General features: G+C 45.2%; 41 protein-coding genes and 1 pseudogene (2 of these 42 running past the window's edge). 36 read left to right on the top strand and 6 right to left on the bottom strand.

Annotation, left to right across the window (positions count from 1 at the left end; genetic code table 11):
• From ACESPU_RS06180 to ACESPU_RS06110, 15 genes are all read left to right on the top strand, one after another.
• Positions 1-300 carry the 3' end of a RagB/SusD family nutrient uptake outer membrane protein gene (locus ACESPU_RS06180; RefSeq protein WP_022191894.1) on the top strand. 1,215 nt of this gene lie to the left of the window's left edge, so only the last 300 of its 1,515 coding nucleotides appear in the window; its start codon lies off the left edge, out of view; it ends in the stop codon at positions 298-300.
• A 15-nt stretch (positions 301-315) separates the two neighbouring features.
• A complete protein-coding gene (gene rbsK, locus ACESPU_RS06175; RefSeq protein ID WP_008774263.1) occupies positions 316-1,245 on the top strand; it encodes a ribokinase in 930 nt (309 codons plus the stop codon).
• 21 nt (positions 1,246-1,266) lie between these two features.
• Complete coding sequence (locus ACESPU_RS06170) at positions 1,267-2,823, top strand: ADP-ribosylglycohydrolase family protein (protein WP_005866369.1); 1,557 nt, start codon at positions 1,267-1,269, stop codon at positions 2,821-2,823.
• Between the two features lie 12 nt (positions 2,824-2,835).
• Positions 2,836-3,852 (top strand): nucleoside hydrolase, encoded by a 1,017-nt coding sequence (locus ACESPU_RS06165; RefSeq protein ID WP_005866371.1) that lies wholly within the window; start codon positions 2,836-2,838, stop codon positions 3,850-3,852.
• Positions 3,853-3,858: 6 nt separating this feature from the next.
• Complete coding sequence (locus ACESPU_RS06160) at positions 3,859-4,860, top strand: GRP family sugar transporter (RefSeq protein ID WP_005866373.1); 1,002 nt, start codon at positions 3,859-3,861, stop codon at positions 4,858-4,860.
• An 89-nt stretch (positions 4,861-4,949) separates the two neighbouring features.
• A complete protein-coding gene (locus ACESPU_RS06155) occupies positions 4,950-5,699 on the top strand; it encodes a hypothetical protein (protein WP_005866375.1) in 750 nt (249 codons plus the stop codon).
• Positions 5,686-6,066, top strand: a complete 381-nt coding sequence (locus ACESPU_RS06150; protein ID WP_005858065.1) for a GtrA family protein — start codon at positions 5,686-5,688, stop codon at positions 6,064-6,066. Before ACESPU_RS06155 ends, ACESPU_RS06150 begins: the two co-directional genes overlap by 14 nt.
• Positions 6,067-6,071: 5 nt before the next feature.
• Positions 6,072-7,004, top strand: coding sequence for a glycosyltransferase family 2 protein (locus ACESPU_RS06145; RefSeq protein WP_005866377.1), 933 nt, complete (start codon positions 6,072-6,074; stop codon positions 7,002-7,004).
• Between the two features lie 150 nt (positions 7,005-7,154).
• Complete coding sequence (gene fumC, locus ACESPU_RS06140; protein WP_048927809.1) at positions 7,155-8,555, top strand: class II fumarate hydratase; 1,401 nt, start codon at positions 7,155-7,157, stop codon at positions 8,553-8,555.
• Positions 8,556-8,649: 94 nt separating this feature from the next.
• Positions 8,650-12,093 (top strand): family 78 glycoside hydrolase catalytic domain, encoded by a 3,444-nt coding sequence (locus ACESPU_RS06135; RefSeq protein WP_373133210.1) that lies wholly within the window; start codon positions 8,650-8,652, stop codon positions 12,091-12,093.
• A gap of 356 nt (positions 12,094-12,449) precedes the next feature.
• Positions 12,450-13,838, top strand: a complete 1,389-nt coding sequence (potA, locus tag ACESPU_RS06130) for a polyamine ABC transporter ATP-binding protein (protein ID WP_005858057.1) — start codon at positions 12,450-12,452, stop codon at positions 13,836-13,838.
• Positions 13,839-13,850: 12 nt separating this feature from the next.
• The gene (locus ACESPU_RS06125) at positions 13,851-14,648 is read left to right on the top strand and encodes an ABC transporter permease (protein ID WP_005858055.1); all 798 of its coding nucleotides are present in this window, start codon (positions 13,851-13,853) and stop codon (positions 14,646-14,648) included.
• Positions 14,648-15,436 carry an ABC transporter permease gene (locus ACESPU_RS06120; RefSeq protein ID WP_005858053.1) on the top strand — a complete coding sequence of 263 codons (789 nt, stop codon included), beginning with the start codon at positions 14,648-14,650 and terminating at the stop codon, positions 15,434-15,436. The genes ACESPU_RS06125 and ACESPU_RS06120 overlap by 1 nt, the downstream gene beginning before the upstream one ends.
• A gap of 6 nt (positions 15,437-15,442) precedes the next feature.
• On the top strand, positions 15,443-16,780 hold the full coding sequence (locus tag ACESPU_RS06115; RefSeq protein WP_122380352.1) for an ABC transporter substrate-binding protein: 1,338 nt from the start codon (positions 15,443-15,445) through the stop codon (positions 16,778-16,780).
• Between the two features lies 1 nt (position 16,781).
• Positions 16,782-17,396, top strand: a complete 615-nt coding sequence (locus ACESPU_RS06110; RefSeq protein ID WP_005858049.1) for an HAD family phosphatase — start codon at positions 16,782-16,784, stop codon at positions 17,394-17,396.
• Positions 17,397-17,421: 25 nt separating this feature from the next.
• Here the strand turns inward: ACESPU_RS06110 and ACESPU_RS06105 are convergent, their stop codons facing one another.
• Both ACESPU_RS06105 and ACESPU_RS06100 read right to left on the bottom strand, forming a co-directional pair.
• Positions 17,422-18,102 carry a queuosine precursor transporter gene (locus ACESPU_RS06105; protein ID WP_005858047.1) on the bottom strand — a complete coding sequence of 227 codons (681 nt, stop codon included), beginning with the start codon at positions 18,100-18,102 and terminating at the stop codon, positions 17,422-17,424.
• Between the two features lie 61 nt (positions 18,103-18,163).
• On the bottom strand, positions 18,164-18,826 hold the full coding sequence (locus ACESPU_RS06100; RefSeq protein ID WP_008774273.1) for a DUF2490 domain-containing protein: 663 nt from the start codon (positions 18,824-18,826) through the stop codon (positions 18,164-18,166).
• A 114-nt stretch (positions 18,827-18,940) separates the two neighbouring features.
• On the opposite strand from ACESPU_RS06100, the gene ACESPU_RS06095 reads away from it, so the two are divergent.
• From ACESPU_RS06095 to ACESPU_RS06055, 9 genes and pseudogenes are all read left to right on the top strand, one after another.
• A complete protein-coding gene (locus ACESPU_RS06095; protein ID WP_122144118.1) occupies positions 18,941-19,822 on the top strand; it encodes a hydroxypyruvate isomerase family protein in 882 nt (293 codons plus the stop codon).
• A 225-nt stretch (positions 19,823-20,047) separates the two neighbouring features.
• The gene (locus ACESPU_RS06090; RefSeq protein WP_009274955.1) at positions 20,048-20,548 is read left to right on the top strand and encodes an RNA polymerase sigma factor; all 501 of its coding nucleotides are present in this window, start codon (positions 20,048-20,050) and stop codon (positions 20,546-20,548) included.
• Complete coding sequence (locus ACESPU_RS06085; RefSeq protein ID WP_373133209.1) at positions 20,545-21,132, top strand: hypothetical protein; 588 nt, start codon at positions 20,545-20,547, stop codon at positions 21,130-21,132. The genes ACESPU_RS06090 and ACESPU_RS06085 overlap by 4 nt, the downstream gene beginning before the upstream one ends.
• A 27-nt stretch (positions 21,133-21,159) precedes the next feature.
• Positions 21,160-21,600 carry a DUF5024 domain-containing protein gene (locus ACESPU_RS06080; RefSeq protein WP_057325878.1) on the top strand — a complete coding sequence of 147 codons (441 nt, stop codon included), beginning with the start codon at positions 21,160-21,162 and terminating at the stop codon, positions 21,598-21,600.
• A 245-nt stretch (positions 21,601-21,845) separates the two neighbouring features.
• Positions 21,846-22,526 (top strand): ABC transporter ATP-binding protein, encoded by a 681-nt coding sequence (locus tag ACESPU_RS06075; RefSeq protein WP_005858035.1) that lies wholly within the window; start codon positions 21,846-21,848, stop codon positions 22,524-22,526.
• Between the two features lie 95 nt (positions 22,527-22,621).
• Positions 22,622-24,946 carry an ABC transporter permease gene (locus ACESPU_RS06070; RefSeq protein ID WP_057325877.1) on the top strand — a complete coding sequence of 775 codons (2,325 nt, stop codon included), beginning with the start codon at positions 22,622-22,624 and terminating at the stop codon, positions 24,944-24,946.
• A gap of 24 nt (positions 24,947-24,970) precedes the next feature.
• Positions 24,971-27,310 carry an ABC transporter permease gene (locus ACESPU_RS06065; protein WP_121962260.1) on the top strand — a complete coding sequence of 780 codons (2,340 nt, stop codon included), beginning with the start codon at positions 24,971-24,973 and terminating at the stop codon, positions 27,308-27,310.
• A gap of 199 nt (positions 27,311-27,509) precedes the next feature.
• Positions 27,510-27,593, top strand: a pseudogene (locus ACESPU_RS06060) (ABC transporter ATP-binding protein); the annotation flags it as partial.
• Between the two features lie 82 nt (positions 27,594-27,675).
• Complete coding sequence (locus ACESPU_RS06055; RefSeq protein ID WP_373133208.1) at positions 27,676-30,042, top strand: ABC transporter permease; 2,367 nt, start codon at positions 27,676-27,678, stop codon at positions 30,040-30,042.
• Here the strand turns inward: ACESPU_RS06055 and ACESPU_RS06050 are convergent.
• A complete protein-coding gene (locus tag ACESPU_RS06050; RefSeq protein WP_005858025.1) occupies positions 30,029-31,375 on the bottom strand; it encodes a sodium/glutamate symporter in 1,347 nt (448 codons plus the stop codon). The two genes, ACESPU_RS06055 and ACESPU_RS06050, sit on opposite strands and share 14 nt — an antisense overlap.
• A gap of 87 nt (positions 31,376-31,462) precedes the next feature.
• Positions 31,463-32,353 (bottom strand): AraC family transcriptional regulator, encoded by an 891-nt coding sequence (locus tag ACESPU_RS06045; RefSeq protein ID WP_057325876.1) that lies wholly within the window; start codon positions 32,351-32,353, stop codon positions 31,463-31,465.
• 102 nt (positions 32,354-32,455) lie between these two features.
• Here ACESPU_RS06045 and ACESPU_RS06040 point away from each other — a divergent pair, with 102 nt between their 5' ends.
• From ACESPU_RS06040 to ACESPU_RS05995, 10 genes are all read left to right on the top strand, one after another.
• On the top strand, positions 32,456-33,757 hold the full coding sequence (locus ACESPU_RS06040; RefSeq protein WP_005866404.1) for a hypothetical protein: 1,302 nt from the start codon (positions 32,456-32,458) through the stop codon (positions 33,755-33,757).
• A gap of 32 nt (positions 33,758-33,789) precedes the next feature.
• Entirely contained in the window at positions 33,790-35,535 is a 1,746-nt protein-coding gene (locus ACESPU_RS06035) for a class I mannose-6-phosphate isomerase (protein ID WP_373133207.1), read from the top strand.
• Between the two features lie 57 nt (positions 35,536-35,592).
• Positions 35,593-36,696, top strand: a complete 1,104-nt coding sequence (locus ACESPU_RS06030) for an ROK family protein (protein ID WP_022191913.1) — start codon at positions 35,593-35,595, stop codon at positions 36,694-36,696.
• Complete coding sequence (locus ACESPU_RS06025; protein WP_373133205.1) at positions 36,693-39,062, top strand: GH92 family glycosyl hydrolase; 2,370 nt, start codon at positions 36,693-36,695, stop codon at positions 39,060-39,062. Before ACESPU_RS06030 ends, ACESPU_RS06025 begins: the two co-directional genes overlap by 4 nt.
• Positions 39,052-40,194 carry a sugar MFS transporter gene (locus ACESPU_RS06020; RefSeq protein ID WP_005866412.1) on the top strand — a complete coding sequence of 381 codons (1,143 nt, stop codon included), beginning with the start codon at positions 39,052-39,054 and terminating at the stop codon, positions 40,192-40,194. The genes ACESPU_RS06025 and ACESPU_RS06020 overlap by 11 nt, the downstream gene beginning before the upstream one ends.
• Position 40,195: 1 nt before the next feature.
• The gene (locus ACESPU_RS06015) at positions 40,196-43,084 is read left to right on the top strand and encodes a glycosyl hydrolase family 38 (RefSeq protein WP_121962267.1); all 2,889 of its coding nucleotides are present in this window, start codon (positions 40,196-40,198) and stop codon (positions 43,082-43,084) included.
• Positions 43,085-43,815: 731 nt separating this feature from the next.
• Positions 43,816-46,962, top strand: a complete 3,147-nt coding sequence (locus tag ACESPU_RS06010) for a TonB-dependent receptor (RefSeq protein WP_122297417.1) — start codon at positions 43,816-43,818, stop codon at positions 46,960-46,962.
• A gap of 25 nt (positions 46,963-46,987) precedes the next feature.
• A complete protein-coding gene (locus ACESPU_RS06005; RefSeq protein ID WP_009017172.1) occupies positions 46,988-48,562 on the top strand; it encodes a RagB/SusD family nutrient uptake outer membrane protein in 1,575 nt (524 codons plus the stop codon).
• Positions 48,563-49,008: 446 nt separating this feature from the next.
• Positions 49,009-49,197, top strand: a complete 189-nt coding sequence (locus tag ACESPU_RS06000) for a hypothetical protein (protein ID WP_005866426.1) — start codon at positions 49,009-49,011, stop codon at positions 49,195-49,197.
• A gap of 487 nt (positions 49,198-49,684) precedes the next feature.
• Entirely contained in the window at positions 49,685-49,828 is a 144-nt protein-coding gene (locus tag ACESPU_RS05995) for a hypothetical protein (RefSeq protein WP_005866422.1), read from the top strand.
• 83 nt (positions 49,829-49,911) lie between these two features.
• Here ACESPU_RS05995 and ACESPU_RS05990 read toward each other — a convergent pair whose 3' ends face one another.
• Positions 49,912-51,504: a RagB/SusD family nutrient uptake outer membrane protein gene (locus ACESPU_RS05990; protein WP_008779636.1), complete on the bottom strand. Its 1,593-nt coding sequence runs from the start codon at positions 51,502-51,504 to the stop codon at positions 49,912-49,914.
• Positions 51,505-51,530: 26 nt separating this feature from the next.
• Complete coding sequence (locus ACESPU_RS05985) at positions 51,531-54,707, bottom strand: TonB-dependent receptor (RefSeq protein ID WP_009017170.1); 3,177 nt, start codon at positions 54,705-54,707, stop codon at positions 51,531-51,533.
• 360 nt (positions 54,708-55,067) lie between these two features.
• On the opposite strand from ACESPU_RS05985, the gene ACESPU_RS05980 reads away from it, so the two are divergent.
• On the top strand, positions 55,068-57,422 hold the full coding sequence (locus ACESPU_RS05980) for a GH92 family glycosyl hydrolase (protein WP_158533100.1): 2,355 nt from the start codon (positions 55,068-55,070) through the stop codon (positions 57,420-57,422).
• A 9-nt stretch (positions 57,423-57,431) separates the two neighbouring features.
• Positions 57,432-57,671: the 5' portion of a GH92 family glycosyl hydrolase gene (locus tag ACESPU_RS05975; protein ID WP_373133204.1), read on the top strand. The gene runs 2,031 nt beyond the window's last position; only the first 240 of its 2,271 coding nucleotides appear in the window; the start codon lies at positions 57,432-57,434; the stop codon falls past the right edge of the window.

Genomic DNA, 57,671 nt, shown 5'->3' with positions numbered 1-57,671 from the left:
GGGGAAGCTTTAGTCCGTTTAGGTCGAGCTTCAGAGGCTTTATCATATTTTAATGAGGTAAGAGCAAGAGCTGGGGCTCCATTATATCAAGAAAAAGATTTAACTTTGGAGGAAATCTTAAATGAACGGAGTAGAGAGTTAGCATGGGAAGGTTGTCGTCGTCAGGATCTGATTCGTTTTGGTAAATGGAATGATGCATGGTATGAGAAAGAGGCGAAGGGTGATTTTACGAAACTATTTCCTATTCCGTATTGGGCGATTGATACGAATGTGAAGTTAAAACAGAATCCCGGTTATTAATTAAATAATTAAGATATGAGTGAAAGAAACTTGCGGAAACATAACATATTGGTAGTTGGAAGTAGTAATACTGATATGGTAATAAAAACAAACCATCTCCCCCGGCCGGGGGAGACTGTGTTAGGTGGAACATTTTTTATGAATCCCGGGGGGAAAGGTGCGAATCAAGCAGTTGCCATTGCGAGATTGGGAGGAGAAGTTTCATTTATTTGTAAAACAGGTAGTGACATATTTGGACATCAGTCTCAGCAATTATTTGAAGAAGAAGGCATAGATACTTCTTATATTTTCTCAGATTCAAAGAATCCTTCCGGTGTAGCGTTGATTACGGTAGATGCCCATGCTGAGAATTGTATTGTTGTGGCTTCTGGGGCAAATGCGAATTTACTGCCAACAGATTTAGCGAAGGCAGAGGAAGCTATAGAACAAGCCGAGTTGATATTAATGCAGTTAGAAATACCGATGGATACTGTTGAGTTTGTCGCAAAGACAGCTTGGAAGAAAAATAAGCGAGTAATACTAAATCCGGCTCCAGCTCAACCTTTGTCGGCTGCGTTACTCCGCCATCTGTATATGATTACCCCGAATGAGACAGAGGCGGAGATGATCTCCGGCGTGAAGATTACGGATGAGGTTTCCGCAGAGAAGGCTGCGCGAGTTATAATGGAGATGGGAGTACAGAACGTAATCATTACTTTAGGTTCAAAAGGAGCTTTGATTTACTGTGATTCCATGGTAGATATGGTTCCTGCGATAAAAGTGGAAGCCGTTGATACTACTGCGGCCGGGGATATTTTCAACGGTGCTTTAACGGTTGCTTTGGCCGAGGGGCGGGATTTAAGGGAAGCCGTGAGATTCGCTTGCAAAGCTTCCGCCATTTCCGTGACTCGTGTGGGAGCGCAATCTTCCGCTCCTTATCGAAATGAGGTAGATATCTTTGATTAATCTAAAAAACAATCTAATATTATGAAACAAACAGTATTTGCGATGATAGCGGCTGCCTCTTTATTTATAGGGGCGATCTCATGTTCCCAACAACCCTCGGCAAAGGATCAAACGACGGTTCCCGCTGAGTTTACGATTAGTAAAGAAAAGTTGATGGATAAGATTAAGGGAGGTTGGGCCGGACAAACCATAGGCTGTACGTATGGCGGTCCGACGGAGTTCAAATATAACGGAACGATGATTCAGGAATACGTACCGATCGTATGGCCGGACGGGTATATCAAATGGTGGTACGAGAATGTTCCCGGATTATACGATGATGTTTATATGGACCTTACGTTCGTAGATGTCTTTGACCGGTTGGGATTGGATGCTCCTGTAGACTCATTCGCCATGGCGTTCGCTACGGCTGGATATACGTTGTGGCATGCTAACCAGTCGGCACGTTATAATATTTTACAAGGGATCATGCCGCCGGCATCCGGTCATTGGCTGAATAACCCGCATGCGGATGATCTTGATTATCAGATCGAGGCGGACTATGCCGGACTGATGTCGCCGGGTATGCCGAATACGGCTTCCGAGATTTCTGATAAGATCGGGCATATCATGAATTATGGAGATGGTTGGTACGGCGGTGTGTATGTCGGGGCGATGTATTCGTTATCGTTTATCTCGGATGATATCGAGTTTATCGTGACCGAGGCATTGAAGACGATACCGGAGCAAAGTATCTATTATAAATGTATGAGCGATGTGATCCGCTGGCATAAGGAATATCCGGACGATTGGAAACGCACTTGGTTTGAATGTGAGAAGAAATGGAGCTCGGATATTGGTTGTCCGGATGGTGTTTTTGTTCCGTTCAATATTGATGCCGTGATCAATAGCGCATACATTCTTATCGGCTTGCTTTATGGTGAGGGAGATTTCTATAAAACATTGGATATCTCTACCCGTTGCGGACAAGACTCGGATTGCAACCCAGCCTCCGCGGGTGGTATCTTAGGAACAATCCTTGGTTATAGCCATATACCGGATTATTGGATGAAGAACTTGAGAGAAGTGGAGAATATGGATTTTGCCTATACGACCATCTCATTGAATAAGACTTACCAAATGGGCTTCGATCAAGCGTTGCAAGTGATAGAGCGCAACGGCGGTTCCGTTTCAGGTGACGAGGTGACGATCAAATGCCAGCAACCTGTAGCCGTTCGTTACGAGAAGGCTTTCGAGGGTATGTATCCGATAGAGAAAGTGGCGGTTAATAAGAATTTGCCCGATGTAGGAGAACTGCCTTTTGAGGGAACAGGCGCCGTATTCAAAGGCTTTGTGAACGCTAAAGATGATAAATACGTAGCGAGAGTAGAGATGTACCTAGATGGGGAGCTGGTTGAGACGGCGAACCTTCCGGCATCCTATACGACTCGTAGGAACGACCTGTTCTGGAAGTATCAGCTGCCCAAGGGAAAACATACGGCTACGTTTAAATGGCTAAATCCACGTAATGATGTCTCCGTTCATTTCAGCGAGATACTGATTTACTCGGATGCTCCGAAAGAGATTGTTCACCAATAAATTATAAAGATTATGAAGAAATCATTGTTTCTGATGGGCTTATTTGCCTTGTTGATTTCCTGTAAGGGAAATGTGTCGAAAAATATTCCTCAAACCGATAAGCCTCAACCGGTAAATCTTATTCTAGATACTGATTTAGGTCCGGACTATGATGATGTGGGCGCTATGGCCTTGATGCATGCCTTGGCGGATAGCGGTCAGGTAAATATCCTTGCGACTCTTTCCTCCAACCATGATGAGCGGGTGGTACCTTGCATTGAGGTGTTGAATACTTATTTCAACCGTCCGGACATACCGGTAGGGGCACCAAAGAGCGAACCGGGGGCCTCCTTGACTACTTGGCATAAAACGAAGTGGACTGACGAGTTACCCGCTAACTATCCGCATCATACGGCGAAGACTTCCGACGCTCCGGATGCTCTGAAGGTGTACCGTAAGATTCTGAGCGAACAACCGGATACCAGCGTTGTTATTTGTACGATTGGTTTCTTCTCTAATTTAAGGGACTTGCTTCAATCGGGAGCTGATGAATATAGCGATCTCTCCGGAAAGGAATTAGTCGCCAAGAAAGTGAAACGTTTGGTTTCTATGGCGGGCCTGTTTCCGGAAGGAAAAGAATTTAATGTGTATTGCGATGTCCCTGCCTCTAAAGTCGTAGCGGATGAATGGCCTACAGAGATTGTCTTTAGCGGTTTTGAGATCGGGAACGTAATCTTGACCGGAAAGAAACTGGTGCAAATGAACGTGGAGAACAGTCCTGTAAAAGATGCGTATGCCCTTTGTTTCGCGGAGGGAGACCCGGAAGGGCGCATGAGCTGGGATCATACGGCGGTATTGGTCGCTATAAAAGGTTATGAGCCTTATTTCGATGTAGAGCGAGGTACCTTTCATGTCGTAGATGATGAGGGGACTAACAATTGGGTGGCAAATCCCAATGGCCGTGATCTTCGTTTGATCGAGAAGATGCCGCCTACGGAGGTCGCTTCCTTGATAGAGAATTATATGATGCATCAACCATCTATTAAATAGTATTTTATGTATATCGTACAAGATTATTCTTTAGCTGTCATATTCTGTGTCGTTACGATGCTTTGTTGGGGATCGTGGGGGAATACGCAGAAATTAGCCTCCAAGACTTGGAGATATGAGTTCTTCTATTGGGACTACGTGATTGGTGTCTTGCTCTTTTCTCTGATTTCCGGCTTTACCTTGGGCAGCATCGGGACGGAAGGACGCAGTTTCCTGCCGGATTTGGCGCAAGCGAATCTCGCTAGTTTAGGGAGTGCCTTTTTGGGCGGTATTATTTTTAATGCTGCCAATATCTTGTTGTCTGCGGCGATCGCCATTTGCGGATTGTCGGTCGCTTTTCCGGTAGGGATCGGATTGGCCTTGGTGCTAGGCGTATTGGTTAACTATTTTGGGGCGGCGAAGGGGGAACCGACTTATATCTTTATCGGTGTAGCCTTAATCACGATCGCCATCATCTTGAACGGCCTGGCTTATAAGAAAGCCTTGGTCGGTACCAAGAAAGTATCGGGGAAGGGGATCCTTATATCGGTTGTGGCCGGCGTGATCATGGCCTTTTTCTATCGTTTTGTCGCCGCTTCCATGGATATGGAGAATTTCGCTTCTCCGGCACCCGGGAAGTTGACGCCTTATACCGCCGTATTTGTTTTTGCCATAGGAGTATTTGTTAGTAATTTCTTATTTAACACATTGGCAATGAAACATCCGGTGGAAGGTAAGCCTGTCTCCATATCCGGTTATTTTAAGGGAGATATGAGTACGCATCTCGTGGGTGTATTGGGGGGTGTTATCTGGTGTATCGGTCAATCTTTCAGTATGATAGCGTCAGAGAAAGCGGGAGCGGCTATATCTTACGGATTGGGGCAAGGAGCCACGCTAGTCTCCGCTTTATGGGGCATCCTTATCTGGAAAGAGTTCAAGGGAGCGCCAGCCATTTCCAATCGTCTGAATGTCGGGATGTTTATTTTATTCGTGATCGGACTTGGGTTCTTAATTTATGCGGGAGCTTAAATAACGTTATTTTTATTTATTCCGGAAAAAACATTACCTTTGTTCTTGTTTCTTGTTTATGGGAGTTTAATAACGAAAAAAGACGATCTATGAAAGAAGAAGGTGATGTATTCAAAAAGTTCCGTGATTCCTTCAGCAGGATGGAGGGACATTTCCATATACTAGAACAGCGTGTGCCGGTTGAACTTCAGATGGAGTATTTCAAATACTCGGAAAACGTACGGAAGGAAAACCGGCCTCCCCGTCCCTTATCGGAGGATGAGTGCGAGACCCTGTACAACACTTTGTTGACGGAGGAAACCACGGACAAGACCGAGAAGAGATATTTGTTATCTCAATTGGCTACCTCGAAATCCGTCCGTGCGTACCGATTGTTGGAGGAATACACCCAGCATCCGGACCCGGAAGTGACAGATTGGGCCTACATGGCTTTGATGGAGTCTCGTATCTCTTTAGAGTCCGATTTCTCCGACGAGAAACAAATTTATATCTCGACCGGCTTGGGAGGAAAAGGGGAGAAGCTGCGTTTCTATGTCTTGATGACGTCTAAAGGCAAGAAACCTTTCCAAGAATATCAGCGGCAGACAATCGAGCGGGAGTTCGCTTATTATCTGCCGAAAACGGACTGCGAGATCGAGCGTTTGACGATCGGTGAGCAGTATGTGGAGCTGGTGTTCTTGATCCCGGTACGTACGGATATAAAAGCCACGTTGGACCGGGTGATCAATGAATGTAACCAATACGGCGATTTCCTCTCGAATGTTTTCACGATCACGAATGTCAAGGAATTGACACCCGAGGAGATTTCCGAGATTATAAGTAAGAATGGAGACGATTAAGCAAGCTATTAAGTATGGTGTAGTCGGGTTGAGCAATACCTTGATAACGATGATTGTTATCTGGGTGATGATGAAACTCTTCGGATGCCGGGAAGGTTTATCTAACTTAACGGGATATGTGGCAGGCATATTAAACAGTTTCATCTGGAACAAGCAATGGACTTTCAAGGGAAGTTCCACCGGATGGACGAAAGGGGCGGTTCGGTTCACGATCGCTTTCATTATTTGTTATGCCTTACAGTACGGATTGGTACTGATCTTGAATTCCCGACTTACGATCGATCATTACTACAACCACTTGATTGGAATGGCTTTCTATACGGTGATTAATTTTTTAGTAAATAAGTTTTATACCTTTAAAGCTTAAAAGGCATGAAGAAGTTAGCGGTTATAGTCCCGTGTTATAACGAGGAAGCCGTGATCGAGGAATCGTATCGGCGTACGAAAGAGGTCTTGGTAAAGTTGCCGAACCCTACGGAGATTATCTATATAAATGATGGCAGTCAGGATAAGACACGTTCTTTGTTGGATCATATAGCCGCTACCGATCCTCATGTGAAGGTGATTCACTTCTCCCGGAATTTCGGTCATCAACCGGCGGTAACGGCGGGTATCAATAACTGTGACGCTGATTTGGCGATTATCATCGACGCCGATATGCAGGATCCGCCGGAATTGATTCCGGATCTGCTGGAAGTGCAGGAGAGAGAGGATGCCAACGTGGTTTATTGCGTCCGTAAGTCACGGGAAGGGGAGAGTCTTTTCAAGCTGTTCACCTCCAAGGCTTTTTACCGGGTGATGAATTATATGAGCGAGGTCCATTTCCCGCTGGATACAGGAGATTTCCGTTTAGTGGACCGGAAGGTGATGAATGAGTTCGACCGTTTTAAGGAACGGGGAAAATATATCCGTGGCTTGATAAGCTGGGTGGGCTTCCACCAAGTGCCGTTTTATTATGAGCGTGAGGCGCGTATCGCCGGCGAGACGAAATATCCGATTAGTAAGATGCTGAAATTTGCGTCGACGGCAATGCTTTATTTCTCGAAGAAGCCGTTGCGTTTGGCGACGAGTCTCGGGTTTATATCCGTATTGGTCGGTATAATCTTGGCGGTTTGGTTCACGTTGGGCAAGATCTATGGTTTTAGTAACGCCGAGGTTGGCTGGACTTCTATCATGACTTCCATTATCTTCTTTGGAGGTGTGCAGCTATTGACGGTCGGCGTGTTAGGGCAATATGTCGGTATCCTCTTTGACGAGATCAAGGCCCGTCCCGAATACATTATTGACGAGAAGAAAAACTATTAAAAAACATCGGAGGCGAAATAAGCCGTTTTTCTATGATCTGAATTCTGTTCCATGATAAATGTCTTTTCATGATATACTCGTGAATGTAACATAAACAATTCGATATCCGGATAGTTTATACATAGAAGAGATTAATAAAACTTATGTGTCATGAAGTATAGAATAGAGAAAGATACCTTAGGTGAGGTGGAAGTGCCGGTGGACGTTTATTATGGGCCGCAAACACAACGGAGCGTGAATAATTTCAAGATCGCCACCGATATTAGCCGGATGCCCAAAGAGGTGATAGAGGCGTTCGCTTACTTGAAAAAAGGAGCGGCTTTGGCTAATAAAGACGCCGGCGTCTTGTCTCCGGAGAAATGCGAGTTGATCGGTAAGGTATGCGACGAGATCTTGGCGGGTAAATTAAATGACTCCTTCCCCTTGATCGTATGGCAAACGGGGAGCGGGACCCAGACGAATATGAATGTCAATGAGGTGATCGCCAACCGGGCACATGTGCTGAGCGGAGGAAAGCTAACGGATAAGGAGAAAGTGCTGCTTCCGAACGATGACGTGAATAAATCGCAATCCTCCAATGATACGTTTCCTTCCGCTATGCATATTGCCGCCTATAAGGTGACTGCGGAGGTGACGATACCGGGATTGGAGAGTCTGTATCGTGCGTTGGCGCTAAAAAGTGAGGAGTTCATGAAGATCGTGAAGATCGGGAGGACTCATTTTATGGATGCCACTCCATTGACATTGGGGCAAGAGTTCAGTGGCTATGCGGCTCAATTGGAATATGGTATACGGAAAGTAAAGGATTCCCTGTCGCATATCTCCGAGTTGGCTTTAGGAGGTACGGCGGTTGGGACTGGTATTAACGCCCCAGTCAATTATGACGAGTGTGTCGCTAAGAAGATATCAGAGTTGACTGGGCTTCCTTTTGTAACCGCTCCGAATAAATTCGAGGCCCTAGCTACCCATGATGCCTTGGTTGAGGCGCATGGAGCCTTGAAATCCGTAGCGGTCAGCTTAATGAAGATTGCGAACGATATACGAATGTTGGGCTCAGGTCCTCGTGCCGGTATCGGTGAGATCCATTTGCCGGAGAACGAGCCGGGTTCCTCCATCATGCCGGGAAAGGTGAATCCTACGCAATGCGAGTCATTGACGATGATCGCCGCTCAAGTAATGGGTAACGACGTGACAATCTCGATAGCTGGCTCCAACGGGCAGTTCGAGTTGAACGTATTTAAGCCGGTGATTATCTCGAACTTCTTGCAAAGCGCCCGCTTGATTGGTGACGGTTGCCTGAATTTCAGTGAACGTTGCGTAAAAGGCATTACCCCGGTGAACGAAAACATCAAACGCCATCTGGATAGCTCCTTAATGCTGGTTACCGCCTTGAATCCGAAAATAGGATATTACAAGGCCGCCGCTATCGCCCAGAAAGCCTATCAAGAAAATAAGACTTTGCGGGAGGCGGCTATCGAGTCCGGTTATGTGACCGCCGAGGAGTTTGATCGTTGGGTAGACCCGTCCAAGATGGTAGGAAAGATTGAGTAGTGTCAAAACTGCTACATCTTCTCCCAAAAATGAAACAAAGAGTTAAGATGATAATGGATATTTTTGTACCGTTATCATTTTAATTCTTTGTATTATGAAGAGCACACGATGTATTTTGTCTATAATCTTAGGGTTGCTGGCCGGATGGCTACCTCTGGGTGCGGTTACCGTATTGAAGAACCTACAGGTTGAGTATCAAACCAATCCACTGGGAATTGATGTCAGTCAGCCACGTTTTAACTGGCAGATGGAGTCCGATCGCTATGGGGCCTGTGGGCAGGCTTATCGGTTATGGGTGGCCGATAGTCCGGAGCAATTGGCTGCCGGGCGTTATATCTATGATTCGGGAAAGGTTCTTTCCGGGGAATCGGTCGGCGTAGTTTATCAAGGAAAAGCATTGCAACCTTCCACTCGCTATTATTGGAAAGTTTCCGTATGGGATGAATCGGGAACGGAAATTACCTCCACCGAGCCTGCGTGGTTCGAGACCGGTCTTCTGGGTTCCGGATGGAGTGGCGCCCGTTGGATCGGCTCGTCGGAGACACAACTCTCCAAATATCGCTCGCATTATGTGATCGACTATGATGTGCGGGTTGCCGAGGGTAATGATAAAGCCGTATTTGTCTTTGGGTCGAGGGACGCTGATAATTATGTGTCTGCTGAACTGGACTTGAATGGTTCGGGGGACGCCCGTTTCATTTTACGTCATACCACAGATGGAAAAACGAGGCAAGATGCGGCGGAAAGTCTGGCTTCTATCATCCCAGCCTCGGATAAGCATAAGGTGCATCATATCCGGTTGAAGGTGACGACGGCCCAATATGCCTTGAAATATTTCGTGGATATAGAGATCGATGGAAAGACCTTGGTGAATTCCTCTTTGACTCCCGAGGAGAAAGAACGGAAGAGCCGTGGTGATTTCTGGGGAGGCAAGGAAGGGGCTTTCACCGTGTATCCTTATCCGGATGGAGAGTTGGTTTATCATTGCCGTTTGTACGCGATCGGTTTCCTGCAACCTAAAGGGCAGACCGCTACATTCTCCAACTTGTGTATCAGCGAGGATACGTGGAATACGCTTCTGTACAATCCTGCCGAGACTTATGTGGAGAAAGGGGAGGGAAAGCTCAATGTCTGGTATCCGGGCGAGAACGTATCCGCTCCCATGCTCCGGAAAGCGATAAAGATAGAGAAACCGGTCAAGAGCGCCCGTTTATATGCTACCGCTAGGGGCATCTATGAGTTCTCGGTGAACGGGCGGAAGGTTGGAAAGGATTATCTGAATCCGGGTTGGACGGATTACCGTTACCGTATCATGTATAATACGTATGATATAACGAGTTTGCTACGACCGGGCGATAATGGTATCGGGGCGATGTTGGGTGCCGGATGGTGGAGCGAGCATAGCGGTTTCCTTACCGGTTGGCAGGATCAATACGGAACCCGCCAGTCCTTATTGGGAAAGATCGTGATCGAGTATGCCGACGGTACTCGTGAGACGATCGTTACGAATGATAGCTGGAAATGTTATGACCGGGGACCGATCACTTTTAACGGCCTTCAGAATGGAGAGGAATACGATGCCCGGAAAGAGGTGAACGGCTGGGATGCTCCGGGTTTTGATGACTCGTCATGGAAACCGGCGACCTTATTTGCCGCTCCTCCGGTAAATGTGGAGATCCAAGGATATGTAGGCAGCCCGATACAAAATAATGTGACCCTGACCGCTCAGTCCGTGGTAGAGCCTATTCCCGGCGTCTATGTCTATGATATGGGGCAGAATATGGTCGGTGTTCCCCGTCTGACTTTCAAGGGAAAGGCCGGACAGGAAATCACGATCCGTTTCGGGGAGATGAATTATCCGGAAACGATCCCTACCGAACCTGTCGCCCCGTACACGATCGCGATGTATAAGGAGAAGAAAGGGCAAGTCTATACGGATAATTACCGGAGCGCCCTTTCCACGGATCGTTATATCTTGAAAGGGGATGCGGCGGGTGAGACGTATGAGCCTCGCTTTACGTTCCATGGTTTCCGTTATGTGGAGATTCACGGGTTGGACAAGCCGTTACCCGTGGAGGCGGTGAAAGGGATCGTGCTGGAATCTATCGGTGCGCGGACGAGCGGTTATGAGACGTCGGACGAGCGTGTCAACCGTTTGTTTAATAATATCATCTGGGGCCAACGGGGTAATTTCTTGTCGGTTCCGACAGATTGCCCGCAACGGGATGAGCGTATGGGCTGGACAGGGGATGCGCAGGTATTTGCCCGTACGGCTACTTATAATATGAATGTCGATCCGTTTTACACCCGTTGGCTCTACTCGGTCCGGGATAATCAAGGAGATGACGGTAGTTACGCGAACTATATACCCGTAGTCGGTTTCCCTCCACACGGCGCGGAGGATGGCGGAGGTGCCATGGGATGGATGGAAGCCGGCGTGATCGTACCGTGGCAAATGTATCAACAATACGGAGACGTGCGTATTCTGGAACAGCATTACGCTTCCATGGTCGCTTATATGGATTATTTGGAGCGTCGTGCCGTACGCTATGTACAGCCCTTCGGTGGTTTCGGCGATTGGCTGGCTATCGAGCCGACGAATTCCATGTTGACGAACACCGCTTACTCCGCCTACGACGCTTTGATTATGGAGCAGGTAGCGAAACGTTTAGGGAAGGACGCGGACCAAAGGCGTTTCCGTACTTTCTACGAGAACGTGAAGAGGTCTTTTAACGACCTGTTTGTAAACGAGGAAGGACGCACGTTCGCCCCGACGGTGGAATCTATCTTTGGTAAGGACTCGCAAGTAGGTATGTGGTCCGGAACGGCGGCTACCGAGGCGAAAATCGTAGATACGCAGACCTCATACGTGGTTCCTCTCCAGTTTGATCTGTTCAATGAGAAAAACAAACCCTTGGCGATCCGGCATCTGGTAGAGAATATCAAGAAACATAATTATACGCTTACCACTGGCTTTATCGGTACGCCTTACCTGAATTTGGTATTATCCGACAATGGTTATGACGATGTCGCCTATAAGCTGTTTGAGCAAACCGCCTATCCTTCATGGCTGTATCCTGTCCTGCAAGGCGCTACCACGATTTGGGAACGTTGGAATTCCTACACGTTGGTAAATGGCTTCGCCCCTGTGGATATGAACTCTTTCAACCATTATTCGTATGGCGCTATCGAGGAGTGGATGATAGCTTATACCTTGGGTATCCAGCGGGATGAGGAACAACCCGCCTATAAGCACATCATCCTTCAACCCCGTATCGGCGGAACCTTCTCGTTCATCCGGGGTCATTACGATTCCGCCTATGGCCGTATCGAGAGTGGATGGCAAATCCAAAAGAAGGGCTATATATACGAGGCGACCATTCCCGCTAATACGACGGCTACCTTATATCTGCCCGCCAAATCGGAGAAGTCCGTTCGTATGGAGAAAGGGCAGGAGGGGATCACGCCCGTGGGATTGAAGGATGGGAAGGCTGTGTACCGATTGGGATCGGGGAGCTACCGGATATACGTGGATTGAATATTTCCCAAATATCCCGCCCGCGTCGGGTGCGCGGTCGAATCTTGGAGAAATGCGGGACCTCGCGCCGGGTGCGCGGTCGAATCTTGGAAAAATACGGGGCTCGCGTCGGGTGTGCGGTCGAATCTTGGAGAAATATTGGACCTCGCGCCGGGTGCGTGGTCGAATCTTGGAGAAATACGGGGCTTACATCGGGTGCGCGGTCGAATCTTGGAGAAATGCGACGCTTCTCACCCGGTGTAAGGTCAGATTTTGTAAAAACGATAGTGCCCGGCCTTATTAAAATCTGTACATTCGCGCAAAAATAAATAAGAACATTGTTCATGATTGTTTAATTCTAATTAGATCAAGCGAGAATGTCAATACGAAAATCGGATCGCATTATCAGCGTGGAGCACGTATCGAAGTATTTCGGCGAGAAGGCCGTGCTGAATGATGTAAATTTACAGGTCCGCAAGGGCGAGTTTGTAACCATTTTGGGGCCTTCCGGTTGCGGAAAGACTACCCTGTTGCGTTTGATAGCCGGCTTCCAGACGGCCTCCGAGGGCGTTATCACGATGTCCGGGAAGGAGATTACGCAGACGCCGCCGCATAAACGTCCCGTAAATACGGTATTCCAGAAATATGCTTTATTTCCACATCTGAATGTGTACAATAATATCGCCTTTGGCCTGAAGCTGAAGAAACTTCCTTCCGCCACGATCGAGAAGAAAGTGAAACAGGCGTTGAAAATGGTAGGGTTGACAGACTATGAGGATCGGGATGTCGATTCCCTTTCCGGTGGCCAGCAGCAACGGGTGGCGATCGCTCGCGCTATCGTGAATGAGCCGGAGGTGTTATTGCTGGATGAGCCGTTGGCGGCCTTGGACTTGAAGATGCGCAAGGATATGCAAATGGAATTGAAAGAGATGCATAAGTCCTTAGGCATTACGTTCGTGTACGTGACCCACGACCAAGAGGAAGCGCTGACGCTGAGCGACACGATCGTTGTCATGAGCGAGGGAAAGATCCAGCAAATCGGTACCCCGATCGATATTTATAACGAGCCGGTCAATTCGTTCGTCGCTGATTTCATCGGTGAGAGTAACATCTTGAACGGGACGATGATCAAGGATAGGCAAGTCTCTTTCGCCGGTCATGAGTTCGAGTGCGTGGATGAGGGATTCGGGGAGCAAATGCCGGTAGATGTCGTGTTGCGCCCCGAGGATATTTACATCTTCGAGCCGTCGGAGGCGGCGATGTTGACGGGTACGGTAACCTCCTCCATCTTTAAGGGTGTGCATTATGAGATGATGGTGCAAACCCCGAACGGATACGAGTTCATGGTACAGGATTACCACTGTTTCGAGGCAGGTAGCGAGGTCGGGCTTCTTATCAAGCCTTTCGATATCCATGTAATGAAGAAAGAGCGTATTTGCAATACCTTCGAGGGAAAGCTTATCGACGCTACGCATGTGGAATTCCTAGGCTGTACGTTCGAATGTAAGGAAGTAACCGATATAGAGCCAAATACGCCTGTGAAAGTCGAGATCGATTTTAAAGATGTGATCTTGGAGGATAACGAGGAAGACGGTCGCTTGACCGGAGAAGTAAAATTTATCCTCTACAAAGGCAACCATTATCATCTGACCGTGTTTACAGATTGGGACGAGGACATCTTTGTCGATACCAACGATGTATGGGATGATGGAGATCATGTCGGCATAACGATCGCCCCGGATAAAATTCGAATTATTCATGCTTAAAAAGGGAAGGAAGTGATCAATACGTTTTCTGCATTTTTTATGAGACGAAGGAACTGGACCATTCCTTATGTCCTGTTCTTGGCCATCTTTGTCGTGATACCGCTCCTCTTGATCGTGTATTACGCCTTTACGAATGACGAAGGGATGTTTACCTTCGCCAATTTCCGTAAGTTTATGATCCATCCCGAGGCGATAAACACCTTCGTGTATTCAGTCGGGATCGCTTTGATAACGACCATTCTTTGTCTGCTGCTGGGATATCCGGCCGCTTGGATATTGAGCCAAGCCCGATTTAATACTTCCCGTACGATGGTCGTTTTGTTTATCCTTCCGATGTGGGTCAATATCTTGATCCGTACGTTGGCTACCGTGGCTTTGTTCGATTTCTTGAATTTCCCGCTGGGAGAGGGGGCCTTGATCTTTGGCATGGTGTACAACTTCCTGCCCTTTATGATCTACCCGATTTATAATACGCTCCAGAAAATGGATCACAGCTTGATAGAGGCGGCGCAAGACTTGGGGGCGAATCCGTCGCAGGTATTTATCAAGGCCGTATTCCCACTATCGATGCCGGGAGTGATGAGCGGTATCATGATGGTGTTTATGCCGACCATCTCTACGTTTGCCATCGCCGAATTGTTGACGATGAACAATATCAAGCTCTTCGGTACGACCATACAGGAGAATATCAATAACGGTATGTGGAACTACGGGGCGGCGCTTTCTCTTATCATGTTGTTATTAATCGGAATCACGGGATTGTTCAGCAATGAGAGCAGTGATTCGGCGAATGAGGGAGGGCTTATCTGATGGTGAAATATTTAGCTAAGGGATATCTATGGGCTTTGTTATTATTGCTCTACTCGCCGATCTTGATTATCATGATCTTCTCATTTACGGAGGCGAAAGTACTGGGTAACTGGACCGGGTTCTCCACGAAATTATATAGCTCTCTTTTTGCCGGCAACGTACAACATTCGTTGGTCAGCGCACTTTGGAATACGTTCGCTATCGCCATGATAGCCGCTACGGTATCTACCTTGTTGGGGAGCGTAGCCGCTATCGGGATCTTTAATTTGAAGGCAAGGGCCCGCAATGCCGTGAGTTTTGTCAATAACATCCCGATGTTGAATCCGGATATCATTACCGGTATTTCCTTGTTCCTGTTGTTTGTCAGCTTAGGGATCTCTCAAGGTTTGACGACGGTCGTGCTGGCGCATATCACGTTCTGTACGCCGTATGTGGTATTAAGCGTCATGCCCCGCTTGAAACAAATGAACCAGAATATCTACGAGGCGGCGTTGGATTTGGGGGCGACTCCGTTTCAGGCCTTGCGGAAGGTGATCTTCCCGGAAATCCGTCCGGGTATGATCAGTGGCTTTATCCTTGCCTTCACGCTATCTATCGACGATTTCGCCGTGACCATATTTACGATTGGTAATGAGGGCTTGGAAACCCTTTCCACCTTTATCTACGCGGATGCCCGGAAAGGAGGTTTGACCCCGGAACTGCGTCCCCTCTCAACGATTATATTCGTAACCGTGTTAGTATTGTTGATTGTTATAAATAAACGTGCTGAGAAAGCGAAGCGAGCGTAAATGAAAATGAAGAAATTTATATCGATTCTGTCTGTTTTGGCCCTGCTTATGGGGCTGTTCACTTCTTGCGGGCGCTCGGACGAGGAGAGAAGCAAGATCTTGAAGATTTATAACTGGGGAGATTATATCGACGAGGACGTCCTGACGGATTTCCCGAAATGGTATAAGGAACAGACGGGTGAGGAAGTCCGGATTATCTATCAGGTCTTTGATATCAACGAGATCATGTTGACCAAGATCGAGCGGGGACATGAGGATTTCGACTTGATTTGCCCTTCGGAGTATATCCTTGAGCGCATGCTGCGGAAAAATCTCTTGCTACCGATCGACCGTAATTTCGGGAAGACACCGGATTATATCGACAATGTCTCTCCCTATATCCAAGAGGAACTGAATAAGTTAAGTCAGCCGGGCCGTAAGACTACCGACTACGTGGTTCCTTATATGTGGGGAACCGCCGGCCTGTTGTATAATAAAGCCGATGTCTCGAGGGACGAGGTAATGTCGTGGAAATGCCTTTGGGACCCTCGTTTCAGGAATAAGATCTTGATGAAGGATAGTTATCGTGACGCTTATGGAACCGCTATCATATACGCCCATGCGAGGGAATTGGCGAATGGTACGATCACGGTGGAGCAATTGATGAACGATAGCTCCCCGGAAATGATCGCTATCGCCGAGGAATACTTAAAGAAAATGAAACCGAATATCGCCGGTTGGGAGGCCGATTTCGGTAAGGAGATGATGACGAAAGGAAAGGCGTGGCTGAATTTCACTTGGAGCGGCGACGCGGTCTGGGCCATGGAAGAGGCGAGTGCCGTAGGCGTAGATCTGGGGTATGAGGTTCCTTTGGAGGGTAGTAATATCTGGTACGATGGTTGGGCGATCCCTAAATACGCTCGCAACGTGAAGGCGGCCAGTTATTTTATGGACTATCTATGCCGTCCGGACATCGTCTGCCGTAATATGGAAGTGACCGGATATGTCAGCACCGTGGCCACCCCGGAAATATTGGCGGAAAAGATCGATACGACGCAGACCGAGTTCTCGGACGTAAGTTATTTCTTCGGACCGGGAGCGGAGCGTGTCCAGATAGACCCGGCTCAATATCCGGACCGGAAGGTCGTGGAACGTTGTGCCATGATCCGTGATTTCGGGAACGAGACGGAGGTGGTTCTGGAAATGTGGAGCCGGGTAAAAGGTGACAATCTTAACTCTTGGATTGTTATATTGATATTCGCTGTTTTCGGCTTGTTGTTTGTCTGGGTCGTTTACAAGCGGATCAATCGTTATCAACAGAAAAGACGACATCGTAGACGTCGTAGCTGGTATAAAAAGAAATGATATGGAAGGCATAAAGAACTTGATTATAGACTTGGGCGGTGTGCTTATTAACTTGACTCGCAACCGTTGTATCGAGGCTTTCGAGAATCTGGGCGTGGAGAATATCCGGGAACAGATCACGAATAACTATCAACATAAGGACTTGTTTGAGCGATTAGAGTTGGGAACGATTTCGGTGGAACAGTTTCGCGATGATATTCGTGCCTTATCGGGAAAGCCCCTGACGGACGAACAAATCGACACGGCATGGATCGCCATGTTGGGAGACGTCCCGGAAAATAAGTTGCGTCTGCTATTGGAGCTTCGTGAACGCTATAATACGATGCTTCTGAGCAATACGAACGAGCTTCATTGGAAATGGTCCGAAGATACCTATTTCTCTTATCAAGGTCTTTGTGCCCAAGATTTCTTCCATAAGATTTACCTCTCTTACGAATTGCATATGCTGAAGCCGAACGCGGATATTTTTGAGTACGTACTGAAGGACTCGAATCTTTTAGCCGAGGAGACTATGCTGATTGATGACGCTTCCGTGAATTGCCGGGCGGCTGAATTATTGGGAATGAAGTCCTATATGCCGCAGCAAAGGGAGGATTGGTCGCATCTATTCAAATGAAGGCCAGTCATTGTTTGGTCCCGGCCTAAATGTCTTTAACCTTTAGGATATTATACGAGGTACCAAGATCATACACATCATTCCCGTCTACTTTCTTGATGTACTTTACGACACGGATGGTGACGGGAAGGATGATAACCTCGTACAAGGATTTAAGTACCGCCTGCGTCCCGATCATGATAAGCAATTCTCCGGCCGGGATCAATCCTGCGAAGGCGATCGGAAAAAAGATCAGGGAATCGGCGCTCTCACCGATAAGGGTAGACACGATCGCTCGTAACGAGAAATTCTTTCCGTTGGAGGCGATTTTCATTTTGCTCATCACATAGGCGTTCAGGAAAGAACCGGCCAAAAACGCTATCAAGCTGGCGACCGCTATACGTGGGGCCATCCCGAAGACGAAATTGAAACCTTCCTCCCCCTCCCAGAAAGGGGCGGCCGGTAATAATACCGCCAATTGCGCAAAAGCGATCACTAGGAAATTAGAGGCGAAGCCACTCCAGATAATTAGCCGTGCCTTCTTGAATCCCCACACTTCCGCTATACAATCATTGATGATATACGAGATCGGGAATACGATCAAACCTGCGGTAGCCGTTATACCGCCTACTTGCACTACTTTTGTCTCTAAAAGATTGGACGCTACAAGGCATATATTAAAAAGTATACCTAGCAGCATGAAAGGTACTGTAACTGTTTTTTGCATGTCTTCTTGTTTTTAACGAGGTTTATCAAGCACTCGGGACGCGAAGGTACGAAAATTCTCATTAAAAACGATGGGTATAGCAGATACCGATCGCATGGCGGTAATTCACGGGATCGTCTACATTAAATATATGGTAGCGATAATAGAGTTGGAGGTTATTGTTCGGGTTTAGTTGGTAATTACTTCCTGTGGAGAAACGGATCTTATCGGACCGCATCTTATTTCGCGTATCATTGAAGACCTCGGTGTAGGCAAAAGGACAGAAACCACTCTTGCCGATCTTATAGGAGAGGGTCAGCATCGAACGCAGATAATTCTTGGGATGTTCGGCGTGAACCTTATAGGTACTTTGAAAACGTTCCCGGACAGAGAGGGTAAAACGTCCGGCCGAATAAGTCCCCGTAGCATAGAGATAATATCGGTTTCGCAACTCGTCGGATGCCTTGTATCGTGCTAGAGACATATATCCGCTTCCTGCCAGAAGATATTTATTAAACTTGTAGTTTACCTCAACGGTGGTGAGGAACCATTCCGCTTCCTTAAAGTCATCTCTCGGACGGATGTCCTCTTCTACAAGAAAGGATAAATGCTTATAGATTTTTCCGCATAGGCTCGCCTTGAAATACACACCTGCGCCTTCCATTCCGTATAGGGATGAAGTACATCCTATTATAAAAAATAGGATCAGATAAATAGATCGTTTTGTATATGATGTGTTTTTCATGTAGAGTGACTTCCGTATGCAAAAGTAGTGTTTTTGGATGTAATACCAACGCCTCAGGATATTATATCCGATTTTTCTTATATTTGTCTCCTATTAACTATCAAATTCGAATACATGGAAAACATATCAAGAAGAACGGCTATCAAGACATTTTTAGCTGGAGGCGTGGCTTTGGCGACTACAGGTATTGAGGCGGCAGCCGCCGCGAAAAAGAAAACAGACGTGAAGGAAACCTTGAAAGGAAATGTCCGCCATTCCGTAAGTAAATGGTGTTTCGGCGATTATAAGCTGGACGAGTTCTGTGAGATCTGCAAGCATATAGGGATTGAATCCGTTGAGTTGCTGGACCCGGTAGATTGGCCGATCGTACAAAAACATGGCTTGACGGTGGCGATGGCGCAAGGGGCCGGGCTTGGAATAGATCGAGGTTTCAATGATCCGGCCTTGCATGACGAGTTGGTCGCCAGTTATGAGAAGGTGATCCCGATGGTGGCGGACGCTGGATTGACAAACTTGATTTGCTTCTCCGGCAGACGTAATGGCGTAACGGACTTGCAAGGCTGGGAGAACTGCGAGAAGGGGTTGAAGCGCCTTATCCCGTTAGCGGAGAAACATAAGGTCGTCTTGACTATGGAGCTTTTGAACAGTGTCGGCCATAAGGATTATCTGTGCGATCATACGGTTTGGGGGGCGGAGCTTTGTCGCCGTATCGGTTCCCCTAATTTTAAGTTACTATATGATATTTATCATATGCAGATCATGGAGGGGAATATCATCGAGAATATCCGGAAATATAATCAATACTTCTCCCATGTCCATACCGGAGGTAGCCCGGGACGTGCGGAAATCGACGAGACGCAGGAACTTTATTATCCGGCTATCATCAAGGCTCTTATGGAGACAGGCTATAAAGGCTTCGTTGGGCAGGAGTTCGTCCCCGCCCAAGAAGACAAGATCGCTTCCTTGGAGAAGTGTATCCGTATCTGTGATGTATAGGGCTATTTAGTAATAACTTACAGTGCCAAGCCGGTGCCGTTATAGTGGCACGGCTGTGCCACCAGCGTGGCTTCGTTGTGCCATCGCTATGGCATCATCGTGCCATCGCCGTGGCATTATCGTGCCATAAGGGTGGCACGACTATAATACTAGAATGACAAAGACCTTGAATTTATTTTCTCCAGCCATGTTACGTTTTCTTTTCTCGATTGTCATTAAGATAGAATGGAACAAGAACAGTTTAAAAAAGAGATATTGCCTTTGCGGGAGAAACTATTCCTTTACGCGAGAAGGCTGCTTGATAACCCGGAGGATGCCGAGGATATCATGCAGGAAGTCTTTTTGAAACTGTGGTATATGCGTGGCGAGTTAGACTATTATAATAATGTAATGGCCTTGTCCGTACAAATCACAAAGCACCTTTGCCTGAATCGGATGAAAGTTCGTGAACGCACGGAAGGTGAGGCGGGCGAACAATTCTTTATCTGCGATGCCTCCACGCCTTATACCCAGCTGGAACAAAAAGACAGTTTGGAGCATGTAATGCGGCTTATCAATAAACTACCGGGACTTCAACAGACCATTCTTCGCATGAAACACGTGGATGGTTTCGAGGTAGAGGAAATCGCCGGGTTGACCGGAAGTACCCCCGAGGCGGTACGTATGAATCTTTCCCGTGCCCGTAAACGGGTGAGAGATCAATTCTTTAAAATGCAGACGTTATGAAAACAGAGGAATACAAGTCTATAGAGGATTTATTAGACCGCTTCTTCGAGGGTCAGACCTCGAACGAGGAGGAGCGAGTGTTGTATGAGTTCTTCGCCCGTCCGGATATTCCCGCCCATCTGGAACGTTATCGGGAGGTATTCGGATATTTCGAGAGTGGCATTGCCTTGGATTTTAGCGAGACTCCGGAATTGAGGCTACCCGCTAAGGAAATTTCTTATAAACGAAAAATAGGATGGGCAATCGCAGTTTGCGTGGCGGCTTCTCTTTTGTTGTTTTTGGTGAATACGGTCTTTATGAATCAAAATGCTTCTTTTAACCCTTATGAGGGAAGCTACATCGTGCGCAATGGTGTCGTAATGACAGATATAAAGAAGATACAACCCGAATTGGAGGTCATATCCCGAGCGGCGGAAGCGATGGAGAAGAATGCGGATCAGCTCTTAAGAAATGCGGATGAAATAGCTTATTTGCCGGAAAGGATGAATAAGCGATTCGAGAAGAAACGGGAGACTCTACTGAGGAATATTCCGGATACTCAGGTACGTAAGGAGGTTTATAAGATGTTGGAATTGGATAAATAGTAAATTAACTAATAAACAAAAGAAGTTATGAAAGCAAGTAAATGTTTTTGGGTGGCATTATGCCTTTTGGTGGGAAGTTTCAGTACAGAGTTATGGGCACAGAAGAATTTGGAGGCTGTCGTGCAGAAATGTAAAGCGGATAAGACGATCGATAAAAGCGTAGTAACGAATAAAGATCCGAAAACTAAAAAGGTATATAAGATAGTCTCTTCTTTCGTCGTGGAGGGCCACGCCGCATTACAACAAGAAATTAAATCCGCTTTTGAGCGGGATAAGGAAGAGGCTTATCAAGTGATCGAGAATGAGAACGATGGGGTGGTTAGTTGGTTTATCCGTTTTTCGAAGGGTAAAAATACAGTTTCTTATTCTATAAATGTTGATGAGGAGGAGCTTCTCTTGACAGTCATTGAGAACTTCGACATGCCGGAGGAAAAAGATATAGAGATAAGATCAAGTAGTGACATGTAGGTTTTACTATGTAGATAAGTCAACAATAGCACCTCTCATCTGTGAAGCTGGGAGGTGTTTTTTTATGTCGAGATATTGGATAGTAGTGTCTAAATTTTGTACACCACTGTCAAATAATTGGACAGTCTGTTTTGGAAAGTAAAATAGTACTTGTTTGAGAATTAAATATTTAGTTAGTTTGGCACACTATTTGAATTAGATATGGTAAATTAAATAGTTAGATAACAATTAAAACAAATACAGTCATGATTAAGATCGAAGGTTTAAGTAAGTTTTTCCGTACGGAAGAGGTTGAGACAATTGCGTTGAATAAGGTTTCTTTGGAGGTAAAAGATGGCGAGTTCGTCGCTGTCATGGGACCTTCCGGTTGCGGTAAGTCTACGTTGTTGAATATTCTGGGTTTGCTGGATAATCCTTCCGAGGGAAATTATTACTTGGGCGACCAAGAGGTAGGACACTTGAAAGAGAAAGAGCGTACGCAGGTCCGTAAGGGAAACATCGGTTTCGTGTTCCAGAGCTTCAACTTGATAGACGAGTTGAACGTTTTTGAGAACGTGGAGCTGCCGTTGACTTATCTAAAGATCAAGGCGTCGGAGCGTAAGCAGATGGTAACGGATATCTTGAAGCGGATGAATATCAGCCACCGTGCGGCTCACTTCCCTCAGCAACTCTCCGGAGGTCAGCAGCAGCGTGTGGCGATCGCTCGTGCGGTAGTTTCCAACCCGAAGATAATCTTGGCCGATGAGCCAACGGGTAACTTGGATTCCAAGAACGGTGCCGAGGTTATGCAGCTGCTCACCGAGCTGAATAAGGAGGGAACGACAATCGTAATGGTGACGCACTCCAAGCACGACGCGGGTTTCGCCCACCGTGTGATCAATTTATTCGACGGTAGCGTTGTTTCTTCCGTTAGTGAATTTATTTAGTCAACATGACATAAACACATACACACAAGAGTTTTTTATAAGCTAATTGGCCTGTGAAGGTCGGTTAGCTTTCAATTTAACTTAAATACAAATCGATGAGACAGCTATATTATACAATCCGTTATTTACTTCGAGGCCGAGGGGGAAATGTGATCAAGGTTCTGTCCTTGACACTAGGACTTGGAGTGGGATTGATCCTGTTCGCTAGGGTCGCTTTTGAATTGAGCTTCGATACATTCTTTGACCAAGTGGAAGATTTGTATAGCGTGCATGTGCGATACAATGATGATAAAACGGGAGAGGAAGATGGGTCTCGTATCCTATTTGCCCCGATCCCGGAGGCTTTGCGGCAAGAGTTCCCCGAGATACAGTATGCGACGGTTTGCCGGAGAAGATACGGAGCCGTATTGTATCATGGTGAGGATCGGTTCAAGCCCCGTTTGATGATGGCGGATTCCCTCTTTTTCCGTACGATGGGAATCAAGGTGCTAAGAGGGGATGACCGTTTGTTGGGAATCGAAGATCAAGTTTTCTTATCGGAAAAAATGGCTGAACGTATATTTGGCAAGGAAGATCCGATCGGGAAACAACTGCTGTACGGAAAAAACTATCCTTATACGGTGGCCGGGATATTCCGTGACATACCGGAAAATAGTCATTTACGTTTTGACGCTGTCGCTTCTTTCATTAATATGAAAACCCAGTTCGGTGCCTATGCCGGTTGGGGTGCCGACGATAGTTATCTGGGCTATATCCGCCTGAAACCGGGTGTGTTCCCGGAACAAATCAATCAGAAAATACCGGCTTTATTGCCTAAATATATAGATGTAGAAAGAGAGAGGAAACAAGGTTTTGATATGGAGCTTTATATCAAGCCGGTCTCGGAGATATATACGCAAAGTACCGAGGTGAAGCGGATGGTGGTGATCATGAGCGTACTGGCTTTCGCTTTGTTATTCGTGGCGGCGATGAATTATATCTTGAACTCGGTATCTTCTCTGCCGATCCGGGCGAGATCCGTAGGAGTACACAAATGTAATGGAGCTTCCAGCAAGGACATTTTCAATATGTTCTTGTTTGAGACGGCGGCTTTATTTGTAGTGGCTCTTGTATGTATGGCATTGCTTTTATTCGCTTTCCGGGAATATGTTGCGGATATGGCGGCTGTTCCTACTTTGGGCACTTTATTGAATGCGCAGACTATATGGCTTCCTGCGATCATGATCTTGGCTATATTCATTTTGTCCGCCTTGCTACCGGCCCGTTTGTTCAGCGTTATCCCGGTTACCCAAGTATTCCGGGTATCTACTTCGGGTAAGCAGGGATGGAAGCGGAGTTTGCTCTTTATCCAGTTTGGGGGAATTGCGTTTGTCATTACATTATTGGTGATCGTGTTATTGCAATATGATCGGCTAATGAATAATGATTTAGGATATGATCCGGAAAATATAGTGTATGCCCCCTTGAATAATATGGATGATCAGAAAGCGGCCAAACTTACCGCCGAGTTCAAGAAGTTACCTTATGTCACGGCTACGGGGCTTTCGTCAATGGATATTCTAAGTGGTTATGGTGGTTTCCCTATTCTGGATAATGAGAAAAACTGGCTGTTCACGGCCCGACAGGTAAACTATGATGCCGATTATCTCTCTCTGATGAAAATCCCCTTGCTTGAGGGGCAACCACTAAAAGGTGACGGGGATATTTTAGTGAATGAGTCATTCGTGAGTAAACGTGGGTGGACGGATGCTGCGATCGGTAAATATATTTATGATGATGAGGGTAATTTAAAAGGAAAAATAGTGGGTGTAACCCGTGATTTCATGGTGAATTCCTTCTTCACTCCCCAGTTACCGGTCATCATGTTTGGTAGTGACCGGATGAGTTATTGTAACTTTACGGTTCGTGTCTCCGAGCTAACCCCGGAATATTTACGGGAAATGAATGATAAGATCGCGGAACTATTTCCGAATGAGGATGTCGGTTTTACGGTGTTGAAAACGATCATAGAGTCTCAGTATGAGGGAACCCGTCATTTCCGTGACGGCGTCTTTGTTGCCTCGATCGCTATCTTGCTGATCACCTTAATGGGATTATTAGGGTATATTACGGACGAGATGCACCGTAGGAGCAAGGAGATAGCGATTCGCAAGGTGAATGGAGCGACGGCCCCGAATATTTTACGTCTTTTATCTAAGGATGTTTTGATCACGGCTTTCCCGGCTATCCTTTTGGGAGTGATAGCCTCACGAGTCGTGGGAGAGAGCTGGTTGAGGCAATTCGCGGATAAGATACCGCTGACTGTTTTTATTTTCATATCTACGGCTCTACTGGTTCTAGCGATCATTTGGGGATGCGTGATCCTGAAATCTTGGAATATCGCCAATGAGAATCCGGTCCGTAGCATTAAGAACGAATAATATAACAGGTAATATAAATTGCGTATGAAGACTATTTTGAGGAATCTCTTGAGTGTATTACGCCGTTTCAAGATGGCGATGCTATTAAATGTATTAGGACTTTCGATAGCTTTTGCCGCTTTCATCTTGATTATGATGCAAGTCGAGTATGACCGGAATTTTGACCGGGGGTATACAGATACGGAATCAATATTCCGGGTGGAAATAATACAGAACGATGGCGATGGACAAGCGATTGTTTGCCGTCCATTGGCGGATGCTTTCATTCAATCCTCTCCACATATTGTCGCAGGGACATTGGTGAATCCATGGGGTGGCGCATTATTTTTCTCTGTGGAAGAGAACGGTGAGCGGAATAGTTTCAAGGAACAATACGTAAGTGTTTATCCAGATTTTACAAAGGTGTTTGATTTTGATTTCTTAGAAGGGAATCAATCGGCCTTGGAAGAACCGACCAGTGTTTTGTTACCGCAAAGCATGGCTTATAAATTATTTGGAAACCAATCGGCTGTCGGTAAACAGTTGGTATTTGAGAATGGCGATAAGCTGACGGTTGGAGGCGTATATAAAGATTTTCCCCGTAATTCGTCCGTACAAAACTGTATTTACCAGAAGATGGATCCGAGGGAAAATATCCAAGAATGGGGAAACTGGAATTATGAATTTTATGTTCGGTTAGACGATCCAAAGAACGCTGAAGGACTGTTCGAGAATTTTGCGGCTCATTTTGATCCTACTCCCGTGAAAGAACATTGGGGTGGGTATCATCTTCGTTTGAACCCATTGCCTGACGTTCATTATACAATGGGTATCCAATATGATACGACTCCTAAATCCAGTAAGCAAACTTTGTTGGTGTTGTTTGCGATCGCTATCGTGATCGTGGTGATCGCTGGCATCAATTTTACAAACTTTAGCACGGCGCTTACTCCAATGCGTATCAAGAGCATTAATACGCAGAAAGTATTGGGTGGCGAAGAGTCTGTGATTCGTCTGGCTTTGATATTAGAGGCCATGTTTATTAGTGTTTTCTCTTATTTTATAGGGTTACTCTTGGTGTATATGACGGGAAAGACAAGTATCGCATCCTTGATTGATGCGGATATTACGTTGTCGGCACATTGGGGGCTAGTATGGTTAACCGCCCTTATCGCTATAGCGACTGGTATTTTTTCTGGTATCTATCCATCTTATTATATGACCTCTTTCCCTCCGGCTTTGGTATTGAAAGGAAGTTTCGGTCTATCCCCGAAAGGTCGCCAATTACGTAACGTGCTGATCGGTATACAATTTGTAGCTTCATTTGGTCTGATAATCGGTGCTACTTTCATGTATTTGCAGAATTATTATATGCAAAACACCCCTCTCGGTTATGATAAGGATGAGGTGATTATTACGAATATGAATAACAATATCCGGAAAAGTCGGGATGCCTTCGCCAGCCAAGTGAAATCTTTCTCCGGTATCGAAGAGGTTACATATGCGGAGATGCTCCTCTCTAGTCATGACCAATACATGGGATGGGGACGTAAATACCGGGATAAGGATATACAATTCCAATGTCTACCGGTTGAACCTTCTTTTTTGAAGGTGATGAATGTGAAAATATCGGAAGGTCGTGATTTCCGGGAGGAAGATAAGGCGAAACGTTATGGCACGTTTGTCTTTAACGAACGTGCCCGGACGGAATATGGGCTGGAGATAGGATCTTTAATAGATAGTATGGAGATTGTCGGTTTTATGCCGGATGTTAAATTCGCCTCTTTCCGCACGGAGGTAACGCCTATGGCCTTTTTCGTATGGGGCACGAATTGGGGAAACCAACCTAATTTCGCTTATATAAAGGTAAAGGCCGGCTCTGACTTACGGGGAGCTATGCTACATGTCAAGACTACGCTTCAATCATTTGATCCGGAATACCCGTTTAATGTCCGTTTCTTCGATGAGGTATTGAACGGACTTTATGAGAAAGAGAGAAGCCTCAGTTCATTGATTACCTTATTTAGTTTAATCGCGATCTTTATCTCGGTGGTAGGGGTATTCGGTTTGGTCGTATTCGATAGTGAGTACCGGAAGAAAGAGATCGGTATCCGTAAGGTATTAGGCTCTACTACCGAAGAGATTATCGTGATGTTTAACAAGACATACATACGAATCTTATGTGTTTGTTTTGTTTTGGGGGCGCCTATCGCCGGTTATGTGGTACATCGCTGGCTTGAGAATTTCGCTTATAAGACTCCTATGTATTGGTGGGTGTATTTGATCGCTTTTGCTATCATAGCGGTTATCACGATATTGACTGTCACTTTCCAGAACTGGCGTGCGGCGAATGAGAATCCAGTACATAGTATTAAGAATGAATAGAAGATTTTTGTAGAATCATATTGCTGCTTTCATAGAAAAGCATGTGTCCAATAATTGTACAATGGTGTCCAATTATTGGACACTTCTGTTTTATGAATCGAGAATTAATTTATTGAGTATTAGTTTAATATGTGGTTTGGCACGTTATTTGAATATTATTAGATGGATTTGAGTATAATAAATTAAAACAAATACAGCCATGATTAAGATCGAAGGTTTAAGTAAGTTTTTCCGTACGGAAGAGGTTGAGACAATTGCGTTGAACAAGGTTTCTTTGAATATCTTGAAACGAATGAATATCAGCCATCTTATTTAAGGAATACTCTTTTTGGGTCGATTTTAGTATCAATAAAATAGAACAAGTTATGAAAACAATCATACGCAATTTCATCAATGTATTAATACGTTTCAAGGTAGCTACCTTTTTGAATGTAGCGGGATTAGCGGTCGCTTTCGCCGCTTTTATCGTGATTTTGATACAGATTAATTTTGAGCGGACTTTTGACCGTTACCATCCTACGTCCGGGCGGATTTTTAGGGTGGACTTGACCATTCCGGGTACTTTCGGGACAATATTACCCCGTGCCTTTGTGGAGGCTGTCATCCAATCTTCCCCGCATATAGAGGCGGGTACATTGTTGACTCCTTCTTTTGGCCAGAATGGTGTTTATCTCTCGGTGGATAGAAACGGGCAACCGTTTGGGTTTAAGGAAATCGTGACAACCTGCCACGCTAGTTTACCGAAGATATTCGCGTTCCCGATCGTGGAAGGCGATATCGATTGCTTGAAAGATCCCGAGAAAGTAATGGTACCCCGAAGCTTGGCTGACAAGTTGTTTGGGGAAGATATCTCTGCGGTTGGTAAGACGTTGCGAGCGGAAGAAAATATCTGGACTAAATCGGCTAAGCTTTTTACGATTGGCGCGGTTTATAAGGATTTCCCGGAGAACACGCAGCTTCGGAACGTGGTCTATACGGCGATCGATCCGGATTATAATATCAATAATTTTAGCTCAAGTAACTGGGTTTGTTATTTATTGCTTGATAATCCTGCCATGGCAGATGAGGTTGCCGATAATTTCAACCGTCATTTTGATTTCAAGAAGATTTACCATGAAGGAGAACAGATCCGGCTCGTTCCGCTGACTGATATTTATTATATGAATGAGACGCAAGACGGTGGTACATTCCGGAGCGGAAACAAGGAAGTCACGGCCTTATTGTTCGGTATAGCTCTTCTGATCGTCATTGTTGCGGCTATTAACTTCACGAACTTTAGCACTTCTCTGACTCCGTTGCGAATCAAAAGTATCAATACGCAGAAGGTATTGGGTAGTTCGGATACTTTGTTGCGCAGATCTTTATTGATAGAGGCAGCCCTTATTAGTTTTATAGCATGGCTGGTAAGTCTCGTTATCGTTTGGGGATTGGATTGGGCGGAAGCGCTACCTTTTATCGAGGCCGATTTGAGTTTGGTCTCAAATCTTCCGATCGTTTTCTTGTGTGGCATCGTAGCGTTGGTTATCGGTTGGCTGGCGGGTATTTATCCTGCTTATTATATAACTTCTTTTCCTCCGGCCTTGGTGCTGAAGGGCAGCTTCGGGTTATCTCCTTCTGGGCGTAAGTTACGTACGACATTGATTTGTGTCCAGTTCGTTGTTTCGATCGTGTTGATTATCGGGGCTTGCTTTGTGCAAATCCAGAATAGTTATATGCGGAATTTCTCTTTAGGATTCGATAAGGATCAGGTAGCTATCGTGGAGCTGAATGAGACAATGTACGATAAGCATCACGATACATATGTGAATCGCTTGAAAGAGAATCCGGGGATCGAGGATGTAGCTTTCGCTATGGAGAAAGTGGGCTCTAAGGACGGGTATAACACGAATGGCGGTAATTATAAGGGTAAGGACTTTCAGTATTTCATAATTATAGCATCTTCCAATTTCTTGCGGGTGATGGGGATTCCGGTTATAGAAGGGAGAGATTTCTCAAAGGCGGACGAACTTTCGGATCATGTGTCTTATATATTCAATCGTACGGCCATGGAGGGGTTGGATATGCAAGTGGGTGACGCGTTCGATAGCTATTCTCCCGGTCATCTTATCGGTTTCTCCGACGATGTGAAATTCACCTCGCTTCGTGGTGGAGAGGATAATATCGCTTTCTTGGTCGGAAACTTTGGTTATTCTTTGCCAATCTCTTATATCCGCTTGAAAGCCGGATCGGACATTCATGCCGTAGTAGGACACATCCAGGAGACGATGAGAGAATTAGACCCTTCCTATCCGTTCAATATCGAGTTCTATGATGAGATATTTAATCATCTTTACCGGAAAGAGGAGAACCTGCGCGATCTGGTTACGGTCTTTAGTTTACTGGCGATTATTATCTCTTTGGTCGGGGTATTTGGCTTAGTGGTGTTCGAGACTCAATACCGCCGTAAGGAAATAGGTATCCGCAAGGTACATGGAGCTACGGTAGGAGAGATCCTGCTGATGTTTAATAAGGCCTATCTGAGGATTGTAGGTATTTGCTTCGTGATAGCGGCGCCGGTCGCTTGGCAGGGCGTGAAGATGTGGCTCGAGGGTTTCGCTTATAAGACTCCGCTTCATTGGTGGGTATTCTTAATCGCCTTATTGATCGTAACCGTAATCACGTTATTGACCGTGAGTTTCCAGAACTGGAAAGCGGCGAACGAGAATCCGGTAAATAGTATCAAGAGCGAGTAATCCACCATCCCATCTTCCACGCCAGTAGCAAGATCAGTAGGGAAAGGACCAAGCAGGCTAATAGCAACCAAACTCCCAATCCGTTGACGAAAAGGATGGGGACGAAGGTGATCAATAAGATCTCTATGGGAGCTATAGGCAGGTAAGCCATCGCGTAATCATCCATCGCTTTGCTGGAAAGTTTCGGATCGACGATCCGCAGCAAGGCGATGCCCATGGCCATCGTGCCGGTCCACCATCCCCAAGCGAAAATCATGCGCTCGAACCAAAAGGTCTTGGCTAATCTTCTTCCTAAGAAGAATGTTATGCACCAGACGATCGCCACGCCCGCTATGATGAGTACGATAAGCGGCAAGGCATATTTTACGATCACCCCTAGCTTGATAGACGCTACACCGCAAGCTACCAACATATCCGTGAAGGAACTGCTCAGCCTCTGGGTCGTCTGCGGGCAGATATATCTGGATATGGTTGTCGCGTCGAAGAATTTCTTTAATACTAATCCAATGATAAAGGCACAACTGAAAACAGGTAACTCCAATACCGGATAATACACCTTTACGGTTTGGCTAACCATATATCCCAAAAAAGCCACGACAAATACCAAAGCCACATGGAAAGTCAGCGTATCGATGGATATGGAGGAAGTCGTAGCCTCTCCGATGGAATCCCGCTTATCCTCTGGCAGCAACCCACTTCTCAGCTCGTCCGGTAGATCGTCGAAATCCGAGATAAAAGCGGTTTGTTTATGCTTGGCCGCCCATTTGACCATCAGTAAACCTCCGATGATCGAGCAAATAACCCCCACGGTAGCGGTTGTCATGCCTAAACTGCGTGCCTCGTCCCAGCCCAATCCCTCGAACGCGGACCCGATAGCGGCGGCTGTGCCGTGTCCGCCATAAAAGCCTGTCGGCAGCATAATGCCGAAAGCGTCATTCAGGTCCGGCCAGATCAGCTTGATCACGTACAATCCGAACAAGCCTACTAATGCCCATTGCAATAACATACCCACCTGAGCGTACGCCCACATCGGCCCGACTCGTTTCGCTACTTCTTTCATGGAGACGTTCGGGGAAGATAAAGGCAACGCGCCGAATACCAAGGCGATAAGGATAGCCGCATAAGTACCTAAGTCATTGGAAAGCGGAATCCACCCCAGTCCATTAGGTCCGAACGCCAGTCCTAGCAAGCCCGCGATCAAGCTGGGTGGGATGAATAATTGTTGTATCAGTTTTACCTTGACTCGTATGAATTTGCCAACCAATAGAAGTATCGAAATGAATCCAAGATCCGTAAAGAGAGTCCAAGGGGTAAATTGTGTTAGGTCTATCATAGTAACTACTTACTTTATGTTCGTTTAAATATCTATTGTACAAATATATTTTATTCTCATGAGAAATACTAGAAATCCAAACGAATTCTATATCTCCATCTCCTTTTTACGATAAGCGGAAGGAGAGCAACCCATTACTTTCGTAAACGTACGCGAGAAGTAGGCGGCATCCTCGAATCCCAGATGCGTGGCGATCTCATTCAACTTCATATTCGTTAGCTCGATATATTCACAAGCCTTCTGTATTTTCAAGCGTATGAAGTAATTCATGGGCGAGACCCCGGTCTCGCCAAAGAAGAGAGCCGAGAAGTGAGAAGGGGAATATTTGAAATAAGACGCTAATTCCTTCAAGGTAAGATTCTGCTGGATGTTCTCACGCATATAATGAATAACCCGTGCCGTGAACGGATATTCTTTTTGCGAGGGAATCATGATATGGCGGAATTGCTCCAGATAGATGAAAGAGGCCAGAAAATTGTAAAGGCACATGGAGGAATAAATCATATATTCTTTAATATATCCCATGGAGAAACTGCTATATATCTCCTCAAACAGCCGTAACCGATCTTGTAAACGGGAATATTCATTCGGCAAAATAGTGACCGGAACCGGATGCGACGGCAGGAATTGATCGCAAAGCTTCCCTTGGAAGTGTAACCAGTAAATAGTCCATGGATCTCCCTCGTCTGCCCCGAATGAGTAGGGGATACCGGGAGGGATGATGATATATTGGTATTTCTCCACGGTATATTGTTTACCGAGGATACGATACCATCCTTTTCCCTCCGTACAATAAATAAGCATGGCGTAGTCACAGCCATGTTCTTTTTGGAGAAAATGATATTTAACACGTGGGAAGAAACCGATCTTGCGTACATATAAATTATTGATGAGCGGTTCCCTCCGGTAGCTTGCCAATAGTTCCTCGGGTAAAGAAACGAGCCGTTCTCCCTTAAATCCTTCTTTTATCTTGACCATGATCTATAAATCATAAGATTGTACAAGTAAATCGGAACAAATGTAGTATTCCTTTCTGGATTATTGAAATAATTTTGCCGACATAAATCATAACATAATGCCATGAATAAAATTCTAGTTGTAGTTTCTTTTGTATTTGTATCTTTTTTGTCTTGTACGGGATTAACCGATAGACAGCGATTGGCCAATCAGATATTGTCTGATACGAATTTGTTGAAGGTCGATAGTATGGCTCGTGCTACCATCCGCAATGGTTTTAACGCGGGCAGCGGTTATTCCCAGATATGGGCTCGTGATATGAATACGTTTATAGAGATCGCTTGCGAGGAGAGTGATCCACACGAACTGCGGGAAGCTATCTTATTGTTTTTCGCTCTTCAACAGCCGAATGATGAGATGATCGATGGTTATGTGCTGAAAGAAGATTTTACATGGTATGATGATACGCCTTATTATTCGAATGCCGCCCCGAAACATGTCGCTTTTAAGAATACGGTAGAGACGGACCAAGAGTCTTCCTTGATTCAGATCGCAGGTAAATACATTCGTAAGACGGGTGATCGGGAGATATTGAATGAGAAAGTTGCCGGGAAGACCGTTCTCGAGCGAATGAACGCAATGGTAGATTATCTGATGCGGGAACGATATAATGAGAAATATGGATTGCTTTATGGAGCGATGACCGCTGATTGGGGCGACGTACAGCCGAACGATGATTTCGGATGTGACATGAATGAGCTATCCGATCCGGCCATTGACGTATATGATAACGCTATGTTTCTTATCGCTTTAGATTATTTATTGGAGATGGCTCCCGATTCTCCGCAAGCTCCCCGTTGGAGAAGTTTACGGGAGGGAATCGCCAAGAATGTACGGACTCATTTATGGGACGAGAAGCGACAGAAATTCATTCCTCATATCTATCCTGAGAAATCGCCGATACCGGAAGGATTCGACGAGCTGGCCATTCATTATCATGGTGGGACGGCTGTCGCTATAGAGGCTGGCTTATTAACGGAAGACGAGATACGTACCGTAAATGCCCAGATGCTTGAGAATGTTCGCCTGTCGGGTATGTCGAGTATTGGTCTTACCTTATATCCCGTGTATCCGGATGGTTTTTTCCATGGAGGAATGTCAAAGGCTTATCTGTATCAGAATGGCGGGGATTGGACATGGTTTGGCGGTCGGATGATCCAGCAGCTTGTCGTAAACGGTATGGTTGAGGAGGCTTATGCGGAGATCCATCCGATGATCGAGCGTGTGATCCAAAATAACGGATTCTACGAATGGTATGGTAAAGGAGGTATTCCTAGTGGTTCCGGAAACTTTAAAGGATCGGCCGGAGTGTTATCTAAGGCGATTGAATTATTAAGGGATTGGGCAGAGAAAAATAAGAGTTAAATACAAGCGTGCAATATTAAATATCAAAAGAGATGAGAAAAAGTAATTATGATAAAATGCCGGCCACCGTTGTAGACGGTACCTTGTGGAAAGGCTGGGAATCGATACGGAAGCGATTGGCGGAGATACATGCAGAAACGAATGGATCACAAGTTTGGGTGGTGGAATGCTACCAAGGGGTTCATCACGAGGAGTTGATGCGTGAACTGCAAGCACTTGCGCCCGATCGTTTTATCAATACGCGAGATTTATTTAAATCGGCAGAAGATATAGAGGCGATGACCTATCCTTATCTGACGGATGACCGGTTGTTTGGCCGCCGGGCTCATTTCTCTTATACGGATTTCTTGGATGAGGAGAAGGTGAACGCCTGCCGGGAGTCCTTGCGTGATGAAAAAGGCTGGACAATCGTTTATGGCCACGCCGCCGCCGAGATCGTTCCCGCTCCGGACAAATTGATCTACGCGGATATGGCTCGTTGGGAGATCCAGATGCGTTCCCGTAGAAAAGAGGTGAACGGGCTAGGTGTGGAAAACCGGGAGGAAGCCCCGTCGTACCATTATAAGCGAGGATATTTTATTGATTGGATTGTTTGCGATAATCTGAAGAAGAAAGTCCTTCCTAAGGTCGATTATTGGTTGGATACCCATATCGTCGGAACACCTAAGATGATTTCCGGGGAGATCTTGAAAGAAGGGTTGGAGAAAACGGCGCATACCCCGTTCCGGGTAGTACCTTTCTTCGATCCGGCTCCTTGGGGCGGCCAATGGATGAAAGAGGTCTGTGATCTGGATAAAAAGCAAGATAACTTCGGCTGGTGTTTTGATTGCGTGCCCGAGGAAAATAGTTTATACCTGAAAGTTGCCGGAGAGCTGTTTGAGATCCCTTCCAATGACTTGGTATTCTATAAGACGAGAGACTTGCTGGGCGGGCCGGTCGAGGCTCGTTTCGGACAAGATTTCCCGATCCGTTTCGACTTCTTGGATACGATGGGAGGAGGAAACCTAAGTTTGCAAGTGCATCCGGTCACCCAATATATCCGGGATACGTTCGGGATTTATTATACGCAGGACGAGAGCTACTACCTGCTGGATGCCGAGGAGGACGCTACCGTTTATCTGGGATTGAAAACCGGTGTAAATCCGGACGAGATGATCGCTGCCCTAAACGACTCCCAACAGACCGGAAAGCCTTTCGATACGGAGAAATATGTCAACAAATGGCCTGCCAAACGCCATGATCATTATCTGATCCCCGCCGGAACGGTCCATTGTTCGGGAGCCGGTGCCATGGTGCTGGAGATTAGCGCTACCCCAAGTATCTTTACCTTTAAGCTTTGGGACTGGGGCCGCTTGGGATTGGACGGACTGCCTCGACCGATTAATATCGGCCACGGCTCGAAAGTGATCCAATGGGAGCGGCAAACGGAGTTTGTCCGTCATAACTTGATCAACCAAGTGGAGATGATCGCCGAGGGAGACGGTTGGCGGGAGGAGCGGACCGGCTTGCATGAGAACGAGTTCATCGAGACCCGCCGTCATTGGTTCACGGATATCGTGCCTCACGATACGAATGGAGGGGTGCAAGTACTGAATGTAATCAAGGGAGATGAGTTGATCGTGGAGAGTCCGACAAACGCTTTTGAACCATTCATCGTTCATTACGCGGAGACTTTTATCATTCCGGCTTGCGTGGGTGAATATACGATCCGCCCGTATGGATCGTCCGTAGGTAAATACTGCGGTACTATAAAAGCTTACGTACGATTTAGGCAATAATCACCGTGCCACCATGGTGGCACTGGCGGAACATGGGTAAATAAAGAAAAGGAATATATGATGTATACAAATGACAATAGAATAGTAATGACATTGGATGCGGGAGGAACGAATTTTGTTTTCTCTGCCATCCAAGGAGGAAAAGAGATAGCCGATCCGGTAGTTCTTCCGGCATGCGCGGATTGTTTAGATAAGTGTTTAGGCAATTTGGTAGAGGGTTTTAAGGCAATTCAAGCAGGCTTGCCGGAAACTCCGGTCGCTATCAGTTTCGCTTTTCCCGGTCCGGCAGACTATCAAGCCGGTATCATAGGCGATTTACCCAACTTCCCCTCTTTCCGGGGTGGAGTAGCGTTAGGCCCGTTTCTGGAAGATATATTCGGGATACCGGTATTTATCAATAACGATGGGAATTTATTCGCATATGGAGAAGCGTTAACCGGAGCCCTTCCGGATATAAACCGCCGTTTGCGGGAGGCAGGAAGCATGAAGCAATATAAGAACCTGCTGGGAGTCACCTTGGGTACCGGTTTTGGTGCCGGGGTTGTCATTAATCAAGAGCTTCTATTGGGAGATAATGCGGCAGGAGGAGATATCTGGTGTTTTCGGAATAAGAAATATCCGGAGTATATCGTAGAGGAGAGTGTCAGCATACGTGCGGTCATGCGAGTATATGCGGAACGATCCGGTGATACGGGAGTGCATACTCCGAAAGAGATCTTTGAGATCGCCGAGGGTATTTGCCCGGGTAACCGGGAGGCTGCTATTACGGCTTTCTCCGAATTAGGGGAGCTAGCGGGGGATGCGTTGGCGTCTGCCATTACTTTAATCGATGGCATCATCGTAATCGGTGGTGGACTATCGGGGGCTTCTAAATATATTCTCCCTGCTTTGTTGAAAGAATTGAACTCATCTACCGGTATGATGGATGGAAGTCGTTTCGGCCGATTGCAAATGAAAGCTTATCTTTTGGAGGATGCGGAGAGTTTCGCTGATTTCGCTAAAGGAGGAGCTGTCGAGGTACCCATTCCGGGTACCAATCGCAAGGTAGGGTATGATCCTTGTAAACGGATAGGGGTGACCGTAAGTAAACAAGGTGCTAATCGCTCGATCGCTATGGGAGCTTATGTTTTTGCGTTAAACCATCTATCTAAAGGAATATGAGACAAAAATATAGTATAGGACCTGTATGGTTCCTGATGTTTGCGTGTGCTTTCTTCACATCCTGTGTGACACAAGGCAAGAAAGTTCAGCAAGAAGAGCTTAGCCAATATGTAGAACCTCGGATCGGTACGGCGCATTGCCGTTGGTTTCATTTTACCCCGGGAGCGATGCCTTTCGGTATGGCCAAGCCGGCTCCTTCTACGAACGGGCATATCGGGAATAAATCCGGTTGGGAGGCGACCGGTTACGATTATCGGGATCAATCGATCGAGGGTTTCCCCTGCTTGCATGAGTTTCAGATCGGTGGAATCGTACTGATGCCTACGACGGGTCCATTGAAAACAATTCCCGGAGCGGTAGACGACTCGACCGGTATGGGATATCGTTCCCGTTTTGATCGTGCGGACGAGATCGCTACTGCCGGTTATTATTCCGTTCTTTTGAAAGATTACTCAATCCGGGCGGAGCTTACCGCTACCCCTCGTGTCGCTATTCAGCGTTATACATTTCCGGCCGGGGAGGATAGCCATATCTTGTTCGATATAGGAAACCGTCAAGGAGAGAGCGGAGCTGTATGGGATGCTGAAATTACTTTTACGGAAGACGGGCATATCGAGGGCTGGGTGATTACCGAGCCTGAATATGTGAGGAAATATCAACCCGGGGCATCGGTTCCTTTGTATTTCTCGGCGGTGCTGGACAAGGTTCCCGTTGGATTTGGCGCTTTCAACGGAGCGGATATCCGTCCGGATGAACGGAAAGCGACGGGCGTGGGGGCCGGACTTTATCTGACATTCCGTACCCAAGATCAAGAGTCGGTAACCGCTAAAGTAGGTCTTTCCTATACATCCGTGGAGAATGCCCGGTTAAATAGGGAGACTGAGGCCGCTACCCTTACGTTTGACGAGGCAAGGGAAATATCTCGCCAAACATGGGAAGAATATTTGGGACGTATCCGGGTAGAGACTCCAGCGCGAGAGGATAAGGTGAAATTCTATACTGGTTTGTATCACGCTTTATTGGGGCGTGGGTTAGCTAGCGATGTGAATGGCGCTTATCCGAGAAATGATGGCTCGGTAGGACAAATCCCTTTGAAAGACGGGAAACCGGTACATAACTTATACAATACCGATGCCGCTTGGGGAGCGCAATGGAATCTGACACAGGTTTGGGCTTTGGCCTATCCGGAATATTATTCGGATTATATAAGTAGCCATTTGTTGGTGTACAAGGACGCCGGCTGGCTGGCGGATGGAATCGCTAATAGCCGTTATGTCTCCGGGGTTGGTACGAATTTATTAAGTACGATTATCGCTGGCGCTTATCAATGTGGCATCCGGGATTTCGATGTGAATACGGCTTATGAGGCTTGCTTGAAGAATGAGTTGGATGGGGAGAATCGTCCGTTGGGCGCGGGAAAGATCGATACCCGTTATTTCGTGGAATATGGTTATGTACCTCATTTGGATAAAGGGGACGGGCCGGACGAGGCTTTCATGTTTTCCGCTTCCCATACCTTGGAATATGCTTATAGTGCGTGGGCCGTGGCCCAATGGGCGAAGCAACTGGGTAAGACGGACGATTATAACCGTTTGATGGACTTATCGAAAGGCTGGGAGCGTATCTATGACCCTTCCTGTAATTTTGTCCGTCCTAAAAAGAAGGATGGTACGTTTATCGAGGACTTCAATCCGATGCAAGTATGGCGCGGATTCCAAGAAGGTAACGCTTGGCAATATACATTCTATGTACCGCACGACGCGAAAGGCTTGGTCGCAAAAGTAGGTGCGGACGTGTTTAACCATCGGTTGGATAGCATCTTCACGGTGTCTCGTAAATTAATCTTTAGCGGAGGCACGGAAGTAGGGGCTTTCGCCGGTTTGCAAACCTTGTATAACCAAGGAAATCAACCTTGTTTGCACATCTCTTGGATGTTCAACGAGGCCGGTCGTCCCTCGCTTACGCAAAAATGGGTGCGGGCGATCTTGAATGAGTTCTATGGTACGGATGGCATCCACGGTTATGGCTACGGACAAGATGAGGATCAAGGCCAGCTCGGGGCTTGGTACGTGATCTCTTCCTTAGGCTTATTCGATATGAAAGGCTTGACGGATCAAGCGCCTTCTTTCGCTTTGGGTAGTCCTTTGTTCGATAAGATTACGATCCGGCTGAATGACCGCTATTATAAAGGGAAGGAATTCGTGATCGAGACTCGTAATAATAGTAAGCAAAATGATTACGTGCAATCCATGGACTTAAACGGGAAACCATTGACGGATACTCGTATTCCTTTCTCGGAGATTGTTCAAGGTGGACATTTGGTTTTAGAAATGGGTAACCAACCAAAAGATCGATATGAGAACTAAAAGTACGAACTCCGCTATATTCCCGATCCTTTTCGGCTTTTTCGTGATGGGATTCGTGGATGTCGTGGGAATTGCCACGAATTATGTGAAGATGGACTTTGGTTTGTCCGATACGTTGGCGAACCTATTGCCCATGATGGTCTTTCTTTGGTTCGCCCTGTTCTCTGTCCCTACCGGTATCTGGATGGGACGGCACGGGCGTAGGAATACGGTGGTCGTAGCCTTGGCTATCACAACCTTGGCGATGCTGATACCTCTATTCTTCTATGACTTTGCTTGTATCTTGTTTGCGTTCGCTTTGCTGGGAATTGGAAATACGATCTTGCAAGTGTCCTTGAATCCGATGGTAGCGCGGGTGGTAAATCCGGATAAAGTAACGAGCGTGCTTACTTTAGGGCAGTTTATTAAGGCGGTATCTTCCTTCTTAGGGCCGATTATTGCAGGTATAGCTTCTTCTTTCTGGGGAGATTGGAAGTTGATATTCATTGTCTATTCGGTGACTACCTTGTTATCTATCATCTGGTTGATAACGACTATTCCGGGTAAAGAGGAAGGAGAGGGGCAAGAAGCCTCGTTCGCCTCTACGTTAGCTTTATGTAAAGATGCTAGGATACGGATGCTTTTCTTGGGGATTCTGTGTATTGTCGGGATCGATGTCGGTCTGAATACGACGATCCCTAAGCTATTGATGGAAAAGTTATCCATGCCGTTGCAAGAGGCTGGATTAGGGAGTAGCCTTTATTTCGCCGCTCGTACCGGAGGTTCTTTCCTGGGGGCTATATTGCTGGCGAGGATCTCGTCACGACCCTTCTTAAGGGGAAGCATGCTTATCGCTATCCTTGCTTTCGTAGGATTGCTTATCTCGGATAGCTTGTGGGGCATGGGCGTTATGATCGTACTGGTTGGCTTGGCTTGCTCGAATGTGTTTTCGATCCTGTTCTCTTTTGCGTTGGAACATCGGCCGGAGCAATCGAACGAGGTCTCGGCCTTGATGATTATGGGTGTATCAGGAGGCGCTTTGATTACGCCTTGTATGGGAGGCATAGCCGATATGTTCGGACAGGTAGCCGGCTTGATGCTATTATTAATATGTATGTTGTATATAGGACTTATATCAATAAAAACACGATAAGATGAAAAAAAGAACTTATTTATCAGCAGGATTGGCTTTGTTGATCGGGACATTGTCGGTTCATGCGTCTCCGGGATTATCGGATGTCAAGAGCCGTGTATTACCGGCGGTTTATAAATCGAAAAACGGACTGACCCAAAAGGTCGAGATCTCCGTAAAACATGAAGGAGAACCTTCTACAGTGACGATCCATTTAGGCGAGCAAAGCCATAAAGAGAAACTGGTGTCCGGGGATAATGTATTCCGAATCGAGATACCCGAGGTTAGCACGACTCGCCAATTACCGTTGACGTTGACAAGTGGGAAAGAGAAAGAGGAAACTACGGTGACCGTAAAACCGGTTCGACATTGGCAGATGAATATGGTGCAACACACCCATACGGATATCGGTTATACCCGTTCCCAAATGGAAATCTTGGCAGAACAGCTTCGATACATTGATTATGCGTTGGATTATTGTGACGCTACGGATAATTATCCGGATTTCGCTAAGTTCCGTTGGACTTGCGAGATCGCTTGGGCGGTTAGCGAATATTTGAAATGTCGTCCTGTGGAACAGATCGCTCGCCTGAAGCAACGGGTAAAAGAGGGCCGTATTGAATTAGCTACGATGTTCTTGAATTTTGACGAATTACCGGATGAGCAGACACTTGCCGCTTCCCTTTATCCGATCAAGCAATTTAGAGAAAATGGGATGCGTGCCGAGGTTGCGATGCAAGACGACGTGAATGGTATCGGTTGGTGTTTCAGCGAGTATTTCGCAGATGCCGGCGTGAAATATGTGAATATGGGAACCCATGGTCATCGAGCGTTGATCTGCTTTGATAAACCTACGGTGTTTTGGTGGGAATCACCTTCTGGGAAGAAGGTCTTGACTTATCGTGCGGAGCATTATCACTATGGTAATTTTTTCGGGATTCATACAGATAACTTTGACCAGTTTGAGGAGCGTGTTTTAACTTATTTAGGTGAAATGGAAGCGAAAAATTATCCGTATGATATATTAGCGGTGCAGCATTCGGGATATCTTACGGATAATGCGCCCCCTTCGACTAAAAGTTGCGAGATGTTACAGAAATGGAATGAGAAGTATGAATGGCCGAAATTACGCACGGCGGTAGCCAGTGAGTTTTTTAAGACGGTAGAGAGCCAATATGCGGATCATATTCAGACTATTCGTGGAGCTTGGCCGGATTGGTGGACGGATGGTTTCGCTTCCGGTGCCCGTGAAGCCGCCATATCTCGTGTGACTCATTCGGATATTATCGCGAATCAAGCCGGATTGTCATTTGCTAAAATGCTAGGCGCTCAATTGCCGAAAGACATCAATGATCGGATTCAGGACATCAACAAAGCTCTTTTGTTCTATGATGAGCATACTTTCGGGCATAGCGAGAGCGTACGTAACGCTTATGGACTGGAAACTTGGGAACAACGCTCCTTGAAACAATCGTATGCGTGGGAAGCCTATCGCCATTCCGGTTTGCTGGGAGAGGCTACTATGGGTATATTACAATCATTCGTGCCTAAAAGCGACGTTCCGTCTATCGCTGTATTCAATACGCTCAACTGGAGTTATAGCGGTATCGCTAAAGCTTATGTCGATCATCAGATTCTTCCGAAAGACAAGGCTTTCGAGATCGTGGATGCGGCTGGCAACGTAATTCCCGCACAAGCTGGCGAAAGCCGTTCCGACGGTACCTATTGGAGCTTTTACGTGAAAGATGTCCCGGCCTTGGGATATGCGCAGTATTATATAAAAGTAAAGGATGCGCCACGTCCGGAAATACAGGGCGCAACGGAATTAAAAGAGACACATGTGGAGAATCCTTGGTATGCCATCGACTTCAATACCCGTAAAGGTACGATTCGTAAATTATATGATAAGGATTTGAACAAACAATTGGTTACGCCGGATGCGGAATGGGAGATGGGAGAGTTTATTTATGAGATTATCGATAGCCGTCATCCGATGGAACAATATCGTGCTCCCCAATTCCTCCGCCGTCGTCCCGAGAAGATGCGTTTCGAGAAATATGAGAAAGGCGATGTTTGGGATACATATCGTTTCCGGGGAGAGACAGTAGCGGGACGTGAGCCGAATAATTTGATGGTGGAATTCCGTGTATTTAACGTAACAAAGAAAATCGAGGTAGTTTATCGCTTGCGTAAAAAAGCGGTAACAGATCCGGAAGCGGTTTATATCGCTTTCCCGTTTGAGGTTGAAGGTGGAAAGATCCATTTGGATGTACCCGGTGGATCGATCGAGGCGGGTGTAGACCAAATCCCGGGTTCCTCTAACGATTGGTACACGGTGCAAAACTTCGCTACGGCTCGTAACGCAGAGTCGCAAGTCGTGATGGGTAGCCAAGAAATACCATTAATGCAATTTGGGGCGATCAATACGGGGCGGTATAAGGCCGGAGCCGTACCTCAGTCCACGAATATGTATTCATGGCCGATGAACAACTATTGGGTAACCAATTTCAATGCGGACCAAATGGGAGAGATACAATGGAGTTACTTCATCAACTCTTCGAAAGATAACACTATTGAGTATGCGACTAAGTTCGCTTGGGAAAACCGGATTCCGTTCTTGACCCGTGTTTTGCCTGCCGGAGATAAAAAGGTGGAGCCTCTCCAATCGGCTTCCATTTTCAAGATCGTACCGGAGAACTTGTTGTTGGTAAACATGAGGCCTGTGGAAGGCGAGAACGCTGTTATGCTTCAATTGCGTGAGATAGGCGGGAAGCCCGCTACTTTCTCTGTAGCTTCAGATAAAATTAATTTTGTGAAAACTAGGGTTTGTGATGTCGTAGGAGACCCAGTTTCGGGGAATCCGTTGAGTTTCGCTCCGTGGGAGAATAAGTTTATAAAATTATCTTGGTAGCATGGTAAGGGGCGGGGTTTGCCCGCCCTTATCCAGTTTGTCTTATGTTTGTATATTGAATGTTTTGATAGGATTTAATCCCAAATAAATCGGTATTATTCTAAGCAGAAGACTTGTTTGTGTTAGAGTGATGGGTGGAGAGTGTCATGAGAGACTCTGTTTCGGGTAATGCCTTATTGGATTTCAAGCCTTGTGGGAATAAGTCTATGGCGCTTTCTTGGTAGAAATATTGTAGATAATGTGGTTCTTCTTTTATTTATAAAGGAGGGCTAAATTTTTTCATATTATCCAGTCTCTGAATACATTATCTGTTTTTTTCATAGAAGCCATACTAGTGCCATTTTCGCCTAGCCTTGAATCTCAATAAATTTAACATTTGTTTATTGTAACCAATTTAAAGTGTTTTTACTGCTAATATTTGATAGTTAATTATTTATGTGATAGAAAGACGATGATACTATTGTAAGTCCGTACGGAACAATATATTTTTAGTACATTTAAGGGCTGATATTCTTGGTTTCAAGGGGTGATTTGTGATAAATGTGTCATTTTTATTAAAAAAATACTATAGATTTAAGTCTAGTTTACAAAAAAAGTTATACATTTGCCCAGTTTTTAATGATATAGACCATGAATGGCGCACTAGTTCCGTACGAACTATGTCCATCTATAACGATAAAAATTACATAGACAATGTAATCAATCTAAACTTAATTAAAAAACAAAGCAAAATGACAAAGAATGAATCTAAGCTATTATCCATTCAGGGGATAGCTAAAGCCTCAGCGTTCTGTTTGCTGCTTTCTGCCTTCTCTGTAAACGCCGCTATGGCCGCTCCCGCTCCCGCAGGCACGGTTGATGAAGTAATGGCAGTGCAGCAAGGCAAGAAAGTAACAGGTGTGGTTGTTGACGGTACAGGTGAGCCTGTTATTGGCGCTAACGTGGTGGTGAAAGGCACTACAAACGGTACGATCACCGATTTTGACGGTAATTACACGATCGAGGGTGTGTCCGCAAACGATGTGTTGGTCGTTTCTTATATCGGTTATCTGTCTCAGGAGATCCCTGTGGGAAGCCAATCAGCGATTAACGTTACTTTGAAGGAAGATACTCAAACTTTGGACGAGGTTGTGGTCGTAGGTTATGGTACGATGCGTAAATCAGACGTGACTGGCTCCATTGGTGTGGCTAAAGGTGATGACTTGACAAAGAACCAAAACTTTAGTGCACTAGACAATTTGCGCGGAAAAGTATCTGGTGTTAACATCTTCTCAAACTCCAGCCAGCCGGGTGCTTATTCAAACCGTGTCGTTATCCGTGGTATGGCTACTATCAACGCTTCTTCAAATCCTCTATATGTAGTAGACGGTGTCGTTATGGAGAACTTCGATTTGGTGAACCCGAATGACATCGAGTCTATGGAGGTATTGAAAGACGCTTCCGCAGCCGCTATCTACGGTGCCCGTGGTGCCAATGGTGTTATCATGGTAACTACAAAGCGTGGTAAGAAAGATGGTGAAGGCGTACAGGTTAGCTATCAAGGTTCTGTCAGTGCAAGCCATATCGCTCGTAAGATGGATACGATGAACGCCCAAGAATGGTGTGATGCATTCATGATTGGTTTGGAAAACGAGAATAAGTGGCAAGGTAAAAATTGGTCTTTGAACCGTGCTGATTGGTTTAATGATTCAAATTTCTTTGATGCAAGCGGTAATCCTCTGTATGATACGAATTGGCAAGATGAGGCAACTCGTACCGCAGTTTCTCACAACCATCAGTTGAATATACAACAGGCAGGTAAGAACTCTTCAATGGGCGCTTTTTTGAACTATACAGATCAGCAGGGTATCGTAAACAATACGTATAATAAGCGTATTAATGCGAAATTGGCATACGACGCTAATCCTACGAAGTGGTTGTCTACGGCGGTCAATGTATTGGTTAACCATACATGGGGTCGCTATACGCCTGAGGATGGTGGTGGCCAAGAGGCTCGTCGTACCATGATCGAAATGGTTCCTTGGATGCCGATTCGCGATAAGGATGGTAAATATACCACTTCTACCTCTTCTTCCATTGGTGATGTATTAGGCTTTGAGGGTATGTCTAACCCTGTCATGATCTTGGATATGCAAAAACGTATGCGCTACAACACGCAGGTGTTTGGTAACGCCGCTTTGACATTTCATTTGGCTGAAGGTTTAGATTTGAAAACTCAATTAGGTCTTGATCACCATAATAGAACGTATAGAGGTTATTCTTCTATCGATTTGAACAACATCTCCATGCCGAACGGTTGGGCTGAGTACCAAAACTGGAATACGCTTTATTGGCAAGAGGAGACTTACTTGACTTACAATAAGGCATTTGGCGATCATCGTATCAACGCAATGGCTGGTTTGTCTTGGCAAGAGCGTGTACAGAAATGGAATAAGGCTCGTACGACAGGTTTCTCAGATGATTTCTTTGAGGACAATAATATGTCAGCAGGCACAACACCTGATGCTCCCGAATCATCTTACGATCGTTGGGCGATGAACTCTTATTTCTTGCGTTTCGCTTATACATATAAAGATCGTTACTCCGCAACCGTAACAGGGCGTGTCGATGGTTCCTCTAAGTTTGGTGAGAACAACAAATATGCGTTCTTCCCATCCGCTGGTTTGGCATGGAATGTCATACAAGAGGATTTCATGCAAGATCAGAACACAATCAGCAACTTGAAGTTGCACACAAGTTATGGTTTGACCGGTAACTCCGAGATTGACACTTATAAGTCATTGGCAAGTGTTTCTTCCGGTACGCTTCTTATCAACGATGTACGTGCTCCGTATTCTTACATCAGTTCTATGGCTAACCCTGATTTGAAGTGGGAGAAGACCGGTCAGTTTGATGTTGGTTTCGAAATTGGATTTTGGCAGAACCGTTTGTCTTTCGATCTAGCTTACTATAACAAGAAGACAACCGACTTGTTGTTGGATTGCCCGATTCCTCACACGACAGGTTTCACTACGGTATATAAGAACATCGGTTCTGTAAGAAACCAAGGTATGGACTTGATGATCAGCGCACGTCCGGTTCAGACTCAAGACTTCAACTGGAGTTCTACGATCAACTTAAATTTCAACAAGAACAAGATCCTTCAGTTGGGTGACAATAACGAGGATATCGAGATGAACAGCTGGGTAGGTGGTTCTGAAAGTATCTTGCGTGTAGGTGAGAACATGAGTTCTTTCTATGGCTACAGACGTTTGGGTGTTTATACGGAGGAAGATTTCAACAACGGATTGTGCGAGAAGAACCAGATCGGTCGTGCGAAACGTACGGATAAGAAAGAGATCATCGGCAAAGGTATGCCGGACTGGACTGGAAGCTGGATCAACAACTTCTCTTACAAAAACTTCGATTTGACGATGGACTTGCAGTTCGTATGGGGTGTTGAGACAATGCAACAGTTCTACCACTCTACTTACGACCGTTTCGGTATCACGAATGGTTTGAGCAATATTTTATATGACGCATATAACGGATCGAACCCGAACACGATGCAACAGGCTGTTTACTTATGTAACGCAGGCCATGCAGGTCAGGATACGACAGTAGATTCTCAATGGATCGCTAATGGTTCTTACTTGCGTTGTAACATGTTGCAATTGGGTTATACTTTTGACTCAAACGTGATTGGCAAGATCGGTTTGTCCGCTTTGCGTTTGTACGCAAGTGCGAATAACTTATTCTTGATTACAGCTAGTGATTTCACTGGTTACGATCCAGAGGGTACATCACAAGGTGATAGTAATAAGTTCGGTCAGAACATGGTATTCTTCTCTTATCCGAGAGCGAGAACATTCACGTTCGGTGTTAATGTAACATTCTAATTCATTTAATCAGTAGAGTAAAAAAATGAAAAAAATATTGACAGTAGCGATTGCATGTGCTTGTTTAACCGGGTTCAGCTCATGTAATGATTTCTTGGAAGAGAAACCGCAGTCATCGTTGACAGCCCCGGATTATTACCAGACAGAGGCTCAAGCTCAAGCTAACGTGAACTATTTGTATCGTACAGGAGCTTCAAATAAGCTCACAGGTGCGGGTAGTGCTTATGTTGGTCCGTTTGCCTCTATCACAGGACAATTGACTGGTTACTTTACAAACAGTTATGAAGGTCAGGAGTTGACTTGTAAATATTCTCGCGAGTTGACTCGTCAGCAGAATACGATGACTGTTTCCGTAACTATTGACGGTATATGGGATGATTGCTACAAGGCTATCAACGTAGCGAATGGTGCGATCAAGCATATTCCGGAAATCTCGATGGATCAATCTTTGGCCAATCGTCTGGTTGGAGAGGCTAAGTTCTTCAGAGCATTCAACTATTTCAACTTGGTAAAGATCTTTGGTGGTGTTCCATTGACAGTAGAACCTTACGAATCTATGGAGAACATGTATTTGGAGCGTGCTTCTGTAGAGCAAGTATATGCTCAGATCGAATCCGACCTGAGGGATGCCGTTAATGCATTGCCGGCTGCTACTTTCTACAACAATGGTAACCGTATCACGAAGTATGCGGCAGCGATGGTCTTGACTTCCGTTTATATGCAACAAGGTAAGTATGCGGATGCGGCTTCTGCGGTAAAGACTGTGATCGATTCTCCGCACGCTTTGGCAACCAATAATGACTTAGCGCTAGGTTCTGCCTATAATAAGATCCGCACGACAGACGGACTAGATGAGTCTATTTACTCTTATGAATACAACGCTACGATCAGTAACGGTGGTTGGTGGCCTACTTATGCGTTCAACTCAGCGGCTACAGCTATATTTGGTACGTATTCTATCTTTGAGCGTACATACGGGCCAACGAATCAATTCTTGAACGTGTATGCAGCAAACGACTTACGTATTCAGCCAAATCAATTCTTCCATTGGGATTATACAAATCCGGACAATGGCAAGACTTGGACGGCTCCTAAGGATGCTTGTGGCTGTTGGTTCTGGTATGATGAGGACGCTTTGTTGAACTCAGGACGTTCTACGAAAGACCGCGATATCTATCGTTATGCGGAGGCTTTACTTGACGCTGCTGAATCTATCGCTCAGTCTCAAGGTGTAACAGCTGAGGCTGCCGGCTATTTGGCACAAGTCAAGGCTCGTGCAAACATGGAAGGCAAGACGGTAGCCGCAATTACTGCCGATCTTCAGAAATTAGGTAAGCAGGCCTTTATCGAGGAATGCTGGACAGAGCGTTTGCGTGAGTTCCCGTTGGAATTCAAGATTTGGGATGACTGTTTGCGTACAGGCAAGTTCCCTGTAATCTCTTCTACAGAGAAGGGTAAGGTTACATACGTTGACTTAGTTGGCGCAAAGAACGCTTCCGGCGCAACCTTCAAGTCTTCCGACTTGCTATGGCCGATCTCTTTGAACGAGATGCAACGTAACCCGAGTTTGACTCAGAATGAGGGCTATGCCGTTCAATAATAAATTTCAATAACTGATGGCTAGAGAGGGAGGGAATGAGCGATCATCCTTCCCTCTCTTTTTGGTAGCTCGATTAGTCAGCGAGTTGCATGAAACAATGTATAATATACAGAATTTTGGTTTGGTTGTCTTATTATTCACTTTCAACTATGAAAACAAAAGAGCAAGAAATGACATACTGGATTCTGCTAAGTTAGAAGGACGGTTGGAAGGTGAAGAAAAAAGAATGATTTTCTGAGCAGTACTACTGACTTGCTCAAAGGATATATACTTATTTTGCCCACGCAGTATATATTACTTTGCCAAGTCACTAATACTTCATAAACATCCTTTACTTTGACACAGGCTAGAGGATAAGCAATTGCTTCCTTCTGTAAACAAAAAACGCCCAAAATTGCTCTCTGCTATAAACAATTTGTTATATTTGCATATATATAAGTACGATTATGGAGCGATTGATAGAGATGTATCGAAAGAAGTTGCGATTTACCTCTACCGCCTTTATTAGAAGCACGGTGTACGAGATTAATCGGGATGCCCGGTTGATCGGTATAAGAGGTGCTCGGGGAGTGTACCGCAACAGCATATCAAGCGAAATTTTCCGCAAGACGAACGAACCATATATGTCAGCTTAGATAGTATCTATTTCTCTGACAATACATTATATGACTTTGCGGATCGTTTCGTGAAACGAGGAGGAACACGCTTACACTTGGATGAGGTACATAAATCCCCCCAGTAAAGCCAAGAGTTGAAGAATATATACGATGATATGCCAGAACTGCAAATTATCTTTACCGGCCCCTTTTATCCCGAATATCAGTAAGCTCTGCGAATGGATTAGTATCACGAGAAACGTTTTATTGACTTATCTAAACGTATTGGCAGAAAGTAAGCTGACCTACAACTGTTTCTACTTTTGGTATCTCTCGCCTGCAAAAGCCGGACAATATCTACTTGAAAAATAGAAATCTGATGTATATCCTCTCGCCTTTGAAAGCGAATATCGGCAACATGCGGGAGACGTTCTTTGCGAACCAATTGAAAAAGTCTCACCAAGTAACAACCTTAGATTTACATCCGAGTATTACAGATAAAATAGAAAGGATAAATTTGTAAAGTATGAGCGAAGCCAACGATTTTTTGGTGGATGGAATTTATACGTTCGAGATCGGTGGCAAACGAAAAAGGTACTCACCAATAGAAGGGATACCGGACGGTTTTATCGTTGCGGATGATATAAAAATAAGATCCCGTTATGGATGATGGGGTTCTTGTATTAAGGAAGAAAGGGAAGAATAATCACTCATCCTTCCCTTTCAGCCATCAGTTATTGAAATAAAAAGTAATTACTTCGCTGAATATCCCTCATTCTGAGTTAAATTCGGATTACGTTGGATCTCGTTTACAGGGATCGGCCAGTATAAGTCTGTTGCCTTGAATGTAGCACCGCTACCATTCTTAGCGCCAATTAAATCAACGAATTGAACCTCACCCTTGTTTGTAGCGGAGATTTGAGGGAATTTACCTGTACGAACACAGTCATCCCAAATCTTCATTTCCAATGGGAACTCACGTAAACGCTCTTTCCAGCACTCTTCAATAAAAGCTTGCTTGCCTAATCTTTGAAGCTCGGAAGCGATTGTAGAAACATCCTTACCTTCCATGTTAGCACGTGCCTTAACTTGTGCCAAATAGCCGGCAGCCTCAGCGTTTACCCCACTAGACTGAGCGATAGCTTCAGCGGCAGATAATAATGTTTCAGCATAACGATAGAAGTTCCAGTCTTTCGTACCCTTACCAGTCTCTAAGATAGCAGTCTCATCATACCAGTACCAGTTACAAAGCATCTTCATATCCAGAGTTGTTCCATCAACAGGATGCGTATATGTACGATGGAAGAACTGATTCATCTGGGCACGCAAGTCTTTCTCACCATACACATTCAAATAACGCTCGCTAACACCATACACATTTACCCACAAAGAGTATTTGTTTCCAGTAGAAGAATTAGCGAAGAATGTCGGAGAAATCAAATTGAATGCGTGAACCGGGATATTACCGTTAGGAGAAATAGCTGCGTCATATTCACGGGCATAAATAACCTCTGGCAGATCATCTGTTGTACGTAACTTATTGAACGCACTACCTTCCGCAAGGTTATCGTTAGTAGCCAAAGCGAATTTTCCGCTATTGATTACATCTTTCAATGGAGTAACCGCATTAGCGTACTCTCCTAGTCTCATGTAAACATCGGCCAGCAACATATCAGCCGCATATTTTGTCACACGGTGACTATTTCCTGCAAAAGTAGCATTAGGTAAATTCTCTACAGCAAACTGTAAATCAGGAATGATAACTGTATTGAAAACTTCCGATGCAGCCGTACGAGTCGGATATTCAACCAAAGTAGCATCTTCTGTAGGTTCTGTAACCATTGGAACATCACCAAACATTTTTACAAGATAGAAATAGTTCAATGCACGGAAGAAACGAGCCTCTGCTTTATACTGAGCTTGATTATCCATTTCCACACCATCAACATACTTGATAACTGCGTTCGCTACATTGATCGACTTATAACAACTTTTCCAAGTGTCATTAGTCAAATAATTACAACAAGATTGCGTAAAGTCCTGACGAGTCAACTGGCGAGCATAGGAACAGTCTACTTCCTGACCTTCATATTCATTCACGAAATAACCAGTTACCATGTTCATTACAGACAAGCTAGAACCTCTATAAGCACCAGTCATATTACCCATCTTATCAGGAGCACCATCACGATATAGATAATTGACATTGCCAATAATATCAGCACTTGTCTTATAATAGGTATCCAAAGTCAAGGACGACTTCGGATCCTCATCCAAAAAACTGTCACATGCGGTAAATCCTACCAATCCCGCACATAAAATAGCTGTTGTTAATATTTTTTTCATTGCAATTTTCTGAATAATTTAATTAATTAAAATGTTACATTTACACCCAACGTAAACGTTCTAGCTCTCGGATAAGAGAAGAAGGCCATATTCTGACCAAATTGTTCTGGAGATACTGAACCGTTAGATGTAGAGATCTGAGATGTACTTTCAGGATCGTACCCATTAAAGTCTTTCGCTGTAATCAAGAACGCATTGTTCACATTCAAATATAGGCGTAAGCTACTAAACGGAGTCTTTGCCAATTGATTTGAGTCAAAAGTATAACCTAACTGGATTAAGTTCGCACGTAAATAAGAACCATTAGCCACCCATTGAGAGTCTGTCAAAGTATCCTGTCCTGCGTGACCACCGTTGAACAACCAGATAGCTTGCTGCATAGAATTAGGATTCGTTCCATTATATGCGTCATACAAGATATTTGTCAAGCCGTTAGTCTGTCCGAAACGGTCATATGTAGAGTGATAGAACTGTTGCAAGGTCTGAACACCAGCGACAAATTGTAAATCCAAAGTGAAATCCCAATTCTTGTAACGTAATGTATTGATCATAGATCCAGTCCAATCGGGTACACCTTTACCTATGATCTCACGCTCAGAAGAACGTTTCGCACGACCGATCTGTTTCTTCTGGCAGTTACCAGCTTCATAATCTTCTATTGTATAAACGCCTAAACGTTTGTAACCATAGAAACTACCTACGCTTTCGCCTACACGCAAGATAGAAGCACCGCTCACCCATTCGTTTTTCAAGATATCCTCGTCATTGTCACCCAAAGATAAGATCTTATTTTTATTGAAGTTAGCATTGATGGATGTTGTCCATGTGAAGTCTTTTGTATCAATATTGCGAGTAGATAACATCAGATCCAAACCTTGGTTACGGATAGAACCGATATTCTTATAAACAGTCTCGAAACCTGTTGTATGAGGAACCGGAGCATCCAATAACAGATCAGAAGTCTTCTTGTTGTAATAAGAAGCATCTAACGTAATTCTATTATTGAACAAACCTAAATCGAAACCTATATCGAACTGGGCGGTTTTCTCCCATTTCAGATCAGAGTTAGGCAATCTATTTAAATAAGAATAGGAATTACGTGTTCCGTTCAATAATAACGTTTCGCTCTTAACTGTTGCTAAAGATTTGTAAACACCAATCTCAGAGTTACCAGTCAAACCGTAGCTGGTATGCAACTTCAAGTTGCTGATCGTATTTTGATCAGACATAAAGTCTTCTTGCGTGATGTTCCAAGCCAAACCCGCTGATGGGAAGAACGCATATTTGTTGTTCTTACCAAACTTAGAAGAACCGTCATAACGACCAGTAATTGTAGCGGAGTAACGATCCTTGAATGTATAAGCGAAACGTAAGAAATAGGAGTTCATAGCCCAACGTTCCCAATAAGTCTTCGGAGCATCAGGCTTCGTACCTGCGTCCATATTGAAGTCCTCAAAGAAATCGGTAGTGAAGTTTTCTGTATACATTCTAGAATAATCATACTTGCGCTCCTGCCAAGACAAACCGGCCATAGCGTTGATACGGTGCTCGCCAATCGTCTTATTATAAGTCAAGTAAGTCTCTTCCTGCCAATAAAGAGTATTTGCATGATATCTTTCAGCACGTCCATGTTGGTCATATGCCAAATTCACCAAGTCACTTGGCATATATTTATGCAAAGTCTTAAAGTTAGCGTCAACACCGAATTGAGTCTTCAAATCCAAACCTTCGATGATATGGAATGTCAAGGCTGCATTACCGAATACTTTTGTATTATAGTTCATATTCTTATAGGTCTTCAAGATATGAACAGGGTTAGACATTGCCTCAAAGTCCATTGGCATCCCTTCTGGAGTATTGGTGGAGGTATATTTGCCATTATATTGAACCGGCATCCAAGGAACCATTTCAATCATAGTACGACGAGCATCCTGTCCACCACCGTCTTCTGGAGTAGAGTTACCCCAAGTATGGTTCACCGCCAAGTTGATCGCTGTAGATAACCATGTTGTAGGATTCGCATCATAAGCGATCTTTGCATTCAAACGTTTTGAATAGGTATTCAACATGATACCTTGGTTATCAGTATAGTTCAAAAATGCACCCATAGATGATTTCTCGCCACCTTGCTGAACATTCAATTGATGGTTATGAGAGATCGCTGTACGAGTTGCCTCATCTTGCCAATCTGTATCATAAAGAGGATTACCGTTAGAATCGAAGAAACGACGATCTGTAAACCAATCCGCACGATTAGTAGACCAGTTAAATGGATTGCCATCCTTATCAGATCCCCATCTATTCTCATTCTCAATACCTTGCATAAAAGCATCGCACCACTCCTGCGCATTCATCGTATCCATCTTACGAGCGCGATGAGCCAAGCTTACAGAACCAGAGTAGCTAACCTTCGTTCCACCTTCTTTGTTACCACGTTTCGTAGTAACCATGATAACACCATTGGCACCACGAGCACCATAGATAGCGGTAGCGGAAGCATCTTTCAATACCTCCATAGACTCGATGTCATTCGGGTTCATCAAATAGAAGTTCTCCATTACTACGCCGTCCACAACATACAACGGATCAGAAGAGGCATTAATTGTCGCTTGACCACGGATAACAACACGGCTACCATAAGCACCCGGCTGGCTAGAGTTAGAGAAGATATTTACACCGGCAGCCTTACCACGCAAGTTATCCAATGCACTAAAGTTTTGAGCTTTTAACATCTCTTCTCCTTTAGCTGTAGAAATAGAACCTGTTACATCCGATTTACGCATCGTACCGTAACCTACTACTACTACCTCATCCAAAGTCTGTGTATCTTCTTTCAATGTAACATTGATTGCAGATTGGTTGCCTACAGGGATCTCTTGAGATAAATAACCAATATAGGAAATCACCAAAACTCCGTCGGCGGGCACACCCTCGATCGTATAATTTCCATCGAAATCAGTGATCGTACCGTTTGTAGTGCCTTTCACCACCACGTTAGCGCCAATAACAGGCTCACCTGTACCGTCAACAACCACACCTGTTACTTTCTTGCCTTGCTGCACTGCCATTACTTCATCAACCGTGCCTGCGGGAGCGGGAGCGGCCATAGCGGCGTTTACAGAGAAGGCAGAAAGCAGCAAACAGAACGCTGAGGCTTTAGCTATCCCCTGAATGGATAATAGCTTAGATTCATTCTTTGTCATTTTGCTTTGTTTTTTAATTAAGTTTAGATTGATTACATTGTCTATGTAATTTTTATCGTTATAGATGGACATAGTTCGTACGGAACTAGCATGTGATATTTAATCTTTTTCGATAGTGATAAAAGTGCGATGAACAGAGTATGATCTGGCTCATTGGATTTCTTTTTTCTAATTCTTTTTGTTAGATTTGCACCTATATTCGTATAATGCCAGAAATTCATAAGAAAGAAAGGGATATTTCTAAATAAATGACACGAGAATCACTTTCTATTCATGTTAATTAAATGGATATTTGTAGTCCAACTATGAATATAAAACACAAAAACGGATAAATTATATTATTAATTAAATAGCTATATCATGAAGAAAAAAAGCGTTTGGGCTTTAGCTTTAGCGGCGATGCTGATGTGGGTGGGGAAACCTGCGGCAGCGGCTGTGAATGAGTCTTTTGACCCAGTAGAGTATGTAAACCCGCTAATGGGGACGCAATCTTCCTATGAGTTGTCTACAGGAAATACCTATCCGGCGATCGCTCGTCCGTGGGGTATGAATTTCTGGACTCCTCAGACTGGTAAGATGGGAGATGGATGGCAGTATGTATATACGGCTAACAAGATCCGTGGCTTTAAACAGACCCATCAGCCAAGCCCGTGGATCAATGATTACGGACAATTTGCAATCATGCCGGTGGTTGGTAAACCGGAATTCGACCAAGATAAACGTGCGAGCTGGTTCTCGCATAAAGGAGAGATCGCCAAGGCTTATTACTATAAGGTATATCTGGCGGAGCATGACGTGGTAACGGAATTAACGCCGACAGATCGTGCCGCTATGTTCCGTTTCACTTTCCCGGAAAACGAGCATTCTTATATCGTGGTGGATGCCTTGGATAAGGGGTCTTATATCAAGGTGATTCCGGAGGAGAATAAGATCATCGGTTATTCAACGAAGAATAGCGGTGGGGTTCCCGATAATTTCAAGAATTATTTTGTGATCGAGTTTGATAAGCCTTTCACATACGAGGCTACATTTGCCGACGCTTCTTTGAAAGAGGGTGCGAAGGAGCAAACGAGTGACCATGTAGGAGCCGTAATCGGTTTCAAGACGAAGAAGGGTGAAATCGTTCATGCGAAGGTGGCTTCCTCTTTTATTAGCTTCGATCAGGCCGCTATCAACATGAAGGAATTAGGTAACGATAACTTTGATACCTTGGTTCAGAAAGGTAAGGATGTTTGGAATGAGCATTTGAGCAAGATCGAGGTTGAGGGTGGAGATTTGGATCAATATCGTACGTTCTATTCTTGTTTCTATCGTTCATTGTTGTTCCCTCGTAAGTTCTATGAGATCAACGCTCAGGGCGAGGTGGTACACTACAGTCCGTATAATGGTGAGGTATTACCGGGTTATATGTTTACCGATACCGGATTCTGGGATACGTTCCGTAGTTTGTTCCCATTCTTGAACTTGATGTTCCCGTCGGTAAACAAGGAGATGCAAGAGGGCTTGATCAATACATATAAGGAAAGCGGCTTCTTCCCGGAATGGGCAAGTCCGGGTCACCGTGGTTGCATGGTCGGTAATAACTCGGCGTCTATCTTGGTAGACGCTTATATGAAGGGTGTGAAGGTTGACGATTTGGAGACTTTATATAAAGGTTTGATCCATGGTACGGAAAACGTTCACCCGAAGGTCTCTTCTACAGGACGTCTGGGTCATGAATATTATAATAAGTTAGGATATGTTCCTTACGACGTGAAGATCAACGAGAACGCCGCCCGTACATTGGAATATGCTTACAATGACTGGTGTATCTGGCAGATCGCTAAACAACTAGGCCGTCCGAAAAAGGAATTGGAATTATATGCCCGTCGTGCGTTGAACTATAAGAACCTGTACGACAAGGAAACCAAGTTGATGCGTGGCAAGAATGAGAATGGCGAGTTTATGGCTCCGTTCTCTCCGCTGAAATGGGGTGACGCTTTCACGGAAGGTAATAGCTGGCATTATTCATGGTCTGTATTCCACGATCCTCAGGGATTGATCGACTTGATGGGCGGTAAGGATTCATTTGTGATGATGCTTGACTCCGTATTTGCTGTACCGCCTTTGTTCGATGATAGCTACTACGGTGGTGTGATCCACGAGATCCGTGAGATGACCGTGATGAATATGGGTAACTACGCTCATGGTAACCAGCCGATCCAGCATATGATTTATTTATATAACTATGCGGGTCAACCTTGGAAGGCTCAATATTGGTTACGTCAAGTAATGAATAAGATGTATACTCCGGGTCCGGATGGTTATTGCGGTGATGAGGATAATGGCCAGACTTCCGCTTGGTATGTATTCTCAGCGTTAGGATTCTATCCGGTAGCTCCGGGTACGACCCAATATGTGTTGGGCGCTCCGCTGTTCAAGAAGGCTACGATCCATTTTGAGAATGGAAACAACTTGGTGATCAATGCCCCGAACAACAGCGATAAGAATATCTATATCGAATCCATGACGTTCAACGGCAAGAACTACACTAAGAATTATCTGGATCATAACGATTTGTTTAAGGGTGGCGTGATCGACTTCAAGATGGGTGACAAGCCGAATATGAATCGTGGTATTAATCCGGAGGATATGCCTTACTCATTCTCCGTAAACGAGGAAGGGATCAATAAACTTTCCCCTATTTCTGTAAAACCTAGTAAAAAGAAGAAATAAGCAATTAAGATGAATTTCATTCATAAACCATTAATGTCAGGCATAGCGATATGCCTGACATTTTTCGCATACTCCTGTGCTACACCGGAGAAAACGGAAAACAAGACAGACTTTACCGCATATGTAGATCCTTATATCGGATCGGGAGAACACGGACACGTATTTGTCGGGGCGAACGTTCCGTTTGGAGCTGTTCAAGTAGGTCCTCAGAATATTTTTAAGGGATGGGACTGGTGTTCCGGTTATCAT

Source organism: Parabacteroides sp. 20_3 (assembly GCF_964238835.1).
Taxonomy (GTDB): Bacteria; Bacteroidota; Bacteroidia; order Bacteroidales; family Tannerellaceae; genus Parabacteroides; species Parabacteroides distasonis.
This window is presented reverse-complemented; position numbering and strand designations above follow the sequence as displayed.

Coding starts and splice junctions, on each gene's coding strand:
- ACESPU_RS05985 (WP_009017170.1), bottom strand. CDS start 54,707: ATGACAAAGAATGAATCTAAGCTATTATCCATTCAGGGGATAGCTAAA.
- ACESPU_RS06080 (WP_057325878.1), top strand. CDS start 21,160: ATGAAAGCAAGTAAATGTTTTTGGGTGGCATTATGCCTTTTGGTGGGA.
- ACESPU_RS06040 (WP_005866404.1), top strand. CDS start 32,456: ATGAATAAAATTCTAGTTGTAGTTTCTTTTGTATTTGTATCTTTTTTG.
- fumC (WP_048927809.1), top strand. CDS start 7,155: ATGAAGTATAGAATAGAGAAAGATACCTTAGGTGAGGTGGAAGTGCCG.
- ACESPU_RS06165 (WP_005866371.1), top strand. CDS start 2,836: ATGAAGAAATCATTGTTTCTGATGGGCTTATTTGCCTTGTTGATTTCC.
- ACESPU_RS06105 (WP_005858047.1), bottom strand. CDS start 18,102: ATGCAAAAAACAGTTACAGTACCTTTCATGCTGCTAGGTATACTTTTT.
- ACESPU_RS06010 (WP_122297417.1), top strand. CDS start 43,816: ATGACAAAGAATGAATCTAAGCTATTATCCATTCAGGGGATAGCTAAA.
- ACESPU_RS06070 (WP_057325877.1), top strand. CDS start 22,622: ATGAGACAGCTATATTATACAATCCGTTATTTACTTCGAGGCCGAGGG.
- ACESPU_RS06030 (WP_022191913.1), top strand. CDS start 35,593: ATGATGTATACAAATGACAATAGAATAGTAATGACATTGGATGCGGGA.
- ACESPU_RS06115 (WP_122380352.1), top strand. CDS start 15,443: ATGAAGAAATTTATATCGATTCTGTCTGTTTTGGCCCTGCTTATGGGG.
- ACESPU_RS05990 (WP_008779636.1), bottom strand. CDS start 51,504: ATGAAAAAAATATTAACAACAGCTATTTTATGTGCGGGATTGGTAGGA.
- ACESPU_RS06090 (WP_009274955.1), top strand. CDS start 20,048: ATGGAACAAGAACAGTTTAAAAAAGAGATATTGCCTTTGCGGGAGAAA.
- ACESPU_RS06005 (WP_009017172.1), top strand. CDS start 46,988: ATGAAAAAAATATTGACAGTAGCGATTGCATGTGCTTGTTTAACCGGG.
- ACESPU_RS06135 (WP_373133210.1), top strand. CDS start 8,650: ATGAAGAGCACACGATGTATTTTGTCTATAATCTTAGGGTTGCTGGCC.
- ACESPU_RS06025 (WP_373133205.1), top strand. CDS start 36,693: ATGAGACAAAAATATAGTATAGGACCTGTATGGTTCCTGATGTTTGCG.
- ACESPU_RS06170 (WP_005866369.1), top strand. CDS start 1,267: ATGAAACAAACAGTATTTGCGATGATAGCGGCTGCCTCTTTATTTATA.
- rbsK (WP_008774263.1), top strand. CDS start 316: ATGAGTGAAAGAAACTTGCGGAAACATAACATATTGGTAGTTGGAAGT.
- ACESPU_RS06095 (WP_122144118.1), top strand. CDS start 18,941: ATGGAAAACATATCAAGAAGAACGGCTATCAAGACATTTTTAGCTGGA.
- ACESPU_RS06015 (WP_121962267.1), top strand. CDS start 40,196: ATGAAAAAAAGAACTTATTTATCAGCAGGATTGGCTTTGTTGATCGGG.
- ACESPU_RS06145 (WP_005866377.1), top strand. CDS start 6,072: ATGAAGAAGTTAGCGGTTATAGTCCCGTGTTATAACGAGGAAGCCGTG.
- ACESPU_RS06045 (WP_057325876.1), bottom strand. CDS start 32,353: ATGGTCAAGATAAAAGAAGGATTTAAGGGAGAACGGCTCGTTTCTTTA.
- ACESPU_RS06085 (WP_373133209.1), top strand. CDS start 20,545: ATGAAAACAGAGGAATACAAGTCTATAGAGGATTTATTAGACCGCTTC.
- ACESPU_RS06110 (WP_005858049.1), top strand. CDS start 16,782: ATGGAAGGCATAAAGAACTTGATTATAGACTTGGGCGGTGTGCTTATT.
- ACESPU_RS06020 (WP_005866412.1), top strand. CDS start 39,052: ATGAGAACTAAAAGTACGAACTCCGCTATATTCCCGATCCTTTTCGGC.
- ACESPU_RS06150 (WP_005858065.1), top strand. CDS start 5,686: ATGGAGACGATTAAGCAAGCTATTAAGTATGGTGTAGTCGGGTTGAGC.
- ACESPU_RS06035 (WP_373133207.1), top strand. CDS start 33,790: ATGAGAAAAAGTAATTATGATAAAATGCCGGCCACCGTTGTAGACGGT.
- ACESPU_RS05980 (WP_158533100.1), top strand. CDS start 55,068: ATGAAGAAAAAAAGCGTTTGGGCTTTAGCTTTAGCGGCGATGCTGATG.
- ACESPU_RS06050 (WP_005858025.1), bottom strand. CDS start 31,375: ATGATAGACCTAACACAATTTACCCCTTGGACTCTCTTTACGGATCTT.
- ACESPU_RS06160 (WP_005866373.1), top strand. CDS start 3,859: ATGTATATCGTACAAGATTATTCTTTAGCTGTCATATTCTGTGTCGTT.
- ACESPU_RS06100 (WP_008774273.1), bottom strand. CDS start 18,826: ATGAAAAACACATCATATACAAAACGATCTATTTATCTGATCCTATTT.
- ACESPU_RS06120 (WP_005858053.1), top strand. CDS start 14,648: ATGGTGAAATATTTAGCTAAGGGATATCTATGGGCTTTGTTATTATTG.
- ACESPU_RS06055 (WP_373133208.1), top strand. CDS start 27,676: ATGAAAACAATCATACGCAATTTCATCAATGTATTAATACGTTTCAAG.
- ACESPU_RS06000 (WP_005866426.1), top strand. CDS start 49,009: ATGGAGCGATTGATAGAGATGTATCGAAAGAAGTTGCGATTTACCTCT.
- potA (WP_005858057.1), top strand. CDS start 12,450: ATGTCAATACGAAAATCGGATCGCATTATCAGCGTGGAGCACGTATCG.
- ACESPU_RS06065 (WP_121962260.1), top strand. CDS start 24,971: ATGAAGACTATTTTGAGGAATCTCTTGAGTGTATTACGCCGTTTCAAG.
- ACESPU_RS06075 (WP_005858035.1), top strand. CDS start 21,846: ATGATTAAGATCGAAGGTTTAAGTAAGTTTTTCCGTACGGAAGAGGTT.
- ACESPU_RS05995 (WP_005866422.1), top strand. CDS start 49,685: ATGAGCGAAGCCAACGATTTTTTGGTGGATGGAATTTATACGTTCGAG.
- ACESPU_RS06155 (WP_005866375.1), top strand. CDS start 4,950: ATGAAAGAAGAAGGTGATGTATTCAAAAAGTTCCGTGATTCCTTCAGC.